The sequence below is a fragment of the bacterium genome, from assembly GCA_020440705.1.
Classification (GTDB): Bacteria; Krumholzibacteriota; Krumholzibacteriia; order LZORAL124-64-63; family LZORAL124-64-63; genus JAGRNP01.
Window position 1 is genome coordinate 1 of sequence record JAGRNP010000007.1, and the last position, 57,671, is coordinate 57,671.

Annotated in this window: 46 protein-coding genes and 1 pseudogene (1 of these 47 running past the window's edge); 25 read left to right on the top strand and 22 right to left on the bottom strand. The window is 71.5% G+C overall.

Annotated elements, in window-relative coordinates:
• The first annotated feature begins 87 nt into the window (after window positions 1-87).
• Both KDM41_02205 and KDM41_02210 read left to right on the top strand, forming a co-directional pair.
• Window positions 88-2,904 carry a PAS domain-containing protein gene (locus KDM41_02205; GenBank protein MCB1182216.1) on the top strand — a complete coding sequence of 939 codons (2,817 nt, stop codon included), beginning with the start codon at window positions 88-90 and terminating at the stop codon, window positions 2,902-2,904.
• A gap of 218 nt (window positions 2,905-3,122) precedes the next feature.
• Complete coding sequence (locus KDM41_02210; protein ID MCB1182217.1) at window positions 3,123-4,535, top strand: MATE family efflux transporter; 1,413 nt, start codon at window positions 3,123-3,125, stop codon at window positions 4,533-4,535.
• A gap of 46 nt (window positions 4,536-4,581) precedes the next feature.
• On the opposite strand, the gene KDM41_02215 is transcribed toward KDM41_02210, so the two are convergent.
• Both KDM41_02215 and KDM41_02220 read right to left on the bottom strand, forming a co-directional pair.
• Entirely contained in the window at window positions 4,582-5,202 is a 621-nt protein-coding gene (locus KDM41_02215; protein ID MCB1182218.1) for a hypothetical protein, read from the bottom strand.
• A gap of 174 nt (window positions 5,203-5,376) precedes the next feature.
• Window positions 5,377-6,660, bottom strand: a complete 1,284-nt coding sequence (locus KDM41_02220) for a hypothetical protein (protein ID MCB1182219.1) — start codon at window positions 6,658-6,660, stop codon at window positions 5,377-5,379.
• A 157-nt stretch (window positions 6,661-6,817) separates the two neighbouring features.
• On the opposite strand from KDM41_02220, the gene KDM41_02225 reads away from it, so the two are divergent.
• The 6 genes from KDM41_02225 to KDM41_02250 all read left to right on the top strand — a co-directional run bounded on the left by KDM41_02225 (window position 6,818) and on the right by KDM41_02250 (window position 13,725).
• On the top strand, window positions 6,818-8,545 hold the full coding sequence (locus tag KDM41_02225; protein ID MCB1182220.1) for a HAMP domain-containing histidine kinase: 1,728 nt from the start codon (window positions 6,818-6,820) through the stop codon (window positions 8,543-8,545).
• Window positions 8,542-9,255, top strand: a complete 714-nt coding sequence (locus tag KDM41_02230) for a response regulator transcription factor (protein MCB1182221.1) — start codon at window positions 8,542-8,544, stop codon at window positions 9,253-9,255. The genes KDM41_02225 and KDM41_02230 overlap by 4 nt, the downstream gene beginning before the upstream one ends.
• A gap of 215 nt (window positions 9,256-9,470) precedes the next feature.
• Window positions 9,471-10,067: a hypothetical protein gene (locus KDM41_02235; GenBank protein ID MCB1182222.1), complete on the top strand. Its 597-nt coding sequence runs from the start codon at window positions 9,471-9,473 to the stop codon at window positions 10,065-10,067.
• Between the two features lie 177 nt (window positions 10,068-10,244).
• Window positions 10,245-12,182 carry a peptide MFS transporter gene (locus KDM41_02240; protein MCB1182223.1) on the top strand — a complete coding sequence of 646 codons (1,938 nt, stop codon included), beginning with the start codon at window positions 10,245-10,247 and terminating at the stop codon, window positions 12,180-12,182.
• A gap of 66 nt (window positions 12,183-12,248) precedes the next feature.
• Window positions 12,249-13,106: a hypothetical protein gene (locus tag KDM41_02245; protein ID MCB1182224.1), complete on the top strand. Its 858-nt coding sequence runs from the start codon at window positions 12,249-12,251 to the stop codon at window positions 13,104-13,106.
• 67 nt (window positions 13,107-13,173) lie between these two features.
• Complete coding sequence (locus KDM41_02250; protein ID MCB1182225.1) at window positions 13,174-13,725, top strand: hypothetical protein; 552 nt, start codon at window positions 13,174-13,176, stop codon at window positions 13,723-13,725.
• Between the two features lie 43 nt (window positions 13,726-13,768).
• Here KDM41_02250 and KDM41_02255 read toward each other — a convergent pair whose 3' ends face one another.
• The 7 genes from KDM41_02255 to KDM41_02285 all read right to left on the bottom strand — a co-directional run bounded on the left by KDM41_02255 (window position 13,769) and on the right by KDM41_02285 (window position 22,740).
• A complete protein-coding gene (locus KDM41_02255) occupies window positions 13,769-15,673 on the bottom strand; it encodes a M2 family metallopeptidase (protein MCB1182226.1) in 1,905 nt (634 codons plus the stop codon).
• 127 nt (window positions 15,674-15,800) lie between these two features.
• A complete protein-coding gene (locus KDM41_02260; protein ID MCB1182227.1) occupies window positions 15,801-17,657 on the bottom strand; it encodes a hypothetical protein in 1,857 nt (618 codons plus the stop codon).
• A 111-nt stretch (window positions 17,658-17,768) separates the two neighbouring features.
• On the bottom strand, window positions 17,769-18,968 hold the full coding sequence (locus tag KDM41_02265; GenBank protein ID MCB1182228.1) for a hypothetical protein: 1,200 nt from the start codon (window positions 18,966-18,968) through the stop codon (window positions 17,769-17,771).
• Between the two features lie 9 nt (window positions 18,969-18,977).
• On the bottom strand, window positions 18,978-19,214 hold the full coding sequence (locus KDM41_02270; protein ID MCB1182229.1) for a hypothetical protein: 237 nt from the start codon (window positions 19,212-19,214) through the stop codon (window positions 18,978-18,980).
• The gene (locus tag KDM41_02275) at window positions 19,211-19,858 is read right to left on the bottom strand and encodes a TetR/AcrR family transcriptional regulator (GenBank protein ID MCB1182230.1); all 648 of its coding nucleotides are present in this window, start codon (window positions 19,856-19,858) and stop codon (window positions 19,211-19,213) included. The genes KDM41_02270 and KDM41_02275 overlap by 4 nt, the downstream gene beginning before the upstream one ends.
• Window positions 19,859-19,860: 2 nt before the next feature.
• Window positions 19,861-21,747: a hypothetical protein gene (locus KDM41_02280; protein ID MCB1182231.1), complete on the bottom strand. Its 1,887-nt coding sequence runs from the start codon at window positions 21,745-21,747 to the stop codon at window positions 19,861-19,863.
• A gap of 12 nt (window positions 21,748-21,759) precedes the next feature.
• On the bottom strand, window positions 21,760-22,740 hold the full coding sequence (locus KDM41_02285) for a cytochrome c3 family protein (protein ID MCB1182232.1): 981 nt from the start codon (window positions 22,738-22,740) through the stop codon (window positions 21,760-21,762).
• Between the two features lie 391 nt (window positions 22,741-23,131).
• Between KDM41_02285 and KDM41_02290 the strand changes: the two genes are divergently transcribed.
• Entirely contained in the window at window positions 23,132-23,281 is a 150-nt protein-coding gene (locus KDM41_02290) for a hypothetical protein (GenBank protein MCB1182233.1), read from the top strand.
• Between the two features lie 88 nt (window positions 23,282-23,369).
• Here KDM41_02290 and mscL read toward each other — a convergent pair.
• From mscL to KDM41_02305, 3 genes and pseudogenes are all read right to left on the bottom strand, one after another.
• Window positions 23,370-23,825, bottom strand: a pseudogene (gene mscL / locus KDM41_02295) (large conductance mechanosensitive channel protein MscL).
• Window positions 23,826-23,988: 163 nt separating this feature from the next.
• Window positions 23,989-24,837: an ABC transporter substrate-binding protein gene (locus tag KDM41_02300; protein ID MCB1182234.1), complete on the bottom strand. Its 849-nt coding sequence runs from the start codon at window positions 24,835-24,837 to the stop codon at window positions 23,989-23,991.
• Window positions 24,838-24,915: 78 nt separating this feature from the next.
• The gene (locus KDM41_02305) at window positions 24,916-25,959 is read right to left on the bottom strand and encodes a hypothetical protein (protein ID MCB1182235.1); all 1,044 of its coding nucleotides are present in this window, start codon (window positions 25,957-25,959) and stop codon (window positions 24,916-24,918) included.
• Between the two features lie 162 nt (window positions 25,960-26,121).
• Between KDM41_02305 and KDM41_02310 the strand changes: the two genes are divergently transcribed.
• The 11 genes from KDM41_02310 (at window position 26,122) to KDM41_02360 (ending at window position 40,606) form a co-directional block, all read left to right on the top strand.
• Entirely contained in the window at window positions 26,122-27,273 is a 1,152-nt protein-coding gene (locus KDM41_02310) for a hypothetical protein (protein ID MCB1182236.1), read from the top strand.
• A 35-nt stretch (window positions 27,274-27,308) separates the two neighbouring features.
• Window positions 27,309-28,403, top strand: a complete 1,095-nt coding sequence (locus KDM41_02315; GenBank protein MCB1182237.1) for a glycosyltransferase family 9 protein — start codon at window positions 27,309-27,311, stop codon at window positions 28,401-28,403.
• The gene (locus KDM41_02320) at window positions 28,400-29,578 is read left to right on the top strand and encodes a glycosyltransferase (protein ID MCB1182238.1); all 1,179 of its coding nucleotides are present in this window, start codon (window positions 28,400-28,402) and stop codon (window positions 29,576-29,578) included. Before KDM41_02315 ends, KDM41_02320 begins: the two co-directional genes overlap by 4 nt.
• Window positions 29,575-29,883, top strand: coding sequence for a hypothetical protein (locus tag KDM41_02325; protein ID MCB1182239.1), 309 nt, complete (start codon window positions 29,575-29,577; stop codon window positions 29,881-29,883). The genes KDM41_02320 and KDM41_02325 overlap by 4 nt, the downstream gene beginning before the upstream one ends.
• 83 nt (window positions 29,884-29,966) lie before the next feature.
• Complete coding sequence (locus KDM41_02330; GenBank protein MCB1182240.1) at window positions 29,967-31,130, top strand: DUF1343 domain-containing protein; 1,164 nt, start codon at window positions 29,967-29,969, stop codon at window positions 31,128-31,130.
• Complete coding sequence (locus KDM41_02335; protein MCB1182241.1) at window positions 31,123-32,820, top strand: phosphotransferase; 1,698 nt, start codon at window positions 31,123-31,125, stop codon at window positions 32,818-32,820. The genes KDM41_02330 and KDM41_02335 overlap by 8 nt, the downstream gene beginning before the upstream one ends.
• 105 nt (window positions 32,821-32,925) lie before the next feature.
• Entirely contained in the window at window positions 32,926-34,512 is a 1,587-nt protein-coding gene (gene malQ, locus KDM41_02340) for a 4-alpha-glucanotransferase (protein ID MCB1182242.1), read from the top strand.
• Window positions 34,509-35,708, top strand: a complete 1,200-nt coding sequence (locus KDM41_02345) for an MFS transporter (GenBank protein MCB1182243.1) — start codon at window positions 34,509-34,511, stop codon at window positions 35,706-35,708. Before malQ ends, KDM41_02345 begins: the two co-directional genes overlap by 4 nt.
• Complete coding sequence (locus KDM41_02350) at window positions 35,705-36,364, top strand: YgjV family protein (GenBank protein ID MCB1182244.1); 660 nt, start codon at window positions 35,705-35,707, stop codon at window positions 36,362-36,364. Before KDM41_02345 ends, KDM41_02350 begins: the two co-directional genes overlap by 4 nt.
• An 87-nt stretch (window positions 36,365-36,451) precedes the next feature.
• Window positions 36,452-37,396, top strand: a complete 945-nt coding sequence (locus KDM41_02355; GenBank protein MCB1182245.1) for an endonuclease/exonuclease/phosphatase family protein — start codon at window positions 36,452-36,454, stop codon at window positions 37,394-37,396.
• 153 nt (window positions 37,397-37,549) lie between these two features.
• On the top strand, window positions 37,550-40,606 hold the full coding sequence (locus tag KDM41_02360; GenBank protein ID MCB1182246.1) for a hypothetical protein: 3,057 nt from the start codon (window positions 37,550-37,552) through the stop codon (window positions 40,604-40,606).
• 104 nt (window positions 40,607-40,710) lie between these two features.
• On the opposite strand, the gene KDM41_02365 is transcribed toward KDM41_02360, so the two are convergent.
• Both KDM41_02365 and KDM41_02370 read right to left on the bottom strand, forming a co-directional pair.
• The gene (locus KDM41_02365; GenBank protein MCB1182247.1) at window positions 40,711-40,965 is read right to left on the bottom strand and encodes a hypothetical protein; all 255 of its coding nucleotides are present in this window, start codon (window positions 40,963-40,965) and stop codon (window positions 40,711-40,713) included.
• A gap of 269 nt (window positions 40,966-41,234) precedes the next feature.
• Complete coding sequence (locus tag KDM41_02370; GenBank protein ID MCB1182248.1) at window positions 41,235-41,861, bottom strand: hypothetical protein; 627 nt, start codon at window positions 41,859-41,861, stop codon at window positions 41,235-41,237.
• A 303-nt stretch (window positions 41,862-42,164) separates the two neighbouring features.
• Here KDM41_02370 and KDM41_02375 point away from each other — a divergent pair, with 303 nt between their 5' ends.
• Window positions 42,165-43,967, top strand: coding sequence for a family 16 glycosylhydrolase (locus KDM41_02375; protein ID MCB1182249.1), 1,803 nt, complete (start codon window positions 42,165-42,167; stop codon window positions 43,965-43,967).
• Between the two features lie 37 nt (window positions 43,968-44,004).
• Here the strand turns inward: KDM41_02375 and KDM41_02380 are convergent, their stop codons facing one another.
• The 4 genes from KDM41_02380 to KDM41_02395 form a co-directional block, all read right to left on the bottom strand.
• The gene (locus KDM41_02380) at window positions 44,005-44,589 is read right to left on the bottom strand and encodes a hypothetical protein (protein MCB1182250.1); all 585 of its coding nucleotides are present in this window, start codon (window positions 44,587-44,589) and stop codon (window positions 44,005-44,007) included.
• Between the two features lie 90 nt (window positions 44,590-44,679).
• The gene (locus KDM41_02385; GenBank protein MCB1182251.1) at window positions 44,680-45,624 is read right to left on the bottom strand and encodes an FAD-dependent thymidylate synthase; all 945 of its coding nucleotides are present in this window, start codon (window positions 45,622-45,624) and stop codon (window positions 44,680-44,682) included.
• Between the two features lie 29 nt (window positions 45,625-45,653).
• Window positions 45,654-47,633, bottom strand: a complete 1,980-nt coding sequence (locus tag KDM41_02390; GenBank protein MCB1182252.1) for a urocanate hydratase — start codon at window positions 47,631-47,633, stop codon at window positions 45,654-45,656.
• Between the two features lie 169 nt (window positions 47,634-47,802).
• On the bottom strand, window positions 47,803-48,252 hold the full coding sequence (locus KDM41_02395; GenBank protein ID MCB1182253.1) for an SRPBCC family protein: 450 nt from the start codon (window positions 48,250-48,252) through the stop codon (window positions 47,803-47,805).
• 113 nt (window positions 48,253-48,365) lie between these two features.
• Between KDM41_02395 and KDM41_02400 the strand changes: the two genes are divergently transcribed.
• The 3 genes from KDM41_02400 (at window position 48,366) to KDM41_02410 (ending at window position 51,499) form a co-directional block, all read left to right on the top strand.
• Window positions 48,366-49,304: a MerR family transcriptional regulator gene (locus KDM41_02400; protein ID MCB1182254.1), complete on the top strand. Its 939-nt coding sequence runs from the start codon at window positions 48,366-48,368 to the stop codon at window positions 49,302-49,304.
• Window positions 49,305-49,450: 146 nt separating this feature from the next.
• Complete coding sequence (locus KDM41_02405; GenBank protein MCB1182255.1) at window positions 49,451-50,008, top strand: fasciclin domain-containing protein; 558 nt, start codon at window positions 49,451-49,453, stop codon at window positions 50,006-50,008.
• Window positions 50,009-50,065: 57 nt separating this feature from the next.
• Window positions 50,066-51,499: a DUF4397 domain-containing protein gene (locus KDM41_02410; protein MCB1182256.1), complete on the top strand. Its 1,434-nt coding sequence runs from the start codon at window positions 50,066-50,068 to the stop codon at window positions 51,497-51,499.
• A 144-nt stretch (window positions 51,500-51,643) separates the two neighbouring features.
• On the opposite strand, the gene KDM41_02415 is transcribed toward KDM41_02410, so the two are convergent.
• From KDM41_02415 to KDM41_02430, 4 genes are read right to left on the bottom strand one after another with little or no spacing between them, the layout of a single operon-like run.
• The gene (locus KDM41_02415) at window positions 51,644-52,771 is read right to left on the bottom strand and encodes a carotenoid 1,2-hydratase (GenBank protein ID MCB1182257.1); all 1,128 of its coding nucleotides are present in this window, start codon (window positions 52,769-52,771) and stop codon (window positions 51,644-51,646) included.
• Window positions 52,771-55,326 (bottom strand): ABC transporter permease, encoded by a 2,556-nt coding sequence (locus KDM41_02420; GenBank protein MCB1182258.1) that lies wholly within the window; start codon window positions 55,324-55,326, stop codon window positions 52,771-52,773. The genes KDM41_02415 and KDM41_02420 overlap by 1 nt, the downstream gene beginning before the upstream one ends.
• Window positions 55,323-56,021 carry an ABC transporter ATP-binding protein gene (locus tag KDM41_02425; protein ID MCB1182259.1) on the bottom strand — a complete coding sequence of 233 codons (699 nt, stop codon included), beginning with the start codon at window positions 56,019-56,021 and terminating at the stop codon, window positions 55,323-55,325. The genes KDM41_02420 and KDM41_02425 overlap by 4 nt, the downstream gene beginning before the upstream one ends.
• A 2-nt stretch (window positions 56,022-56,023) precedes the next feature.
• Entirely contained in the window at window positions 56,024-57,007 is a 984-nt protein-coding gene (locus KDM41_02430) for a DUF1722 domain-containing protein (GenBank protein ID MCB1182260.1), read from the bottom strand.
• Window positions 57,008-57,183: 176 nt separating this feature from the next.
• Between KDM41_02430 and KDM41_02435 the strand changes: the two genes are divergently transcribed.
• On the top strand, window positions 57,184-57,671 hold the 5' portion of the coding sequence (locus KDM41_02435; GenBank protein ID MCB1182261.1) for a TonB-dependent receptor plug domain-containing protein. It continues 1,786 nt past the right edge of the window; only the first 488 of its 2,274 coding nucleotides appear in the window; it begins with the start codon at window positions 57,184-57,186; the stop codon falls past the right edge of the window.

Here is a 57,671-nt window from a genome sequence, read left to right on the forward strand (position 1 = left end):
GGGGGGCGATCTCCCCTCAAGTCGGGGCGTGGCTGCACGAAAACCTACAGGAATACCGTGTTTCCGACTAAGGGCCGTGAGGACCGTATGGCGCCGTTCGACCTGCACATGACCGACGGGGGAGGCTCCGGGGAGCCGGCGACGCCGGGGACCGGCTGCGGGGTCCCGTCGTGCCTGCACACCCAGCTCTTCCGCGAGTCCCTGGTGGCGACGGCCGTCCACCGCCTCGTCGTCGACGCCGCCGGCCGGCCCGTGGACTACGTCTTCGTCGACGCCAACGAGGCCTTCGAACGCCACACGGGCCTCCGGGTGGCGGAGATCATCGGCCGCCGCGCGACCGAAGTGGTGCCGGGCCTCGAGGCGACCGGGCTGATCGGCCGCTACGGCGCCGTCGTCGCCACGGGCCAACCGGACGTCTTCGAGATGGAGGTCCCGTCCCTGGCGCGCCACTTCTCGATCCACGCCTTCCGCACCGGCCCCGGCCACTTCGCCGTCACCTTCCAGGACGTCAGCGCCTACGTGGAGACCAGCCGGGCCCTCGCCGCCGAACGCCACCGGATGGATCAGATCGCCAACAGCATCTCCGAGATCGTCTGGCTCATGGACGCGGACACGGGCCGCATGCAGTACCTGAGTCCGGCCTACGAGGCCATCACCGGCCGACCCGCCGCCGACGTCTACGCCGACACCGCGGCCTTCATGGACGGCGTCCATCCCGCCGACCTCGCGGCCGTCCGGAGCGACTACGAGGCCCACCTGGCCGGCAGGCGTTTCGACCGGAAGTTCCGCTACGTGCGACCGGACGGCGAGGTGCGCTGGGTCCGCAGCCGCACCTTCCCCGTCACCGACGCCGCGGGGCGCGTCGTGGCCCATTCGGGGTCGGCCGTCGACATCACCGAACTGAAGCAGGCCGAGGAGGCGCTGCAGCGGGAGTCCGATCTCTTCGCCCAGGGGCCGGTCTTCCGCATCACGTGGGGGCCGGAGCCCGGCTGGCCGGTGCGGAGCGTCTCGCGGAACGTCACGGCGATCCTCGGCTACACGCCCGAGGAGATGACGGCGTCCGGCTTCCGCTTCGCCGGCATCATGCATCCGGACGACCTGGACCGCATCCTCGGCGAGGTGGCCGGATTCCTCGCCGACGGCACGCGGCTGTTCCACCTCAGCTACCGCCTGCGCGACCGCGCCGGCACCTACCGCTGGTTCTACGACATGACCCGCTACGAGCGCGACGAGTCGGGCGAACTCGCGGCGATCCACGGCTACATGTTCGACCAGACGGAGCTCAGGCATTCCCGCGAGGCGTTGGCCCACGAACGCGAACGGCTGGCCAACGTCATCACGGGCACCAACGTCGGCACCTGGGAGTGGAACGTGCAGACGGGCGAGACCGTCTTCAACGAGCGCTGGGCCGCGATCTGCGGCTACACCCTGCAGGAGCTGGCCCCGGTCTCCATCGAGACCTGGTCCCGGCTGGCCCATCCGGACGACCTGCCGGCCAGCCGCGCCGCGCTGGAGGCCCACTTCGCCGGCGAGAGCGAGTACTACGACGTCGAGTGCCGCATGCGGCACAAGGACGGCGACTGGGTGTGGGTCCATGATCGGGGCCGCGTCGTCTCGCGCGACGAGGCGGGCCGGCCGCTGGCCATGTTCGGCACCCACTCGGACATCACCGCCCGCCGCCTCGCCAGCCTCGAGCTGGAACGCCTGGTCGAGGAGGCGGAGCGGGCCAACGCCGCCAAGAGCCAGTTCCTGGCCACCATGAGCCACGAGATCCGCACGCCCATGAACGGCGTCATCGGCATGACCGGCCTGCTGCTCGAGACCGACCTCGACCCGGAGCAGGAGCGCTATGCGTCGCTGGTGCAGGCCAGCGCCGAATCGCTGCTGGTCATCATCAACGACGTCCTGGACTTCTCGAAGATCGAGGCGGGGCGGCTCGAGCTGGAGGACATCGAGTTCGCCCCGCGACCGCTCCTGGACGGCGTCATGGCGTCCCTGTCGATCCGGGCCGGCGAGAAGGGCCTGAACTTCGCCTGCGAGGTCGCGCCGGACGTGCCGGAATTCCTGCGGGGCGATCCCGGGCGCCTGCGCCAGATCCTGGTCAATCTCCTCGGCAATGCGCTGAAGTTCACTGATGCGGGCGAGGTCGCCGTGCGGGTCGCCGCCGAGGCGGTGACCGCGGACGGGGCGGTGCTCCGCTGCGAGGTGCGCGACACGGGCCCGGGCATCCCCCTCGAACGCCAGGACGCCATGTTCCAGCAGTTCACGCAGGTCGATGGGTCGACGGCCCGCCGGCACGGCGGCACCGGGCTCGGCCTGGCGATCTGCCGCCAGCTGGCCGGGCTCATGGGCGGGAGCATCGGCGTCGAGAGCACACCCGGGCGGGGGGCCCGCTTCTGGTTCACGGCCCGCTTCGGCCGGGGCGCGAATCCGGCCGACCCGCCGGCGCCGGTGGCGGCCCCGGACGTGCCGGTGGCGACGGCGACCGTCGAGCGGCCCCGCCTGCGCCTTCTGCTCGTGGAGGACAATCTCACCAACCAGCTCGTGGCGCGCGGCCTGCTGAAGCGGCTCGGCCAGACCTGCGACGTGGCCGCCAACGGGGTCGAGGCCCTGGCCGCCCTGGCGGCGGCGCCCTACGATCTGGTCTTCATGGACGTCCAGATGCCCGAGATGGATGGCCTCGAGGCGACCCGCCGCATCCGCGGCCTGGCGCCGGGCAGCCTGAACGCCGGCGTCCCCGTGGTGGCCATGACCGCCAACGCCATGCGCGGCGACCGCGAGGAGTGCCTGCGGGCCGGCATGGACGACTACCTCGCCAAGCCGATCACCAAGGCCACCCTGGGCGAGGTGCTCGATCGCTGGGCCGCGCGGCTGTTGGTCGGCGTTCCCGCCGGCGTCGATTGAGCGGGGCTGCCCACCGGATTTTCACGCAACAATCCGGGTCCGATGCCGTATGATGGCGCTTTACCCCAGCCCGGAGGCCCGACGATGAAGAATTCCCAGCCCGCACCGGTGACCTGCTAGTCCCGGACACGCCTCCGTCTTCCCGTGATCCCAGAGGAATTCCCGGAGCCCTCGGCCGCCCCGCCGCGGCTGCTCCGTCGTCATCGTCAGGAGCCCCCATGTCCCGCATCGACTCTCCCGCGCATCGCCCCGGCCTGCTGGCCACCCTGCGCGAATCCCTCGCCGGCGGCGAGCGCGACTACACCACCGAGACCATCGGCCGCGCCGTCGTGCTGCTGGCCGTGCCCATGGTCCTGGAGATGCTCATGGAGTCGGCCTTCGCCGTGGCCGACGTGTACTTCGTGGCCCGCCTCGGTGTCGACGCCGTGGCGGCCGTCGGCCAGACCGAGGCCATGATCACCCTCATCTACGCCGTGGCGGTGGGCCTGAGCATGTCGACCACGGCCATGGTGGCCCGGCGCATCGGCGAGAAGGACCGCGACGGCGCCGCCGACACCACGGTCCAGGCCATGGGGCTCGGCGTCGTCGTCGCCGCGGCGATCGCGGTGCCGGGCGCCCTCTTCGCGCCGCAGCTGCTGCACCTGATGGGCGGCTCGGCCGAGCTCGTGGCCGGCGGCCAGGGCTACACGCGGGTCATGCTCGCAGGCAACGTGTCGATCGTGCTGCTCTTCCTGCTGAACGCCGTCTTCCGGGGGGCGGGCGACGCCGCCCTGGCCATGCGCGTGCTGTGGCTGGCCAACGGCATCAACATCGTGCTCGACCCGTGCCTCATCTTCGGCTGGGGGCCGTTTCCCGAGCTGGGCCTGACGGGCGCCGCGGTGGCCACCACCATCGGCCGCAGCGTGGGCGTGGCCTACCAGCTGCACCTGCTGTTCCGCGGGCGGGGCACCGTCGCGGTGGCACGGCGGCATCTGGCCCTGCACGGGCGCATCATGCTGCGCCTGCTGCGGATCTCCCTCGGCGGCATCGGCCAGTTCCTGATCTCCACCTCGAGCTGGGTGCTGCTGATGCGCCTGGTGGGGGACTTCGGCGCCGTCGCGGTGGCCGGCTACACCATCGCCATCCGCATCATCGTCGTGGCGCTGATGCCGAGCTGGGGCGTGTCCAACGCGGCGGCCACCCTGGTGGGCCAGAACCTGGGCGCAGGCCACCCGGACCGGGCGGCGGCCAGCGTGTGGCGGGTGGGCTTCTACAACGCGGGCTTCCTGGTGAGCGTCGCGGTGGTGTTCATCCTGGGCGCCGAGCGGCTCGTGGGCCTGTTCACCGCCGAGCCGGCGGTGATCGCCGTGGGGGCGACCGCCCTGCGCTTCATCGCCTACGGCTACCCGTTCTACGCCTTCGGCATGGTCATGACCCAGGCCTTCAACGGCGCCGGCGACACGACCACGCCCACGGCGATCAACTTCTTCTGCTACTGGTGCTTCCAGCTGCCGCTGGCCTTGTTCCTGTCGCACCGCACCACCCTGGGCGCCGAGGGTGTGTTCCTGGCGATCCTGGTGGCCGAGATGGCCCTGACGGTGACCGGGATCCTGGTCTTCCGGCGGGGGGCGTGGCGGGACCGGGAGGTCTGACGGGGCGGTGCCGATCCAGGGCGCAGGCGCCGACCCGACCCGGTGTTCAGCGGGAACCGCGCCGTGGGGGCCGGGGCCGGACCGCGCGCCTGGCGCCGGATTCGGCCGCGGGCCCCTTGCCCGCCGGGCCCTTGCCGGTCGGCTTGCGTCCCGGACCCGCCTTGCCGGCCGCGCCGGCGGGCGGGGCGCCGAACAGGCGCACGCCCGTCAGGGCGGCGAAGGGGGCCAGGGCCTGCGGCGTCCAGTGGCCCACGATGGCGCGGCGCACGGCGACCGCCTCGGCGTCGCGCGCCCCGTGGATCATGCGGGCGCATTCCTCGGGCCGCACCGGGTAGATCGTGCAGACACCGCGGTCGTAGAACACGCAACGGCCCGGCCGGGCCAGTTCCTCCAGGGTCCACACCGAACCGGGCTTCTTGCCGTCGCGCAGCTTGTGGGGCATGACGCCGTGGCGCAGGGATCCGTCGGGCATGGCGGTGACGCCCACGGCCAGGCGCGCGCGGAAGACGTCCTCGATCGATTCGCCGAGATGGATGGCCAAGGCCTTGACCTGGCCGGGACGGAACCAGCCGGGCGAGTTGAGGCAGGCGGCGCGGCAGTCGCGGCAGTCGCAGCTCGAAACGGGCGGGCCGGAACGCCGGCCGCCGGCGGACGCGGATCGGGACATGGGCGGTCTCCTGGGGCGGTGGACCTGGTCGGGCGCGGCGGGGCGCCGGCCGAATATAGCACCGACCCGACCCCCTCGCCGCCCGCGAATCCCACCCTCGTCCGGCGCAGGGCCGGGCCGCCGCGTCCGGAACCACGGCGACCCCGGGGCCGCTGCCCGCGACGCGGGCGGGGCTCAGTCGAGCCGGTAGCAGATCACCTCGTACGGGGCGGGCTCCTTGTCCTCGTCCTCGTCGTCCTCGGCGCGGCCCGACGACATCTGCACCATCATCATGCCGCCACCGCCGCTGAAGGTGCGGTCCGGGGCGTTGTTGGCCTCCTTCAGCACGTAGAGCCGGTCGCCGCGGATCAGGAACTGGTCGTCCTCGGCGTCGTAGTCGACTTCGATGCGCACCTGCCGCACGAAGCGGCCGGCCGGATCGATCTCGTCGAAGACGCCGACGCAGCCGCTGCCGCCGGCGTCGCGGCCCCGGCTGCTGAGCACCCACAGCGATCCGTCCGGACGCGGGATGATGCGGTCGATGTCCGGGGCCATCTCCTCGATGTGCATTTCGGCGTGGGTGCTGAAACGCTCGCGCATGCGTTCGCGCTGCTCGCGCTCGGCGGCGAGCACCGCCTCGGGCCGCCGCACCGACTCGTAGTCGCGGCGCACGCGGCGCAGGGGCGTGCCGTCGGGCGCGAAGGTCTCGATGAGGTACTCCTTGCGCTTGCGGTGGACGTGCACGTTGCCGTCGGCGCCCACGGTCCAGTTGTTGATGAAATCGCCGTCCTCGCCGGCGCTCAGGGAGATCGAGCCGCCGCTCTGGGTCTCGCTCTCGTGCAGCACCTTCGCCTTCTCGTGGCCCTCGAGGTCGTACACCCCGAGCACGCGGTTGATCTCGGCCGTGCCCGCCGCGAAGTTCGTGCTGAAGAACCCCATCACCATCTCGTCCCCGTGCACGGCCACCTCCTGCACCAGGGCCTGGCCGCCGCCGTCGCCACCCAGGCTCACCGACGACTGCGGCAGGCCGTCGGCGTCGAAGCGCACCATCTGGCTCGGCATCATCTCGACCACGCCCACGCCCCGGTCCGGCAGCACGGCCAGGCTGACGGCGTTGCGGAACTCGCCCGGCCCGTCGCCCTCGCGGCCGACCGTGCGCAGCACCTGCCCGTCGGCAGCGACCTCGTAGAGGGTGCTCAGCACCGAGTCGAGCAGCCAGGTCGTGCCGGCGGGGGTGGGGCGGGCGTCGGTGACCAGGCCGAACAGCGTCCCGGCGGGATCGTCCTCGCCGCCGATGCGCCACATGGGGTCGGGCCGCAGCACCGACGCCTCCGCCGCCATGGGGGTGGCCGGATTGTGCAGGGTCGTGATCCCGTTCTCGAAGTCCTCGCGGCCGTTCCACACCGGGGCGCTCTCGGCGACGCCGGCGGCCAGGGCCAGGACGGGGCAGAAGGCGAAGAGGAGCAGGATTCGTTTCATGTTCGGATCTCCGGGAAAGGGGGGTGGATGTCGTCTCGGCACAGGGTACGGCGCCGTCGGCAAAAAGCGACGTTAAGGACCGTCAACGGCTGTTAAAGAATGTTAAGCGGGTGATTCGCGGCTGGTGGGCGCGGTCGCGGCGCTGTAGGTTGAGCCCATGCGAAACCCCCTGATCGGCATGCCCCGCCTCTTCGTCGTCCTCAGCCTGGCCCTGGCCGGGCTCATGGCGCTGCAGGTGATGCTCCTGCGCTACGCGTGGGACCTGAAGGTGCAGGCGCTGGAGAGCGGCGCCCGCACCGCCCTGGCCTCGACGGTGCTCGCCCTGCAATCGCGGGAGATCGAGGGCAGCGCCTACGAGTACTTCTTCGCCCACGACGACACGACCTCGGCGTCCGGACCCGGCACGGTGCACGCCAACGTCTGGACCACGCGATCCTCCTACCGCCTGCACGACGTCTCCGCACCGCCGGATGCGCCGGCGGCGGTCCCGGGCACGGGCGAGGTGGGCGTCGCGGGCGACGCCGCGGCCGTGCGGCGCTTCCGCACCGTCAGCCGCGACCTGCGGCGGCTGACCGGGCGGCCCGCCGGCGAGGCCTGGAACGTGGACCTCGGTTTCGAGACGGGGGACTCCGTCCTGGTCATCGTGCGGCCCGAACCGGGCGGGCACGGCGAGCACCTGACCGTGCGCACCGCTCCGGACGCCTCGCTGCGGCACGCGGTGGGCGAGTGGATCGCGAGCTCGCCCCGCCCCATCGGCGAGCGGCTCACGGACATGGACATCGCCGACGTGCTGCGCGACGAGCTGGCGGCGGTCGGCATCGGCGCCGAGCCGGCCTTCGGCGTCGTGCGCCCGGCCGGATCCGGCCTGCGGCCGGGCCTGATCCGCTTCCCCGCCGGGGGCGGGCGTCCCGGGGCGCCGTCGCCCGATGCGGGCGACGAGGTCGTGCTGGCCAGCGACAACATCACCGACGCCGAGGTGCGCGAAAGCCCCTACCGCCAGGAGCTCTTCCCTCTCGATCCCTTCGGCTCGCCCTACGAACTGGTGCTGGCCTTCCCCCAGGACCGGCTCTACCTGCTGAAACAGATCGGGCCCCTGTGGGCCGCCTCGGCGGTCTTCATCGTCGTGATCGTCGTGGCCTTCGCCCAGGCCTGGCGCACCAACGCCGAGCAGCGGCGCTTCGGCGGCCAGCTCGTCGACTTCATCAACAACATGACCCACGAGTTCAAGACGCCCATCGCCACGGTGGCCCTGGCCGGGGAGGCCCTGGCCCGGCCCGACGTGCAGGGCGATCCGGCCGTGCTCGAACGCTACGTGGGCATGATCCGGGACGAGAACGCGCGCATGCACCGGCAGGCCGAGAAGATCCTGCAGATGGCGCGGTTCGAGCGGGGCGACATCGAGGTGAAGCGCGAACCGGTCGACGCGATCGCGTTGTTGCGCGGCGTGGCCGAGTCGTTCACCCTGCAGGTGGAGCGACGGGGCGGGACCATCGCCTGCGACGGCACCGGGCCCGCCGTGGTGGCCGGCGACCGGGTCCACCTCGAGAGCATCTTCACCAACCTGGTGGACAACGCCGTCAAGTACTCGCGCGAAGAGCCCCGCGTCCGCATCGCCGGCGCGGTCCGGGACGGCTGGCTGGAGGCCAAGGTCAGCGACCGGGGGCCCGGCATCCCGCGCGCCGACCAGCGGCGGGTCTTCGAGAAGTACTACCGCTGCCCGACCGGCGACCGGCACGACGTCAAGGGCTTCGGCCTCGGGCTGAGCTTCGTGCACAGCCTGGTGCGGGCCCACGGCGGCCACGTCGAGCTGCACAGCCTGCCCGGCGAGGGCACCACCGTCACGGTGAGCCTGCCGCTGGTGCGCCCTGAAGAGGAGACGTCGTGACCGATGCCGTGCCGCTGCTGCTGCTCGAGGACGATCCCAACCTGGGTCTGATCATCGCGGAGTCCCTCGAACGCGAGGGCTTCGCCGTCGAGCGCCATCTGGACGGCAAGGCAGGCCTCGCGGCCCTGGCCGACCGCCGCTTCGCCCTCTGCCTCGTCGACGTGATGATGCCCGAGATGGACGGCTTCGCCTTCGCCGGCGAACTGCGCCGGCGGGGCGACGCGACGCCCTTCATCTTCCTGACGGCGCGCTCGATGGTGAAGGACCGCATCCACGGCTTCAAGCTCGGCTGCGACGACTACATCACCAAGCCGTTCAGCATGGAGGAGCTGCTGCTGCGCATCCAGGCCGTGCTGCGGCGCAGCGACGACGCGGAACCGGCGCCCGCGGCCCCGGACGGTCCCACCGCGGTCGGGCGCTACGTCTTCGACCCGCGCGCCCTGACGCTGGCCCTCGACGGCGACGAGAAGCGACTGACCGAGCGGGAAGGGGCTCTGCTGGCCATGCTCGTGGCGTACGGCGAGGAGGTCCTCGAGCGCGACGTGGCCCTCCGGGCCATCTGGCAGGACGATTCCTATCACGCCGGCCGCAGCATGGACGTCTTCATCTCCAAGCTGCGCAAGCACTTGGCTGGTGATCCGGGCATCGAGATCCGCTCGGTGCACGGGCGGGGCTTCCGGCTGCTGGTGCACGGCGGCGCCAGCGACTGAGTCGGGCCGCTGGCGGGATTCCCCACCTTTCCTATGCTCAACGGAAGAGAGTTTCCGCCCCCCCCATCGGACAGGGAGAGCCTCCCATGCGACGCATCACGATCCTGGCCACGCTGGTGGCCGCCGCCGGCCTGCTGCCACCGGCGGGCCCCGCCCGCGCCTGAGGCGTGGCGCCGCCGGGCGGTCTGCCCGGACACTGCACGACCGGAGGGACCGTGGTCCGCGAGCGACAGGTCGGCGCCTTCGGCCAGCGGAGCGAGACGACCCTGGATCTGGGCGTCGACACCGCCCTGGAGATCACGACGTTCGGGGCGGCGTTCGCCCATCCGGTCGGTTCGGACCTGACCCTCGCCGTGGGCGTCGGCGCGATCACCGACGGCGAGCTGCGCGCCGGAGCCGTCACCGCGACGCTGGCGGACGGCCTGGCGGTGTCGGTGTCGGGCACGCGCACCCGGGTGTTCGCGGGCGGGATCCTCGACCAGCTCGATCTCTCGCTTTCCGGCAGCTATGCCCGGGCCACGACGCGCCACTCCGGCACCGGCGCGGCGGGGAAGTACGCGGCGGTCGACCTGCGGCTCGGCCTGCGGGGCGTCCGCCGACTGGGCGGCGGCGCGAGCGGGTGGGTGTCCGGGCGGGTCTTCGGCGGACCGGTGACCTGGGACCGGGAGGGGACCTCGGACACCGGCGGCGACCTGCACCACTACCAGCTGGGATTCGGGGCGGCCTGGCGCACCGGCGGGCTCGGCGTCTACGCCGAGGCCATGGTCGCGGGCGAACGCGCCCTGGGCGCCGGCGCCGGCTGGTCCTGGTAGGAAACCGTCGCCGGCCGGACCGGCGGGAAATTGCTGGTTCAGGGTCTTCCTTTCAGGTATCTTGGGCTCCGGAATCGACGACGGCGGTTCCCTTCGGGGTGCCGCCGTCGGGGTTTCGGCCCCACCCGAGGCGGCGCCCGTCCCGCGCGGCCCAGTCCACTCCGACCGGAGGCGAACATGTCCGCGACCGCCCAGCAGAAACCCGCCAAAGGCCACCCGTCCGGCCTCTTCTCGCTCTTCTTCTCGGAAATGTGGGAGCGTCTCGGCTTCTACCTGATGCTCGGCATCCTGCTGCTCTACACCATCGACACCGAGCGCGGGGGCCTGGGTTTCACCAACGCCGCGGCGGCCGAGATCTACGGCACCTACATGGCCTTCGTGTACTTCACGCCCTTCATCGGCGGCATGATCGCCGACCGCCTGCTCGGCTACCGGCGCAGCGTGCTGATCGGGGGCCTGCTGCTGGCGGCGGGGTACTTCAGCCTGGGCATCCGCTCCATGCCCACGTTCTACGGCGGCCTGGTGCTGCTCTGCCTCGGCAACGGCTTCTTCAAGCCGAACATCTCGGCCATGGTGGGCAACCTCTACGCCGCCGACGACCCGCGGCGGGACGCGGGCTTCAACATCTTCTACATGGGCATCAACATCGGCGCCACCATCAGCGCCCTGCTCTCGGCGCCCCTGCGCAACCTGTGGTCGTTCAACATGGCCTTCAGCGCCGCGGGCGTGGGCATGCTCATCGGCGTCGCGGTGATCCTCTTCAACTGGAAGCAGCTGGCCGACGCCGACCGCCAGCCCGAGGTCAAGCCGGGCGACTTCGGCCTCAAGCAGGTCTTCCTGATCATCCTGGCCCCGGCGGTGACCTTCGGCGTGATCGGCTACTTCGTGGGCGGGAAGCTGCCGTTCATCATGGACACCATCGGCCCGATCACCTTCGGCTTCCTGGTGGGCATGCTGCCGGTGGCGGGCTACTTCGCCAACCTGGTCATGAAGGCCGGGCCCGACGAGAAGCCCGGCCTCGCCGCGCTGATTCCCGTCTACGTGGCGGGCGGCGCCTTCTTCATGGTGCTGCACCTCTCGGGCGGCCTGATCACCATCTTCGCCGAGCACAACACCGACCGCCGCGCCGAGTGGGTGCCCCAGGCCACCGAGTTCTACGCCCAGAAGGCCATGCCGTCCTACTTCGGCAACGCCGGGCCCGACCTGCCGCGGCCCGACGAACGCACCCTCTACATCGTGCCCGACCGCACCGAGGCCATGTTCGGGGCGCGCATCCTGAGCGCGTCGGCGGTGGCGGAGATCCGCGCCGACGCCGCCTCGGGCGTGGCCGTGGTCGAGGCCGGGGCCGCCGATTTCGACGGCACCTTCGCCTGCCGGGTCTTCCCCGACGCGAACGTGGCGCTCTCCACCTCGAAGGACGCCCACGGGGTCGAGACGACGAGCGTGAAGATCGAGCCGGAGCAAACCGACGCCCTGGGCGAGGTGGCCCTCGTGCGGCAGGTCGACGGCCGCACCGTGCCGGTCATCATGGTCGGCCAGGGAACCTTCGATGCGGTCTACCGCGACGCGGCCGGGGCCGCGCGCCTGGCGCCGGGCAGCTACGTGCGCCTGCTCAACGCCGAGCTGCTCACCGGCTTCCTCAACCCCTTCTTCGTGGTCGTCTGCACGCCCATCGTGGTGTGGTTCTTCGCCTGGCGCGTGAAGCTGGGCAAGGCCGTCACCACGGCCCGCAAGATCTTCCTCGGCATGGTCATCACGACGGTGGCGGTGCTGGTCATGGCCCTCGGGGCCAAGGTGGGCCAGGACGGGGCCGTCAAGACCTCGATGATGTGGCTGGCGGGCTACTACCTGGTGATCACCTTCGGCGAGCTGTGCCTGTCGCCCATGGGCCTGTCCCTGGTGACCAAGCTGGCGCCGAAGCGCCTGGTCGGCCTGATGATGGGCGGCTGGTTCCTCAGCACGGCCGTGGGCAACAAGCTGTCCGGCTTCATCAGCGGCCTCGAGCCCGGCACCACCATGTTCGTGGTGCTGGCCGGGGCGATCCTGCTGGTGGCCGGCTTCATCTTCGTCATGCTGCCGCGCCTGGATGCGGCGATCAAGAAGTACGGGGCCTGACCCCGCGAGCAGAAGACGACAACGGCCCCCGCCGCGGCGCGGGCCTTTCCCCCAGGGGTGGATAAAGTGAAACGACTCTTCCTGGTCTGGACCGTGGCCTTCGTCGCCACGGTGGCCTTCCTGGTGTGGCAGAAGATCTCGGGCCCCACCTATCCGGTGCGGTTCGACACGGAGATCGCCGGCGTGCCGCTCAAGGGCGAGCTGCTGCGCACCCACAGCATCACGGGTGACATGCCGGTGACGGTCGCCATGCCGGATTCGACGGTGGCGGGCACCGTGGTCTGGCGGCGCTATCCCACCGGCGACGACTGGACCCGCACCCCCATGAGCTGGGCCGACGGCCAGCTCCGGGCCCTGCTGCCGAAGCAGGGCATGGCCGGCAAGCTCGAGTACGACGTGCAGTTCGAGAAGGACGGCCAGAAGGTCGTCATCCCGCCGGGCGAGGCGGCCGTCGCGCGCTACAAGGGCGACGTGCCGAATCTCGTGCTCGTCTTCCACGTGAGCTTCATGATCCTGGGCATGCTGTTCTCGACGGGCTGTGGCCTGGACGCCCTGTTCGGCGGCAGCAGCGGCCTGAAGCCGCTCTCCCGCATCACGTTCTTCTGCCTCTTCGTGGGCGGGCTCGTGCTGGGACCGCTCGTGCAGAAGTACGCCTTCGACGCCTACTGGACGGGCTGGCCCTTCGGTTCGGACTGGACCGACAACAAGCTCGCCGTCGGGGCCCTGGTGTGGCTGGCGGCCGTGTGGTTCACGCGCCGGGCGGCGCCGGGCCGGCCGGCCGGCAAATGGGTGTGCGTCGTGGCCATGCTGACGATCTTCGTGATCTACGGCATCCCGCACAGCATCCACGGCTCGACCCTCGACTACGAGACGGGCGAGCACATCCAGACCATGATGATCGAGTTCGTGCGCTTCCTCGCCTAGCAGGAACCCGGGACCCACGGGCGGGGTTGGTCGGGCAACCGACCGACCCGTCCGCCGAGGAGCCGCCATGACCGTCGCCGCCCGCCGCCTCCGCGCCCTCGCGTTCGCCCTGCTGGCGTCCGCCCTGCTCGGCGGCGCCGTCCCCGCGCCGGCCCAGGAGGACGCCCCCCAGAGCGGGGGCTTCGACCCCGCCGACCTGCTTGAGCGGCTGGGCGATGCCGCCCGTCGCAACGACCACGTCGCCTACCTCGCGTGCCTGGCCGACACCTTCGACTACGTGCCCCTGCCCACCGACGTGATCAACAACCCGGACCTCGTCTGGGACGGGTGGGACCAGGTCCGCGAGCGCACCTACGTGCGCCGGGCGGCCGAGCGTGGACGGCTGGCCTTCCCGCGGGTGATCGAGGTGAACAGCCGCACCGCCCGGGGCCGCGACGATGCCGAGTGGGACGTGACCTACGAGCTGGCGGGGAAGTTCCGGGCCCGGGCGGTGCTGACCATGGTGCGCAGCGGCGTGCGGTGGTACCTGCGGGGCTGGGAGGACATCGACCAGGTCTTCGACGCCGACGGCGAGGCGTGGCGGGGCAGCGCGGAGCAGCGCGCCCTCGTGATGCGCTGATCCGGGGCGCACCGGGTACCGGAACGAGTTCTTCGACAGCCGGCTAGAAGCCCACCGGACGCCCGGCGTTCCGTTCCTCCAGCCACGCCTGCAGGGGCGCGAAGTACTCGAGCATCGCGTCCGCCGACAACCCCTCGCCCGTGGCCTCCCGCATGACCCGCGACCAGTCCCGCGTGGCCCCGAGCCGCAGGATCGACTCCAGGTACAGCCCCACCGCCCGGTTGCCGTAGTAGTCGGCGGCGTGCACGTCGGCCTGCAGGATCTCGCGGCAGATGTACCGGTGCAGCTGGTGCAGGATGACCGTGCTCAGGGCGTAGTCGTAGTACTGGGCCGGATCGTCGATGACGTGGGTCTTCGTGGCGGGATCGCAGTGCTCCTCGCCGCGGGGCTCGGGCGGCGCGATGCCCTGGTGGCGGGCGGCCAGCTCCCACCAGCGCGTGTTGTAGAGGTGCCGCGGCAGGTCCTCCTCGTACAGGTCGTGCTCCCAGTGGGTCATGGTGCCGCAGGCGAAGGGCAGGAAGACCACCCCGCCGGTGAGCGCCTGCTCGAGCAGCCAGGCGATCTCGTCGGGTGTGTCTCCCGACGACCCGCCGGACGTTCCGCCGGACGTCCCGCCGGCCGCGACGAGGTCGAGCCGCGCCAGGTACGGCCGCTGGCTCGCCGCCAGCTCGATCAGCGAGCCGACCCCTTCGTGGAAGGCCCGGTTCGCGCCGCGGCGCAGCACCATGGGCACCTCGGGGCGGGCGTAGCTCAGGTAGTAGTAGACGTGGCCCAGCTCGTGGTGGGTCGTCTGGAACCACTCGAAGCCCGGCTCGATGCTCATCAGGGCGCGCACGTCCCGGTCGAGGTCGATGTGCCAGGCCGAGGCGTGGGTGTTCTTGCGCCGGGTCGCGTTGGCGGGCAGGGCGTAGAGGTCGCTGCGGGCCCAGAAGTTGGCGGGCAGGGGCTCGAAGCCCAGGGACAGGTAGAAGCGCTCGGCCTGTTCGACCAGCCACTGCGGTTCGGCGTCCCGCAGCAGGTCGCCCGTGTCGGCCGCGGGCACGAGCCCCGGCCAGCTCTGGCCCCAGCGGTTGCCCAGCCAGTGGGCGGGGATCAGGTCGGGCACCGGCTCGCCGTAGCGGGCGGCGAGCTCGTGGCGCACCCAGCAATGGAGCTGCTCGTAGAGGGGGCGCAGCGCCGCCAGGATCTCGTCCATCAGGGCCATCATCTCGGCGCTGGTCAGGCCGTAGTCGGCCACCTCGAGGCCGAAGAACGAGCTGAAGCCCATCTCGCGCGCGTTGGCGTTGCGCAGGCCCTGCAGTTTCTCGACCCCGTCCTTCAGCTTCGGCCCGACCGTCTTGCTGCAGTCCCAGGCGGCGCGGCGCAGGGCCGGGTCGCGGCTGTCGCGCAGGATGGCGTCGATCTCGTTGGGGGTCACGGGACGCGGGTCGGCGCCCGGTGCGCGCAGCACGTAGCGGAAGGCGTAGAGCGAATCGGTGAGCACGGCCTCGGTGGCGAGCATCTCCGCCACGCGGGCCGGCGCCGTGGCGGGCGCGTGGGCGGCCAGTTGCCAGGCCACCTCGATCTGGCGCTCCTGCAGCTCGGTCAGGCCGGGCAGGTCGCGGAAGAGGCGCAGCCGCTCGATGACGGCGCGGCTGCCGGTGAAGTCGGCGAGGGCGCGGTCGGCCTCGATGCGGGCCGCGGTGTGGGCGGCGGTGATGTCGGCGCCGGCGTTGAACTTGGCCCCTTCGGCGCGGGTCCAGGCGGCCTGGTAGGCCTCGTTGTAGGCGTCGAGGAAGGTCTGGGCCTCTTCGGGGCTGCCCGGCCGCACGGGGTCGGGCCGTTCGCCGCGCGCGGGGGCGGCGTCGGGCGCCGGCACCTCGTTGGGATCGTAGGTGAGCAGGAAGATGGTCACGAGGCCGGCGGCCAGGAGGGTCATGCCGATGCCGGCGACGGTGCGGGTCTGCATGGGGCGGCGCTCCGCGCTGGAGGGGATGTTCCACGTCTCGTCCGGACTCTGCCACACGGGCCGCGGACTGGCCAGCAAAAGGGGGGAGGGCCGTGGCCCTCCCCCCGGTCGTGCGCCGCGCGGGCGGCTAGTTGGTCGGCGTCACCTCGAGCGGGAAGTCGGCCGCGGCGACCCACTTGTGCGACAGCAGGCTGTCGTAGAAGAGGTTGTTCGAGCCGAACTTCAGGCTGTAGGCGTCGTAGCCCAGCATGTTCAGGTAGGCCGTGACCTGGCTGCTGGTCTGGCTGGTCCAGCAGTACACCACGACCGGCATGTCGGTCGGGATGTAGGCCAGCATCTGGTCGACGCCCATGCTGGCGCCCGGTGTGAACTGGAAGGCGCCCGGGATGTGACCGGGGACGCCGGCCGAGCCGGTGCCCAGGTAGTCGGCCTCACCGAAGTAGTTGATGATGAAGTAGTTGTCCAGGTTGTCCATGATGTCGGTGTAGCTGACCGCCTTCAGGCCGCCCGCGACCATGGCCGCCACCCGGTTCTCCACGACGGTCGCGGCCGTCTCGCCGGCCAGCGTCGGGTAGGCGTGGACCGTCAGGTCGCCGTTGTTGTCGGTGGTCTCGGGGTTGGTCAGCGTGTTGCCGATGTTGCTGTCCCACGAACCCGACAGCGTCGAGTTCCAGGAGCACATGCCGAAGCCCAGGGTGTAGACATCGCCGTAGCCCATCATCTCCAGGGCGATCTTGGCATGGCCGGCGGTCTGGCCGCTGTAGCAGGCCACGACGATGGGCTTGTCGGTCGGGATCGAGGTGCCCATGTCGTCCAGGATCGTCGCGAGGCTCGAGTTGTAGGCGCCGGGGATGTGGCCGGCGTCGTAGCTGGCCGCGCTGCGGATGTCGATGACGGTGTAGTTCTCGAGGTTGTCGTTCAGGTTCACGGCGCTGATGACGCCGGGACACTCGGTGCTGTTGACGTAGGCCGCGCCGGCCTCGGCCATGGTGCGGAAGGCCTCGGTGGGTTCGTAGCCGACGGTCATGGCGTAGTCGGCGGAGCCGGTCCAGTTGTGCGAGAGCAGGCTGCTGTGGAAGAGGGCATTGGCGCCGTTCTTCAGGCTGAACGCGTTGTAGCCCAGCATGTTCAGGTAGGCCGCGATCTGGCTGCTGGTCTGGCTCGTCCAGCAGTACACCACGATGGGGGTGCCGTCGCTGGGCAGGTTCTTCAGCATCTGGTCCGCGGCCAGGCTGGAGCCCGGCGTGAACTGGTAGGCGCCGGGAATGTGGCCCGGCACGCCGGCGCTGCCGGTGCCCAGGTAGTCGGCCTCGCCGAAGTAGTTGACGATGAAGTAGTTGTCGAGGTTGTCGCGGATGTCGGCGTAGCCGATGCCCTTGAAGCCGGCGGCCAGCATGGCGCGGGCGCGGGTCTCGACGATGGTGGCGGCGTCGCCGGTCAGCGTCGGGAAGGCGTGCTCGACCAGGTCGCCGTTGTTGTTGGTGGTCTCGGGGGTGGTCAGGGCGTCGCCGATGGCGTTGTCCCAGGAGGCCGACGTGGCCGGGCTCCACGAGGCCATGCCGAAGCCCAGCGTGTAGGTGTCGGTGTAGCCCATCATCTCCAGCGCGATCTTGGCGTGCCCGGCGCTCTGGCCGCTGTAGCAGGCCACGACCAGGGGCTTGTCCGTGGGGATCGTCGTGCCGACGTCGTCGAGGATCGTCGCCAGGCTCGAGTTGTAGGCGCCCGGGATGTGGCCGGCGAGGTACGCCGACGAGGCCCGGATGTCGATGACGGTGTAGTTGTCCAGGTTGTCGCGCAGGGACGTCGCCGAGATGACGCCCGGGCAGTCGGAGCTGTTCACGTAGGCGGCGCCCGCCGCGGCCATGGTCTCGAAGGCCGTCGCCTCTTCGCGCGGCGGGGTGATGGGATCGTCGCTGGAAGAGCAGCCGACGAGGGCCGTCAGGGCGATGATCACGAGCATGAGCCAGGTCCAGCGTTTCAGCATGGTATCTACTCTCCTGTTGCGGGCCTCGCGGCCCCGGGGTGGGGGGCGGCCGGGCTCGTCCGGCCACCCCATGTCGTCCCGGCCGGTGGCGCCCGGCCGGATCTCTTCGTGCTACTTCGCGGTCCGCGGCGGGATCACGATGCCGAGGTTGGCGTCGTGGTCCGGCAGCTGCGTCACGCCGTCGGGCAGGTACAGGTCGGACTCGCGCAGGTAGAAGCCCTGCGGCGAATCGGGAGTCTCGTGGCAGGCCGCCCCGCACGACGCGGCTCCCTCGGGGGTCCGGTCGGTGCGCCGCAGGATGTTGTGCGGCGAGGAGTACTGCCAGGTCGTGCGATCGAGATAACCCGTCAGGTCGGTCAGCCCCCAGTCCGCGAAGGTGCCCGGGTCGACCGGCGTGTGGCGCACGACCACGTAGTCGTACTCGCTGCGGTGCTCGCTGGGATTCCTGGCGATCTTGAACTGGATGACCGACGGCTCGATGTCGTACTTCTCGGTCGTCGCGGCCAGGTTGTGGCAGTTCGTGCAGTTCTTGTACGACTGGGAGTGGCACACCTGGCACTGCAGGTTGCGGCCCGAACCGGGGTCCACGTGCATGGCGTGGTACGAGATGGCCGTGAACGCCGCGGCGGACGTGTCGTGGCAGTTCTCGCAGCGCGGCATCGAGGCCACCTCGTAGCGGTGGTCGTAGTGGTCGCCGGTGTACTGGCCGTCACCGTGGATCTCGTCCTTGGTGTGGCAGAACTCGCACTTGTAGCCGCGGGTGCGGTGCACGTCGGGCTGGTTGCCCTCGAGCTCGCCCTTGTAGTCGGTGCCCACGCGGCTGCCGTGGCAGGCGGTGCACTGCTCGTTCATGTCGGGCGTGGCCCGGAAGCGGTGCGAGTAGTAGGAACCGATCTTGGGGAAGCCGCCGCCGACGCTGCTCGGCCGGCTGATGTGGCACTGGCCGCAGGTCGTGTGGCAGGTGGCGCACTTGCCTTCGAAACCCGCCTCGTAGCCCGAGCCCTCGAAGGTGCAGCGTCCCCGCGTCTCGACGGCCGCGATCTCGCCCCACAGGTTCGTGTGCAGGCTGTTGGCCGTGGCATTCACCTCGGACGCGTGGCAGCCCTGGCAGGCGGGGATCCCGCCCGCGGCGTCGAAGGCGCTGGGGTCGTGGATCATGCCCTCGTGGGCCTCGTCCTTGGTGTTGAACGTGTAGTCGGCGGCGCCGCCGTGGCAGGTCTGGCAGGACATCTGCCCGTGCACGGAGTTCAGGAACGCGTCGCCGTTGCTGCCGGTGATGATGACCTTTTCCCACGCTTCCAGCGCGGGCACTTCGCCGCCTCAGCCGTCCGACTTGTCGAAGATCGAGAAGTTGGACCTGGTGAAGTCCGCTTTCGCCGTGTCGCTGAGCGCCAGCTGCAGCTCCTCCTGGCTGCTGTGGCAGCCGAGGCAGGTCTTGTCGGTCACCGGCAGTCCGTTGCCGGGTCCCTCGACCACGTTGGCGGTGTCGTTGTCGCAGCCGACCAGCGCCAGCAGCGCCAGGACGGCCAGGACCACGAACAGGCAGGCACGCTTCATGTCATGCTCCCGGGTTGGGCCGCCTCGGGGGAGGGGCCGACGGAAAGGCCGCGGGCGAAGATCGGCACGTTGTTGCCGACCACGTCCCGCGACCGGAGGGTCGTGGCGTTGAGTTTGGTCCACACGCCGACGCACATGGCGCAGTCCATGACCATGCCGACGAAACAGCGCGCGGTGATGAGGGTGTCGACGGGCCGGACCTCGCCGGCGGCGATGCGCCGGTCGAGCTCCGAGCGGATGAACTCGATGATGGGCATGCGCACCTCGCGGAAGAGGACCGCGGCGGCCTGGTCGTTGGCGCGGCAGCAGCTGGCCATCAGCTGCAGCAGCTCCGGATCGCTGGTGGCGAAGCCGAGGATGTACTCGGCCACGCCCGTCAGCATCTCCTCGACCGTGCCGGTCGACCCGAGGACGTCGAGCTGCTCGCCGATGTCATGCTCGGCGGCCTTGGTCCGGACGACCTCCGCGTAGAGGTGCTCCTTGTTCTCGTAGTGCCGGTAGATGGCGGCCTCGGTCACGCCGCAGGCCCGCGCGATCGCCCGCACGGGGGTGCCGTTGTAGCCCTGCGAGGCGAAGAGATGCGTGGCCTGCTCGAGGATCATCCCCTTGCGGCTGGCCGGGCTGGTGTGGGAGGGAGCGTTCACGTCTAGAACCGTCCCGTCAGCGAGAGGCCGTACAGGTCGTGGATCGTGTTGTCCCAGCGGTGCTCGAAGAACTCGGCCCGGCGGTAGGTGGCGCCGACGCAGATGTCGTCGCGCACCCGGTAGCCGGCCCGCAGCAGGATCCGGTTGTGGTCCGACTGCAGCACGCCCAGTGCGGCTCCGGCGTCGCCCCGGTCCTCGTAGCGGATGCCTTCGTACATGGCTTCGCAGTGCAGCTTCGGGGTGATCTGGAGGTTCACGCCCGGCACCCAGCGCCAGGTGGTGGCGTCGACGTTCAGGGCGCCCATGCCGGCGTCCGGCGCGACGGCGTCGCCGGTCTCCATCTTCTCGGTGCCCACCGAGACGGTGCCGTTGAAGGTCAGGCGCGGCGACACGGTCCAGTTCACGGCGGCGAAGCCGCGGTTCACCCGGCGGCCGGTTTCGACCCCGGCGACGACGTCGTCGGTGATCGTCCGGTCGGTGTACTCGTGGCCGAGGTCGAGGCGCACCGCGGCGGCGGGCCGGGTCTGCAGGGCCAGGCGCCAGGCGATCTCGTCCCGGGTGGAGTCGTTCAGCCAGTAGCGGACAGCCGCATCGGCCCAGTCGCGGGCCTGCTCCCGCTGCCGCGTCGTCCAGCCGGCCCGCAGCTTCAGCAGCACGTTCCGCGAGAAGCGGTGCCGGCCCTTGAACTCGAGCCGGCTCTCGGTGCGGTCCTCGTCGGTCGTGAACGTGGTGCCGTCCAGGACGGTCTCCTGGCGGTTGCTGGTGCGCAGGCGGTAGGCCAGCTCGAGCCGCGTGGCCTTCAGGCCCGTGTGGGTGAGGGCCAGGCGGTAGTCCTGCCGGGTGCGGTCGCGGTCGACGATCTGCTGGGGAGCGGTGCCGTTGACCACGTCGGCGCGGGTCTCCGACGAGCTGAAGCGGGCGGCGGCCCGCAGCACCAGGTCGCGGCCCACCTGCTGGATGAGTCCGATCTGGCCGGCGTTGGCGGTCGTCTCGCCGCCGGGCGTGACGGCGTTGCCGCGCCAGGTCTCGGTCCCCTTGTTCTCGAGCTTCGCCAACGAACCATGGCCCAGGACCCGGCTGCCGGACGCGGCCTGCCACTGGACGCCGAGGGTGGCCCGGTAGCTGGTGCGGTCCTCGCTCCAGGTGTGGGAGTTGCCGAGACCCCGGTCGCCGTCCTGCACGCGCAGGGCGCCGTCCAGATCGACCGCGAGGGCGCGTCCGGCCCAGCCGACGCCCAGACCGATCTCGCGGTTGGTGAGGTTGCCGTAGCTCTTGACGCCGGGCACCGCGTCGCCGGTGGCCTGCCGCAGCAGGCTGCCGCGGTCGCCGTCCCGGTCGAGGCTGCGCAGGCCCAGGCGCACGGCGAAGGCGCCGGCCGGACGCCAGGCGAGGTCGACCTCGCCGCGTTTCCACTCGAGCAGGGGCACGCCCGGCAGGGCGGGCGGCGGCGGCGGGTTGCCGAAGAGGGCGTCCCGCATCTCGCTGTCGGTGTCGAAGAACTGGTGGAAGCGGGCCAGGCGGATGCGGTAGCCGAAGCGGCCGGGCACGAGGCCGGTGACGACGAGGTCGCCGCTGAGGCCCTCGCCGTCGGCGGTCGTGCCGGCGCCGCGCAGGGTGAGCAGATGGCCCGACGCCGCGGCCCGGCGCCACCCGAAGAGCAGGCTGCCGGATTTCTCCTCGCCCAGCTGCCAGTCCTCGGCCAGCTTCGCCGCGTCGCCGTAGGCGTCGAGCACCTGGAAGCCCAGGGTGGCGTGGTTCATGGTCCCGACGAGATCGCCGGCCGGCGCCCAGATGCGCGGCGCGGCCGCGGGCAGGTCGTCGTCCGCCAGGACGAGGGGCGCCGCCAGCAGCAGCGCGGCCAGGACCAGGTGGAAAGCTCGGTTCTTCATCGCGGTCCTCCCTTACTGGTCCAGGAACGTCGCGGAGACGTTCGAGCCGTGGATGCCGGAATGGCAGTCGGTGCAGCGGCCTTCGTCGCCGAGGACGAAGGTGCCGTGGGGCGGCACGCCGCTCGGCGTGCTCGCATGGCACTGGGTGCAGTCGTTGCTGTGCGTGACGGTGCCCAGGGCCCAGTCGTCGGCGCTGCCGAAGGCCACGTCGTAGTGGCACTGCAGGCAGAGGCCGTTGCCCTCGCCGAGCAGGAGCTTGTCGTGCTGCGAGCCGTGGGGGCGGTGGCAGACCGTGCACTCCTCGCCCTCGACGCCCTCGTGTTCGAACACCCACGGGCCGCTCATCTCCTGATGGCAGCCGAGGCAGACCGTATTGAGCCCGTCGAGGGCCACGGCGTCGAAGTCGGCGTGCGGGTCGTGGCAGTCGGTGCAGCCGATCTGGCCCTCGAGGGCCCGGTGCCGGAACGGGAGCCGGAAGTCGGCGGCCTGGTCGGCATGGCACTGGAGGCAGAACTCGGCGGGGTTGCGGAAGTCGGACCGGGGACGTGCGCGGCCCCCGAAGTGGACCTGGTCGGCGTGGCAGTCGGCGCAGCCGATTTCGGCGCCGGCGTGGGGACCGTCGGCCCAATGGGCGGCGTCGGTCGCGTGGCATTGGGTGCACATGGCGACCTTGAGGTCGGCCGCCATGGCGGCGAAGTCGTCGGCCCCGACGATGCCGCCCTCGCCGCCGGCTTCCACATGGGCGCTGCCCGGGCCGTGGCAGGCCTCGCAGGCCCCGGCCGCGGTGCCCGGGACCAGCAGGTTCCGACCGGGCGCGTGGGGGCTGTGGGCGTAGAACGCACCGATGTCGTCGTGACAGTCGAGGCACGTTCCGGCGCCGACGTACTGCCGTCCGTCGGTGCCCGGCAGGGAGTCGAGGTAGCCGGATCCGGCCAGGGCCGGGGTGGCGATCAGGATCGTCGCGACGATCCCGACCAGGGTGCGACGCCGCATGGGGCACCTCCCGTGGAGTAAACGTTCATTGACCGTCCCGGCCAACCGTAGGAACGGGCGCAGGGGCCCTCAAGATAATTTTTTAACAGAAACCGATATTTATTTAACATATAAAAAAGGTAGGAGAAATCGCGGAAAAGAGATTTCAGAAAGAAGATAAACCTATGGGATATCTAGGTTTTTGCGGGTGTCACGATAACGTCATGACGCTCGATGGGTTGCGGATGCGGAGTGATCGGCCCGGAATTCAGCGGGGGCAGAGGCCGGGGGCCCGGATCGGTTCGCGACGCCCGGGCTCCGTGCCGGGGGCCGATTGAAAAAAATCTTCCCGGGTGCTAGTCTCGTGGCGGACGCCCTTTCCGGGAGCGCCCCCGAACCGCGAGGAGCCGAATTGACCACACCGCGACCATCCGGCGAACAGGGGCCCCGTTTCGGCCATGGGCACCGCAAGCGCCCCCTGTGGGCCTGGGTGGTGCCGCTGCTGTTGGTGGTGGCCCTGATCGTCGCGCTGCCCCGGCTGGCGGGGTGGCTGGGCGGGTGAGGGAACCCCCGCGGGAGAGAGCACCGGGCAATGGAAAAGCCGCGGGGAAACCCCGCGGCTTCGTCGTTGCGGCCCGTCGGGAGGGCGGTCAGCTGACGTCCGAGGTGCAGAAGGCGCACTTCTTGGCCTCGAGCGGGATCTCGCTCAGGCAGTGCGGGCACTTCTTGGTCGTGGGCGCGGGAGCCGGCGCGGGCTCCTCCTTCTTCTTGGCCGCGTTCATGCCCTTGACCAGGATGAAGATCGCGAACGCCACGATGATGAAGCTGACGATCGTGTTGAAGAACGCACCGTAGTTGATGGTCACGGCGCCGGCCGCCTGGGCGTCGGCGAGGGAGGCGTAGGGCCCCGTGAGATCGGAAGACCTCTGTGTAGGGAAAGAGAGTAGATCTAGGTGGACGCCGTATCATTAAAAACAGAACGGCGGCATGATGACGTCGGCGACCAGCGACTTGACGATGGTGCCGAACGCGGCGCCGATGACGATACCGACCGCCATGTCGACGACGTTCCCGCGCATGGCGAATTCCTTGAATTCCTTCAGCATGATCTCCCCTTTCGGATGGCGAGTGTGAGCGAGCGCCCCCCCGAGCCGATCCCCTCGGCCCTGCGCAACGATTGTGCGGCGCGGTATACTGCAATGCGGGAGGGGGCGTGTCAAGGAAAAGGGCCCCGTGGCGGGGCCCTCCAGCCGGATGCCGGCGATCGCGTCAGCCGGCCACGAACTCCAGTTCCTTCACCTCGGGAATGAGGCCGGCCCGGTGGCCGCGGCCCAGCAGTTCACGGATCGCCGCGCGACCGCGGTCGCCGTAGTCCAGCGTCCAGTCGTTGACGTACATGCCCACGAACTCGTCGGCGAGGTCCATGCCCATGTCGCGGGCCCAGCCCAGGGCGTAGTCCAGGGCGGCCTTGCGGTTCTCGAGGCTGTAGCGGATCGAGCCGGTGAGGATGTCGGAGATGTCCTTCATCTTGTCGCCGTGCTTCTTGTGGATGGCGTTGCCGCCCAGGGGCAGGGGCCAGTCGTCGTGGCCCGTCGTCTCCCACCACCACCGGCCCAGGTTCAGGCACTCCTTCAGGCCGGCCTCGGCGTAGGTGAGCTGGCCCTCGTGGATGATCAGGCCGGCGGGAAACTCGCCTGCGGCCACCCGCGGGATGATCTCGTCGAAGGGCACATGCACCGGCTCGAACCTGCCGATGGCCAGCTGCAGCTCCAGGTAGGCCGAAGTCATCTTTCCGGGAATGGCGATGGTCATGCCCGTCAGGTCGGCCGGGGCGATCTGCTCGCGCGCCACGACCATGGGGCCGTAGCCGAAGCCCATGCTCGCGCCCGCCGGCAGCAGGGCGTACTTGTCCAGGACGTAGGCGTAGGCGTGGATGCTGATGGCGGTGATGTCCAGCTCGCCGCGGGTGGCCCGCTCGTTCAGGGTCTGGATGTCCTCCATCACGTGGGTGAACCGGTACGGGCCCGTGTCCATCTTGTCCTTGGCCAGGGCGTAGAACATGAACGCATCATCGGGGTCGGGGCTGTGGCCGAGGGTCAGATCGATGGTCCCGGACATGGGATCTCCTTCGGAGGACGACGGATGCCTGGATGGCAGGGGACGGGCGGACGCCGTCGGGCGCCCGCCCCGGATGCCCTAGCCGCGGCGCCGGGCCGCGGCGGCAATAACGATGATAATCAAAACGCCGCCGAACACAAAGGGCAGGACGCCGACGCCGCCACCCTCGCCCTTGCGGTCCGCCCCGGCGTCCGCCGCCGGCGTGCCGCGGGTGAAGACGTCCTCGGTGGTCGGGGCCGGACCGGCCTTGAACTGCAGGCGCAGTTCGAAATTGCGGTCGGCGTTCAGGGACGGGCCGGTGAAGCGGGCGAAGCCCGGCACGTCGGTGGCGCCCGCCTCGAGCTCGAGGGCCTCCACCTCGAGCCCCTCGGGCGCCGTCAGCAGGCTCCATTCGGCGATGTCCAGGCTGGCGCCCACGGGCACGATCAGGCCCTCGCGCCAGGGCACGGAGGCCTTGATCTGGATCTGGTTGCCGCCCGGGGTGAGCGGCACCGCGAGGGAGAGGCGGTCGCCGGTCAGGCGGGTGTCGATGGGCGTGGGCTCCGGACCGCGCCGGTAGGTGGCCTCGATCTGGGCCGCATCGCGGGGGAAGGCCACCCGGAAGGTGCCGTGGTCGTCGAACACCGTCTGCTGGGGCGCCCCGGTGTTCTCGACCTGGAGCATCATCTCCACGGCCAGCAGGCTTTCCTGGTGGCGCAGCACCACGTTCAGGCCGGTGATGCGCACGCCGTCGGTGCTCCTGGTCGTGTCGAAGACGTGCAGGGTTACCGGGCCGGCCGTCAGCTCGCGGCCGCGCTTGCTCCACCAGTAGGGCACGTCGTCCTTCCACACGGTGATGATGTACTGGCCCACGTCCTTGATGGGCACGCCCGGCGCCACGAACTCCGCACCCTTCGGCTCGAAGTCGAGGATCTCCAGGGGCCGGTTGCGGAGGTAGGCGATGGTCATGCGCGAGACCGGGGTCGGTTCGCCGGTGGTCGCGTTGACGATGGCGAAATCGAGGTCGGTCGGATCGCCCTGCACCGACTGGGCGGCCAGGGGACCGGCGCCGAGTGCGGCGAGGACGAGGACGAGAGCCGCGACGGCCGTCGGGCGGGTCTCAAAGCGGGGGTTCGAGGACATGGGATCCCTCCCGGAAATTAAAGCCAAGGCCCGCGTGCCGGTGGTCGATACCCGGAAGACCACCGCGCCGGATCGCCCCCGGCTGTGCTTGAGTCGGGGCGGATCATCCGGTAAATTGCACGCAGTCCCGCAACCCGGCGGTTGCATGATGAAAGGAACGTCATGGGCGAATGCCGGCACGACCTGATTAAACCCGGATCCGCGGGGGACCGCAAGCCCGGTCCGGGATGTGCGGACAGGTCCTGCAAGCGGGGGACCACGGCGCGGCTGGCGCTCCTGATCGTGCTCCTGGCGGCCGGAGCGGGCGCGGCGGGCGCCGCAGGTCCCGTGGCCACCGAGGTCTGGGAGTCGGAGAACCTCGAGCTCGACGCCCGCGGCTCGGTGCAGGTCACCATCGGCTACGGCCAGATTCCCGTGCGCCGCTGGACCCTCGTGGTCGACGGCGCCGACCGCAACTGCGACCTGAACGTGCGGCGCGTGCGGGACGGTTCGCTGCTCTACCAGGAGACCGACGGCCGGCGCCACATGGTGTCGGTGCCGTGGGGCGAGGGCGAGCAGATCAGCCTCGTCGTGACCAACCGCGACGCCCCGGCGGTGTTCGTGCTCAGCCTCGTGGGGCCGCCCCGCGACCAGGTGCACTTGGCCTACAGCTACCACGTGAACCGCGCGCTGGAGAAGTACGCCGACGGGCAGCGTCTGGACGCCGAGAGCGAGTGCCGCGACGCCCTCGCCGAGGATCCGGACGATGCGGTGGCGAAGGTGCTCCTGGCGGGCTTCCTGCGTGACAAGCACTTCTACGACCAGGCGACGGCCCTCAACGAGGAAGCCCTCGCCGCCGACCTTCCGGTGGGCATGCGCGAGGTGGCCGAGGGCCTGCGGCGCGACCTGATCCACCTGCGGGCGCCGCTGCCCCTGCCGGTGCAGAACGGCATGAACGAGATCGAGGACCTGCTCGAACGCGGGCAGGGCGCCGAGGCGCTCGGCCGGACCGACGGGCTGCTGGGCTCCGATCTGGAACTCGAGGCGGGCGCCCGCGGCCGGCTGCATCTGCTGCGCGGTCGGGCCCTGGCCCAGCTGGGCCGGAACTTCGAGGCCCTGGACGCCTATACGACCGCCACGCAGCTCGAGCGCGACCGCGGCTTCGAGGCCGTCGTCTCGTACCACATGGGCAGTCTCTTCATGGACATGGACAATCTGCCCCAGGCGCGGGGAGCCTTCGCCCGGGCGGTGCAGGCGGGCCTGCCGACCGGGCTGGACGTGCAGGCGCGCGAGCAGCTCCAGACCATCGAGAAGCGCCTGAAGAACACGCACTGACCGGCCGCCCGGCGCCCGAACGCGAGGACCGACCCGTGGAATTCCGTCCCGACTGCCTGCACTTCAAGGGCCACGTGCCGTGCCGCCCCCACAAGGAGCAGGGCGTGCACTGCGCCGACTGCCCCGCGTACCGCGAGCGCCGGGGTCGCATCCTGCTGATCAAGCTCGGGGCCGCCGGCGACGTCATCCGCACGACGCCGCTGCTGGCGCCCCTGCGCGCGGCCTATCCGGACCACGCCCTGACCTGGGTGACCGATTTCCCGGCCCTGGTGCCGGCGCAGGTCGACGATGTCGCGGCCCTGGACACCAGCACCGCGCTGTGGTTGCGGCAGACGCCGTTCGACCTGGTGATCAACCTGGACAAGGACCGGCAGGCCTGCGCCCTCGCGCGCGAGGTGACGGCGCCGGTGAAGTGGGGCTTCACCCTGGGCGACGACGGCCTGTGCCGGCCGATCACCGACGGGGTGCCCGCGGCCCAGGCGGCGGCCGCCCGCGCCAAGTTCGAGACCGGGCTCTTCGACGACGTCAACCGGGCCTGCACCCTGAGCTACCCCGCGGAGATCTTCGCCATCTGCGGTTTCGCCTTCGCCGGCGAGGAGTACGTGATCGATCGCCCCGTGCCGGCGCCCGCGTTCGACCTGCCCGCCGGCAGGGCGACCGTCGGCCTGAACACCGGCTGCGGCGGGCGCTGGACGAGCCGTCTGTGGCCGGAATCGTCGTGGGCCGACCTGGCGACGTCGCTGCGCGCCGCGGGGTACGCCGTGGTCCTGCTCGGGGGACCGGACGAGCACGCGAAGAACGCGCGCCTGGCGGCCACCACCGGGGCCTGCTATCCCGGCCATTTCCCCTTGCGCACCTTCATCGGCCTGGTCGACCGCTGCGACCTGGTGGTCACCGCGGTGACCATGGGCATGCACATCGCGCTGGGCCTGGGGAAGAAGCTGGTCCTGTTCAACAACATCTTCAATCCGCACGAGTTCGAGCTCTACGGGCGGGGCCGCGTCGTCGCGCCGCGCCAGGAGTGCACCTGCTTCTTCCAGCCGCGCTGCACCAACGCGAGCTTCTGCCTCGACACCCTGACGCCGGCCATGGCCCAGGCGGCGGTCGACGACCTGCTGGGGCCGGCGTGAAGCTCGCCTTCCTCGGGCCGGCGCCGCCCTTCCGCGGGGGCATCGTCACCTACTACGGCATGCTGGCGCGCACCCTGGTCGCGCGGGGGCACGAGGTCTTCTGGGCGTCGTTCCGCCGGCAGTACCCGAAGTTCCTCTTTCCGGGCACGGAGCAGGAGGGCGAGACGGCCGCCTGGCTCGACCATCCGGACGCGCCGCGCTTCGTGCCGTGGTCGCCCTGGAGCTGGTGGCGGACCTACCGCGACATCGCGGCGGCGGCCCCGCGGGCCGTGGTCATCAAGTACTGGATCCCCTTCTTCGCCCCGGGCTTCTTCGCCGTGACCCGGCTGCTGCGGACGCGCACCGACGTGCGCGTGGTGTACCTGCTGGACAACGTGATCCCCCACGAGAAGTACCCCTTCATGATGTTCCTCACGCGCCTCGCGCTGCGTCAGGGGCACGCCTTCATCGCCCAGAGCGACCAGGTGCGCCGTGATCTGCTGCAGGTGCTGCCGGACACGCCGCCCGCCGCGATCCACACCTCGCCGCACCCGGTCTACGACTTCGGCGTGCCGGGGCGGCCGCGCAAATCGCGGGCCGCGGCGCGGGCGGCCCTGGGCCTGCCCGCCGCCGCGCGCCTGGTGCTCTTCTTCGGCTTCATCAAGCCCTACAAGGGCGTCGTGCACCTGATCGACGCGGCGGGGCCGCTGCGCCGCGAGTTCGGCGACGGCCTGCGCGTGCTCGTGGTCGGGGACATCTACGGCGAGAAGCAGCCGTACCTCGACCGCATCGCGGCCTCGGGCGGCGCCGACATCATCGATCTCGTGGACGGATTCGTGCCCGATGCCGTGGTCGAGGACTACTTCCTGGCCGCCGACCTCGCCGTGCTGCCCTACGTCTCGGCCACCCAGAGCGGCATCGTCCAGATCGCCTACAACTACGATCTGCCGGTGGTGACCACCGACGTGGGCGGCCTGCCCGAGGTCGTGCGCGACGGCGAGACGGGCTACATCGTGCCGCCCGCCGACGGGGAGGCCCTGGCCGCGGCCATCGTCCGCTTCTTCCGCGAGGACCGTGCCGCCCCCTTCGCCGCGGCCGTCGCCCAGGAGAAGGCGAAGTACTCGTGGGACCGGATGGCCGCCACCGTCGAGGCCGCCGCAACCGGGGCCGCCCCCGCCCTGCGGGACGCGCCGTGAGCCGCGGGCCCACCCTCGCCGATCTGGTGGCCGCCCTCGACGCCGGCCGCATCGTGCCCCTGGCCGATGAGGACTGGCGCGATCTGCGCGCGTCGTTCACACTGGTCGACGACATCGACACGGGGTTGGGCGGGAGGATCCTCCTGGTCCGGCGCCCGCTGCCGCAGGGCCGGCGCAAGGGCTGGGCCCTCGTCGAGGAGCCGCGGCCGGGGGAGAAGGTGATCCGGCCCCTGGCCGACGAGGCCGGCGCCCGCGCGCTCATCGCCGATCGCCTCGCCGCCTACGAGCGCATGTGGGACGGCTGAGGCGGCTGCAAACCGGATTACTACAACTGATCCGGACCACTGACCGGGAGTCGGTATTCGTGAACGGGAACACGGGATCGGTGATGACGGGACTCGAGGTGCTGGCCGCCGGCGGGTTCGCCGCGCTGCGCGGGGCGCGCGTGGGGCTGGTGGTGCATCCGGCCTCGGTGGACCGCCACCTGCGGCCCACGACGCATCTCCTGCACGAGGCGGCGACCGTCGACCTCGTCGCGCTCTTCGGCCCGCAGCACGGCATCCTGGGCCAGACCCAGGACAACATGATCGAGTGGGAGGGCTTCACCGACCGGGCCACGGGCCTGCCGGTCTTCTCCCTCTACGGCGAGCACCGCAAACCCACGCCGGCGATGCTCGCGGGGCTCGACGTCCTCGTGGTCGACCTGCAGGACGTGGGCGCGCGCTACTACACCTTCATCTGGACCCTCCTGCACTGCCTCGAGGCCTGTGCCGAGGCCGGGGTGAAGGTGGTCGTGCTCGACCGGCCCAACCCCATCGGCGGCCGCCACACCGAGGGCACGGTGCTCGACCCGGAGTTCCGCAGCTTCGTGGGCCTCGCGCCGATCCCCATGCGCCACGGGCTGACCATCGGCGAGCTGGCCGGATTCTTCGTGTCATGGGCGGGGCTCGACGTGGAGCTCGAGGTGGTCTGGATGGACGGCTGGCGGCGCGACATGCACTTCGGCCGCACGGGCCTGCCCTGGGTGCTGCCCTCGCCCAACATGCCCACCCTCGAGACGGCCTTCGTGTACCCCGGGGGCTGCCTGCTGGAAGGGACGATCCTCAGCGAGGGGCGGGGCACCACGCGGCCCTTCGAGATCTTCGGCGCGCCCTGGATCGAACCCGGGACCCTGGCCGGCCTGATGACGCGCTGGGACCTGCCCGGCTGCCGCGTCCGGCCTCTGCATTTCGAGCCGACCTTCCACAAGTTCGCCGGCGAGACGTGCGGCGGCGTGCAGGTGCACATCACCGACCCGCTCGTCTTCGAACCCGTGGCCACCTACACCGCGGCCATCGGGGCCGCGCTGCAGGCCTGGCCCGACCGCTTCGCCTGGAAGCAGCCGCCCTACGAGTACGAGACGGTGAAGCGGCCCATCGACATCCTGGCCGGCGGCCCGCAGTGGCGCGAGCAGGTCGAGGCCGGGACGTCGCCGTGGAACATGAAGGCCGGCTGGCTCGGGCAGTTGCAGGCCTTCGCCGCGGCGAGCGCGCCGTTCCGTCACTATGACTGAGCCCGGCGCCCGCCTGCGCGGCATGGTCCTCGCCGCGGGCTACGGCACCCGCCTCGCGCCCCTGACCGACCACGTGCCCAAGCCCCTGCTGCCGGTCGACGGGCGGCCCCTGCTCGACCACGTGCTCGATGCGCTGCTGGCCGCGGGCTGCGACCGGATCGGCGTCAACACCCACCACCTCGGCCGTCAGGTGCGGGCGCACCTCGCCGCCCATCCCCGGGCGTCGCGGCTCGTGGCGTTCCCCGAAGCCGAGATCCTCGGCACCGGCGGCGCGCTGGCCAACGCCCGCGATTTCCTGGCGGACGCGGGCTGCATCCTGCTGCACAACGGCGACGTCCTCGCCGACCCGGACCTGGCCGGACTGGTGGCCGACCACCGGGCCAGCGGCGCGCTGGCGACCCTGCTGCTGGTCGACTGGCCGGCCGTCAACTCGGTGCGGCTCGTTTTTTTTTTCATGATGCGGCGACCACCGAGCTCTACCCTCTTTCCCGCCCCGGCGCTCTTCCGGTCTCGCCGCCCATCCCCGGGCATCGCGGCCCTCGACCCGGTCCTGCTCGACCGCATCGGTCCCGGCTTCTCCTCGCTCATCGCCCCGCTGGCGGCGGCCGTGGCGTCGGGCGACGGCGCGGTGCGCGGCTGGGCCCCGGCGGGTCTGGCCTGGAGCGACCTGGGCACGCCCGGCCGCTGGCTCGCCCACGTGGGTTCCGACACCCCGGACGGGGCGCCGGGCCTGGGCGTGCGGCGGATCACCGGCCACGGTTCGGACCGCCGCTTCTGGCGCCTGGCCGCGGCGGACTGGTCGGCCGTGGCCATGACCAGCCCGCCCGGCGACGACGAGCACGAGCGCTTCCTCGCCGCGGCGGCGTTCCTCGCCGCCCACGACCTCGGCCCGGCGGCGGTGCTCGCGGTCGACGATCCCGGGCGCACCGTCCTGCTGGAAGACCTCGGCCGCGACCCGCTGGGCGACCTGGCCCGGCGGGGACCGTTTCCGGACGAGGTCTACGGCCAGGCCGTCGACTGGCTCGTGCGCCTGCAGGCGATCACCCCGGCGGCGGGGGCCGTGTGCCCCACCGCCGTCGACCGGGTCCTGGACACGGCGGCCCTTCGCGACGAGACCGTCTACTTCGCCACCCGCTGTCTGGCCGGGCACTTCGGCCTGCCGGACGACGACATCGCCCCTCTCGCCGGCGGGTTCGACGCCCTCGCGGCGGCGGTCGGGGCCCTGCCGCAGGTCCTGATCCACCGCGATTTCCAGTCGGCGAACCTGCTCCTGCACGACGGGCGCGTGCGCCCGGTGGACTTCCAGGGACTGCGCCTCGGGCCGGTGGCCTACGACCTGGCCAGCCTGGTCTGGGATCCGTACGTGGACGTGCCGACGGCCGCGCGTCAACGGCTGGTGGCGCGTTTCGCCGCCGCGAAGGAGCTCGCACCGGACACGGCCGCGGCCATGACCACCCTCTGCGGGCTGCAGCGGGTGATGCAGGCCCTCGGCGCCTACGGCTTCCTCGGGCACGTGAAGGGACGCACCGGCTTCCTCGTCCACGTTCCGGGCGCGTGGAACCGGCTCCGGGCGCTGCTGGCCGAGGCCGCGACGCTGCGGGCCGCCGGGGATCCGGCCGTCGTCGACCTCGGCGTGCCGGACCTGTCCCGCCTGGCGGCCCTCGTCGCCGCCCACGATCCGGCTGCCTGACCCCCGCACCTGCGGTTCCTTTTGGCGGACCACCGCCCGCCATGGTATTTTGGCCCCTTTCCCGGGGCGGCCTTCCGCCGCCCGCATCGCCACCCGGAGGACCCGATGCCCACCGCGCCCCGCACCTTTCCCCGCACCAGCGGGATCCTGCTGCATCCGACCAGCCTGCCCGGCCCGGACGGCATCGGCGACGTGGGCCCCGCCGCCCGCGCCTTCGTCGACTGGCTCGCCGACCACGGCCAGGGCCTGTGGCAGGTGCTGCCCCTCGGCCCGACGAGCTACGGCGACTCGCCCTACCAGAGCCTGGGCGCCCTGGCGGGCAATCCGCTGCTGATCAGCTTCGCCGACCTCGTGGCCGACGGCCTGCTGACGAACGCCGATCTGGACGCACGGCCGGACCTCCCGGACGACCGGGTCGACTTCGGCGCGGTCATCGGCTGGAAGACCTCGCGCCTGGATCTGGCCTGGGCCCGCTTCCGCGACGGGGCTGCGCCGGCCGACCGCGCCGACTGGCACGACTGGTGCAGGGCGCAGGCGGCCTGGCTCGACGACTTCGCCCTCTTCGTGGCCCTCAAGGACGAACACGGGGGCGCACCGTGGTACGAGTGGGACGCGCCCCTGCGGGGGCGCGACGGCGCGGCCCTGGACGCCGCCCGCGCCCGCCTCGCCGACGCCGTCGACCGCCACCGCTTCGTGCAGTGGATCTTCGCGCGCCAGTGGGCGCGGCTGCGCAGCCACGCCAGCGAACGCGGCGTGCGCCTCATGGGCGACGTGCCCATCTTCGTGGCCCACGACAGCTGCGACGTGTGGGCGGCGCCGGAGAACTTCCTGCTCGACGCCCGCGGCCAGCCCACGGCCGTGGCCGGCGTGCCGCCCGACTACTTCAGCGCCACGGGCCAGCTGTGGGGCAACCCGCTCTACGACTGGGCGCGGCTGAAGGCCGACGGCTACGCCTGGTGGGTGCGGCGCCTGACCGCGGTGCTCGACCAGGTCGACCTGGTGCGCGTCGACCACTTCCGGGGCTTCGAGGCCTACTGGGAGGTGCCGGCCGACGCCGAGACCGCCGTCGGCGGCCGCTGGGTGAAGGGCCCGGGCGAGGACTTCTTCGGGGCCATGGCTGCGGCCCTGGGCGACGAACTGCCCATCGTGGCCGAGGACCTCGGCACCATCACGCCGGACGTGGTGCGCTTGCGCGAGGACCTCGGCCTGCCCGGCATGAAGGTGCTGCAGTACGCCTGGACGGCGCCGGACAACGCCTTCCTGCCCCACGAGCACACCCCGCACGCGGTGGTGTACACGGGCACCCACGACAACGACCCCACCGTGGGGTGGTGGCGGCATCTGGCCGACGGCCCCACGCGGGCGCTGGTGGCCGACTACGTGGGCGCCGACGTGCACGAGCCCCACTGGACGCTGATCCGGCTGGGCATGATGTCGCCGGCCCACACCTTCATCGCGCCCCTGCAGGACGTGCTGGGGCTGGGCCGCGAGGCCCGCATGAACCTGCCGGGCGAGGGGGCCGGCAACTGGAACTGGCGCCTGGCGCCCGGGGCCCTCGACGGGCCCGAGGGCGAGCGCCTCGCGCACCTGACCTGGCTGTACCGGCGCCGCCCGGACCAGACCGGCGCCGCGGTCCCCGAACACGGGCCCGCCGCCGACACCGCCGCTGCCGAACCGAAGGACCGCCCGTGAACCGATTCGCCCGCATCGATCCCGACTTCCGCCGCGTGCTGCTGGCCACCCTCTTCTTCGGGGCCGTGGCCGGGATCATCATGTCGACCCTGAACAACTACCTCGCCGACGTGCACGGCTTCGACGCCGGCCACCGCGGCTGGCTCGAGTTTCCGCGCGAGCTGCCGGGCTTCCTCATCTTCGCGGTGGTGGGCTTCCTGCTGACCCGCCTGCGCGAGAGCCGCATCGCGGCCCTGGCCATGATCGCCACGGCCATCGGCACCCTGGGCCTGGCCTACCTCTCGTCGACGACGTGGCTGCTGGTGGTCTTCATCGTGATCTGGTCCCTGGGCGACCACATCATCTTCGCCGTCGAAGGCCCCCTGGGCCTCAAGCTGGCGAGAGCCGGGGGCGAGGGGCGGCGTCTCGGCCAGCTGGGCGGGGCGCGGAACCTGGGCACGATCCTGGGCGTGTCCGGGGTGTGGCTGCTCGACCGGGCGCTGGGCGACCGCTACGACCTGTTCTACCTGCTGGCCGCGGCCTGCGGCGTGGCCGCCGGCGTCTTCTACCTGCGCCTGACCATCGGCCGGCAGGACCCGCCCTCTCGGCGTCTCGTGTACCGGCCCGAGTACCGGATCTTCTACGCCATCAGCGCCCTGTTCGGCATCCGCAAGCAGATCTTCCTGGTCTTCGGCACCTGGGTGCTGGTCTCGCTGCACGGGGTGCCGGTCTCGACCATCGCCCTGCTGTACTTCATCGCCTCGGCCCTGGGCGTGCTCATGCGGCCGCTGCTCGGCGACGTCATCGACTGGCTGGGCGAGCGCACGGTGCTCGCGGTGGACGAGCTGATGCTCATCGTGGTCTGCCTGGTGTACGCCTTCGCCTCGCACCTGCTGCCGGCGCCGTGGGACCTGCGGGTGCTGTACGGCGCCTACGTGCTCGACCACATCCTCTTCGCCCTGCGGGTGGCGCGCACCACGTACCTGAAGAAGATCGCCCGCGATCCGGCCGACATCACGCCGACCATCAGCCTCGGCATCACCATCGACCACGTGGTGGCCATGAGCCTGCCCGTGCTCTCGGGCTACATCTGGGAGCGCTGGGGCCACGAGTGGGTCTTCGTGCTGGCGGCGGCCATCGCCCTGGGCGGCTTCTTCATCTGCCTGCGCATCCGGGTGCCGGACCGCGCCGCGACGGGGGAGGCGCAGGCGGCATGAGTCTCGACTGGGTCGAAATCGTCGGCTACACCGGGTCGGTGCTCGTCGCCGTCTCCCTGATGATGAGTTCAGTGGTGCGCCTGCGCTGGATCAACCTCGTCGGCGCGGCCACCTTCGCCGTGTACGGCGGCCTGGTGGGGGCGTACCCGGTGCTGGCCCTGAACGGCTTCATCGCCGTGGTCGACGCCTGGTACCTGTGGAAGATGGGCCGCGAGCGCGACTGGCTCTCCCTGCTGCCGGTGCGCGACCCGGAGGACAGCTACCTGCGCGGCTTCCTCGACTTCCACGCCGACGACGTGGCGGCCTTCTTCCCGGACTTCCGTCTCGACGCCGTGGCCGATCCGCGCATCGCCTTCATCCTGCGCGACATGAACCCCGCCGGACTCGTGGTGTGGGAGGAGGGCGAGCGCGACGCGCTGATCCACCTGGACTACGTGCTGCCGCCCTACCGCGACCTGCGCTGCGCCCGCTTCTTCCTCGACCGCATGGCGCCCTCCTGGCGGGCGCAGGGGCTCGAGCGGGTGCTCAGCCCGGCCAGCGGGGCGGTCCACCGGGACTACCTGCGCCGCCTGGGCTTCGTGCCGGCCCTGCCGCAGGGCCTGACCCTCTTCGCCCGGGATCTGCAGGACGGCCCCCGGGGCCCCGCGGCGCCTTGAGACTGGCGCGGAACCCCTCCCTGAGCCATAATTGAGATGTTGAGAGGGGAGTTTCGGATCCCCCCGGGGAAGACTGGAGGCCCGACCTTGCGCACCATCGTCACCATCGCCCTGTCCGCCCTGCTGGCCGGAGCGCTGCTGCTGTGCGGCGGCTGCGGCCAGACCGACGCCGTGCCCACGGACACGCGCACCGAGGCCAATCCCTACGCGGTCGGTCGCGTCGGCGCCGACTCGACCCTCGAGGTGATGACCTGGAACATCCAGAATTTCGCCAAGCAGGGAGCCGTGACGGCCGCCGAGGTGATCAAGGTGGTCGAGGGGCTGGACGTGGACATCATCGCGCTGCAGGAGATCGAGAACCTCGCCTACTTCCAGCAGGTGCGCGAAGGGCTGGCCGACTGGACGGGCGACCGCGCCACCAGCGCCGCCTACCAGGTCAACCTGGCCTTCCTGTACCCCCTGGAGGGCGAGGTCGAGGTGACGTCGGTGTACGAGATCCTCACCGGGGCCCGCACCGAGCTGCCCCGCAGCCCCCTCGTGCTCGAGGCGACTTTCCACGGCCGGGAGTTCGTCGTCATCAACAACCACTACAAGTGCTGCGGCGACAACGTCATCCAGGAAGGCGACACCTGGGACGAGGAGTGGCGCCGCCTCGGCGCCAGCCGCCTGCTCGACGAGTTCATCCGCACGAACTACGCCGACAAGCAGGTGATCATGGTCGGCGACTTCAACGACGAGCTCAGCGACGACCCCGAGGACAACGTCTTCGCGCCCTTCCTCGACGATCCGGACACCTACCGCTTCGTCGACATGAACATCGCCCTGACCCCGGGCGCCCTCTGGTCGTACCCCTCGTGGCCGAGCCACATCGACCACATCCTGATCACGTCGGGCCTTTTCGCCGCCCACCAGGACGCGCGCACCTCGCTGACGCGCGTGGTGCCCCTGCACGACTACCTGGGCGAGGGCTGGACGTCGTACAAGGACAAGGTGAGCGACCACCTGCCGGTGGTGCTGCGCCTGGCCCCCTGAGCCGGCGCCCCCATTTGCCTCTGCCGTCCTGATCACGTACAATCAATGATGTCCGCCACCCTGCGCTCACGGTGGCGGACCTCACCTGTCCGGCCGCGGAACGGCAGCGCCCGTCGTCCCGTCGGTGCGGGCGGACCGCAGGGGGGAGATGCCATGTCCGGCCGCCATTCCATCGCATTCCTGTCGCTGTCCTGTCTTCTGGTTGCCGCCGGCGCCCTGGCGGCGCCCGTCACGCCCCGCTTCCTCGGCGGCGCCGAGATCGTCGTCGGCGGTCCGGTCACGCCGGAGAAAGCCGCCGGCGACACGGTGCTGGTCATGGGGCCCACCGGGTCCGGCGCGCCGTACCTCGGAGATTTCGAGTCCGGCTGGAACGGCTGGACCTCCGTCGACAACACCGCCCCGACGGAGAACCACTGGTACGTGAGCGACCACGGCCAGGCCGTGCCCGGCGAACTGGGGGCCTGGTGCGGCGAGTTGTCGTTCGCGTCGTGCACCGGCCTCGATCCTGTCGGCGGCTACGGCAACAACTGGCACCAGATCCTGGCCTACCGGGTGAGCGTGGCCAATCCGGCCGTGGCGGCGACCGTGCGGCTGGAGGGCTACCTCGACCACGACGTCGAGCCGGGATACGACCTGATCAAGCTGCAGATGCTGGGCGGGAACGACGCCGTCTACACCACCGTGCGGCAGTGGACCGGCACGGCGAAGGTCGTGGTCTCGGACACGTTGACCTACCTGCCGGGCGAGTTCGCGGGCGGCACCGACGTCGCCATCGCCTTCACCATGACCTCCGACGGGGGCTGGTCCGACGAGGACTGCCAGTGGAACTCGGCGGCGGCGTGCCGCCTCGATGATCTCTCGGTGGTCGTCGAGCAGGCCGGCCAGCCCGACCTGAACAGCTTCACCGACTTCCAGGACGGCACCTTCGGCGACTGGGCACCGGAGTTTCCGGTCGGCGTCGGCGACTTCGCCAAGCGGTGGTTCTTCCTGGAAGACCTGGACTACTGCCGCTCCAACTACTCGGTCCAGGTGGCCTTCATCGACGACGGCCTCGTGGTGCCGGGCACGGGCGGCTCGTTCTGCATCAACTGGTGCTACGGCCCCGCGGGCTACATCGTCAACACCACCGGCGGCCTGGCCGGACCCGCGGCCCACCTCGACAACGCCGTGGTTTCGCCGGTGATGGCCTGGCCCGACGACGCGAAATCCGGCTTCACCCTGGCCTACGACGCCTACGAACACGAGGATCTCTCCTTCGATTCGCCCGGCATCTTCCACGTCTGGCGCGTCCGCTCGGCGGACACCGACGGGTCGGCGGGCCACGGCGTGCAGGTGCTCGCGGACCAGCCCTGGGTCGACCTGAACTTCCTGATCATGCCTGACGGAGCCCGCTACCAGCGCTACACCTGGGATCTGACCTACGCCCTGGTGCCGGGCCGGGACGAGGTCCAGGTGCAGCTCGGGGCCATCGAGTACGGCTGGGCGTTCGGCTGGGTCGGCGACGACGGCTATCCGGCGCCCTACTTCGACAACGTGCGCATCGGGGTCTATGCCCAGCAGGGTCCGGTGCTGCAGGCGAGCGAACAGGACCTGGCCCAGGACGGATTTCCCGAGGCCGACCTGATCGACGCGGGCAACCTGGCGGGCATGCACGTCCGCTTCGACATGGCGCGGAACATCTCGCCGCAGGCCCACCTGCGCAACGACCCGGGCGACTCGCTGCTGGTGACGGTGGCCCCGGCCCGCAGCGGCGCCGTGCTGGCCGGGGCGCCGACCCTGCACTACGTCATCGCCGCCAATCCGCTGTTCGATCCGTACCGCACCACCGCCACGTCCGGCGCGGTGGCCGGCGTCCCCGCCGACGGCCTGCCGCCGACGAGCGCCCAGCTCTGGGCCTTCGACCTGCCCGACACCGGCACGCTCTTCCCGGGCGACGTGATGCACTACTACTTCCGGGCCGCGGACGACGTCGGCGGCGACGTCCAGGCCGCGACCCTGCCCGCCGACCTGGCCGGCTTCGGCGTCTTCGGCGACGACCCGCTGGCCTGGGACACGCGCTTCGTGGTGCGGGCCCTGCCGTCGCTCCGCGTCGTCGGCGCCGGTGCGCTGGACCAGCCGGGCGTCCTGTTCTGGAACGACGTGGGCGCGCGCACCGGCCCGGAGGCCTGGGTCGAGACCCTCGCCCAGATGAACCTGGACTGCGGCGTCCACTACGACCTCTACCACACCAACGCGGCGAGCTCGAACGTGGGCAACGGCCTCGGCGGCCGCACGGCGGGGCCGTCCATCGCGGGCTACGACGTCATCCTCTACACCTGCGGCGACCTCTTCGGCGAGGTCCTCGAGACGGGTGAACGCAACCCGGGCAGCGACATCCAGCTTCTGCGCACCTGGCTCGACGGCTTCACCAAGACGGTGCTGCCGCCGCCGGCCTGGGGCCTCTTCATGGCCGGCGACAACCTGGCCAGTTCGGTCGCCGCCAGCGGTCCGGACGGGGCGGCCTTCGTGTCCGACATCCTCGGCGTGAGCGTCGCGACGTCCGAGGTGCGGCCGTTCATCAACAACCAGGTCGTGCCCGAAGTCGTCCCGACGATCGGCAACCCCGTGATCCAGGGGCTCGACCGGTGGGTGGCCTACGGGGGCTGCCTGAACGTCAACACCTTCGACGCGGTGGTGGCCGACGCCGGCGCCGCGCGGCTGGCCGAGTTCACCGATCCGGCGGGCCAGCCGGGGGCGTACGGCTTCGCGGCGGCGAGCGAGAAGATTCTCGGCTCGCAGGTCTTCGCGATCTCGCTGCCCTACGACCTGTCCTTCGTGTACACGGACCCGAACACCGTGAACCCCAACGGGGCCACCGACCGGCTGATGCTCATGCGGGACATCGGCTGGCGCCTGAACTTCTACTTCGAGCCCGGCGACATCCCTGATGCCGCGGGCCGGGTCTTCGCCGTGGCGCCGTCGCCGAACCCGTTCAATCCGGCGACGAAGCTCAGCTACACGGTGCGCCATCCGGGCCGCCTCGTGATGAAGGTCTACGACATCCGCGGCCGGCTGGTGCGAACGCTCATCGACCGCCAGGTGGCCGAGGACGGCTTCGTCATGTGGGACGGCACCGACGGCGCCGGCGGCCAGGTGGCCTCGGGCGTGTACTTCGTCGAGGCGCGCATGGGGACCGAGGTGAAGATCAACAAGGTGGCGCTGGTGAAGTAGCCGCTTGCCGACGCCGCTCCGAACGAGCCCCCCTGGGTCGCGGCCCAGGGGGGCTCTTCTGCGCACGGGAGGTCGGGGGACGGGTGCGGTCGTCTTCCGGCGGCCTACCCGAAGACTTCGCCGTAGATCTCCTCGTTGAAGCCGACCAGCACCGTCTTGCCGCGCACCACCGTGGGCGCGCGCAGGTTGCCGGTGGTGCCGAGCATGGCGGCGAGCATCTCGGCTTCGTCGGGCCCGTCCTTCATGTCGAAGGTGGTGACCTGGCGGCCCTTCATGACGATCACCCGGCTGGCGCCCCTGATCAGCTCGCGGGCCTTCTCCTCGCCCAGCTTGCGGGCGGCGCTCGTCTCTTCCTTCACGTCGATCTCGGCTTTCGCAAGGAACCCCTGCGATCGGGTGCAGCTCGTTCACCCGTTGCGGTGGTAGTACCAGTCGGCGCGTTTGGCCATGTCGGTCGTCTCCTTGTTGGCGCGGGCGGCCCGCGTGCGGCGAGGTGTTGGAGGGGCCATCATAGCCGATCCCGGTGCCGACGCAACGGCGGGAAGCCGGGACCCGCCGTGGAAACGGGGACGGGGCGGACTCCCGTGGGAGATCCGCCCCGTCACGTGGGCATCCCGCCGGGCGGGAACTACTCGAACAGCGCCTTCACGCCGCCCCAGGTCGTCGCCTCGACGGCCACGGTGCCCTCCTGCCACAGCGCCACGTTGTCCACGCGGAGCTTGCAGTTCGAGCCGGTGGCGGCGCCGGTGGTGGCCGTCACCTGGAAGGTCAGGAAGTCGGTGGTCGGCGGGGCGATGAACGAGCCGGTGTAGGCCACCCAGTCGTTCCACGGCCACAGCGGGCCCATCAGGCCGGAGCCGCCGACGATGCCGACGCCCTCGGCCTCGGCGAAGATCTCCACGAAGACGACGCCGCCGACGTCGGCCTGGTCGAGCTTCAGGTCGAAGCTGTAGAAGACTTCGCCGCCGGTGGCCGAGCCGACCGGCGTGACCTGCTTGAGGCCGAGCCCGAGCGCCGCGGCCTGGTTGTCCAGGTAGGCGTGCTGGGTGCCGGGCTCGGAGGGACCGTTGTCGCCGGCGAGCACGGTGATCGTCGAGCTGGCGCTCAGGCCGAACGTTTCCCAGCCGGCGGTGTCGCCGCCCTCGAAGGTGCCGTTGACGAGAATGTTCTGGGCCGACGCGACGGTAGCAATGCCCGCGACGGCGAGCAGGGCGACGACGACGAGGGCGGGCGAGGTGCGTGCGCGAAGTTTCATGGGCTCATCCCCTCAGAGAAGGTGAGTGGGCCGACCCGGAATCGGGCGGGCTCCAGGCCGAGACCGCCGCAGCGGCGGTCGGGTCGGGGCGAGTTCGGCCTTGTCCCGCTTATCCTACACTATGTACGACCCCCGAACAAAGAAATAATGTATTGTTGCATAAGTGTGCATATGGAACGATTTAGGTTGTCAGGCGAGCGAACAAAGTAGTAGGATCAGCAGGCCTGCAAATGGATGTCCTCCCGTCCGGGGCGGGCATCGCGTCCCGCCGGCCGCGTCCGGCATCGCCTCGGGAGCACCCCCATGCGTTCATCCCTCCGCGCAGTCTTTGCCCTCTTCGCCGTCCTGGTCGTCGCCGGAACGGCCTCCGCCCAGGTCGGTGCCCTGATCTGGGAAGACGACTTCGACGACCTCGCCAACTGGATCGTCATCACCGGCAACGGCAGCTGGGGCTGGGGCAACGGCGAGCTCGAGTACTACCACGAGGACAACGTGGCCATCGCCGACGTCGCGGGCGAGCCGGGAAACACGGCCCTGCGCCTGACCGCCAGACAGCAGAGCGGCGCGGGCATCGTCGACCAGTGGGGCAACCCGCTGCAGTACACGTCGGGCAAGGTCCTGTCGCGCTCGCTGGTGTCGGTCCGCTACGGCATGATCGAGACGCGCCTCAGGGCGCCGGACCTCGACCTGGGCGGCTGGCCCGCCGTGTGGATGCTCGGCACCGCCAACTACGCCTGGCCCCGCAGCGGCGAGATCGACATGATGGAGATGGGCGGCAAGCAGATCTACCGCGACCAGCACGACACCCACAACGGCGGCAACGGCCTGGACAACGCCACGGTGAACCAGTCGGTGCAGGCCAACGCGCTCTTCTACTCGGACGCCGCCGTGAACCCGGGCAACCCCTCCGGCGCGGCCAGCCTCTCGTGGGATCCGGACGACGTCTACGCGCGGCCCTACTTCAGCTACGACCCCGAACTGGCCGGCCGCTGGATCACCTACCGCCTCTATTGGGATGAGACGAGCCTGCGCTTCACCGTCGTCGACGACGGTGTCGAGCACGACCTCTTCGCCGAGCCCTTCACCATCGACGCCGAGTCGGACGAGTTCAACGCGCCGTTCTACTTCGTGGCCAACCTGGCCGTCGGCGGGGCCTTCACCGACGCCTACAACCTGGGCGATCCCGGCAGCGGCGCGCCCGTGAGCATGCCCTTCCCGGCCGAACTGGACATCGACTACATCCGCGTCTACGCCTGGAACGGCCAGGGCGAGGTGCACCTCGGTCCGCCCACCTTCCAGCAGGGCGTCTACGGCATCTTCACCGACGAGACGCCCACCAGCGGCCGGCTCGTGCCCGAGGAGACGGCCGAGATCTACGTGTGGGAGGGCACCCTCGCCGACGGCACCCTGGCGCCGTACGAGGGCGACAACGTGCTGACCTGGCAGACGACGGGCCTGGGCTGGTTCGGCGCGGGCATCATGTCCATCCAGCCGCTCAATCTGTTCGACTTCCCGGACGGCCACCTCAAGTTCCGCATCCGGATCCCGGCCAACGTCACCTTCAAGGTGGGCATCATCGACGCCTGGGGGAACCAGAACTGGATCAGCTTCCCCGCCTTCCAGACGACCTACGGCCTCGTGCGCGACGGCCAGTGGGGCGAGGCGGCCATCCCCGTCCAGGACATCCGCGGCACGGCCATGGACCTGCGCATGCTGAGCTACCCGTTCGCGATCCTCGAGGAGAGCGGCACGGCGTGCGAATTCGCCATCGACGACATCCGCTGGGACGCCGGCGTGATCAGCGCGGTGGACGGCGCGGCGGCACCGGCGTCGCGGGTGCAGCTCCTGGCCAACGCCCCCAACCCGTTCAACGCCCTGACCGAACTGCGCTTCAGCCTGCCCCGGGCGGGGCGGTACGAGATCGCCATCCACGACGTGTCCGGGCGCCGCGTGCGCACCTTCACGGGCGTGGGCGAGGCGGGCCGCAACGCCGTCGCCTGGAACGGCCGCGACGAGGGCGGGGCCGAGGTGGCGTCGGGCGTATACTGGTACCGCGTGACGACCGCCGACGGCGAGGCGAGCGCCTCGATGGTGCTGGTGAAGTAGGGGAGAGACACCGCACCGGAGGCCGGGCGGCCGGGCGTCAGCGACGTCCGGCCGCTTCCCTGTAGAGGGCCTTCACCGCGCCCCAGCTCCGGTGCGTGACCGCGACCCCGTCGGCGACCACCTCGAGGCGACCGGTCATGGTCACGTGGGCGGGCACGTCGCAGGTGTACCAGTACAGGCCCGCGTCGGCCGGCAGCGGGGTCCAGACGATGGCGTCGGTGGTGGGGGCCGGGTCGGCGGTGAAGTCGGCGAGCGGCCGCAGCCGGGCCGCGGCGATCACGGTCGTGTCGGCGGTGGCGCGGGTCCAGACGTCCCCGGCGCCGGCCACCGGCAGGGTGGCGCCGGCCATGATCAGCGGGTGCTTGGCGCTCACGCGGCGGAAGACGTAGGTCCGTCCGGCGTGGAGGATGAGCGTCGGGTTCCGGACGCCGGCGAAGAGGGAGCCGCCGTCGTTCCAGCCGAAGAGGTAGCCGGTGGAGCTGTCATTGTCGACGTTGAAGGTCGTGCCGGTGGTGAGCTCGTAGCGGCCCGGGCCGTGGACGATGGTCTCGGCCCGGGCGGGTGGGGCCAGCGCCGCCGCGAGAGCGAGCAGGGCGCCGAGGGCGACGGGGCGAACCGACACGGGCGAACCTCCGGGAGAAGGCAGCGGGCCGGCGCGGTGCCGGCCCGTCCCCATTCTACGCACGGACGGGAGGTTCGCCACCCGGGCGCGCTACTCCGCCCAGGGCACGCCCAGGTTCAGCCGCGCCAGCTTCCCCTCAAGCTCCTGCCGCTCGCGGTGGCGCAGGACCTGGCCGGACTTCCCGGTCTTCAGCCAGCCCGCCTCGCGCAGCAGCGCCGTGGCCTTCTCGCCGTCGCCGGCGCCGAGGGCCGCGATGACCTCGGTCTCCAGCCGCGAGAAGTGCAGGGCGCCGAGGCGGTAGTCGGTGAAGGCCTCCCACGTCTGCGGCACCCAGCGCGCGACGATCTCCCGGCCGATGACGTCGGCGTAGGAGCGGATCTCGAGCTGGGCGTGGGGGTCCATGCGCAGGGCCAGGAAGTGCAGCAGGTTGTGCAGGTCCATCTTCCAGTAGGCCTCGGTGTAGGTGCACAGGGGCAGGTCCTTGCGGGCCTGCTCGCGGGCGATGCCGAGCTCGAGGCGCTCGTCGTAGACGCGGCGCGCGGTCGCCTGGAAGTCGGCCTCGGCGGCGGTGAGCTCGGCGCCGCGCGCGGAGTCGAGGAAGCCGCTCGAGCCCTGCTTGTTGTCGCTGGACTGCAGGCGCCACTCGTCCGGCGCGGTCTTCTGGGTGCCTTCGATGGCGATCGAATACCGGGTGCTGGTTTCGTTCACCGAGGCCGTCCGGTGCCGGATCCACTGCCGCCACGCGTCCATGGGCACGCGCACGTGCAGCTTCAGCGAGCACATCTCGAAGGGCGTGGTGTGGCGGTGGCGCAGCAGGTAGCGGATCAGGCCGCGGTCGTCGCTGGTGGCCTTCGTGCCCGCGCCGTACGACACGCGCGCCGCCTGCACGATGGCCGCGTCGTCGCCCATGTAGTCGATCACGCGCACGTGACCGTCGTCGAGGACGGGGAAGGGGACGCCCAGGATCTCGTCCAGGTCGGGCACGCCGGGGCGGGCCAGTTTCTCGGCCTGCTGCGGGTTGGTCTGCTCGCTCATCGGTCCTCCGTGCGGGTCGGGAAGGTCGCTCAGTCGTCGAAGTGCGCGGCGATCGCGGCGTCGACGACCCCGTCGTCCGCATGCGCGGGCATGGTCACCGTCAGCCGCGGCTCGCGCCGCATGGCGTCGCGGATGGCGAACTCGGCCCCGGGATTGCGGGCCCAGGCGCGCCGGGCGATGCCGTTGTTCACGTCCCAGTGCAGCATCATGGTCAGGCGGCGGTCGCAGTCCGCGGACCCGTCCAGGACCATGCCGAAGCCGCCGTTGATCACCTCGCCCCAGCCCACGCCGCCGCCGTTGTGCAGCGAGATCCAGGTGGCGCCGCGGAAGCCGTCGCCCACCATGTTCTGCACGGCCATGTCGGCGCAGAACATGGAGCCGTCGCGGATGTTGCTCGTCTCGCGGTAGGGGCTGTCGGTGCCCGAGACGTCGTGGTGGTCGCGGCCCAGGACGATGGGCGCCGTGATCTCGCCGCTGCGGATGGCCGCGTTGAAGGCCGCGGCGATGGCGCGCCGGCCCTCGGCGTCGCTGTACAGGATGCGGGCCTGGCTGCCCACGACCATGCGGTTCGCGCCCGCCTGCCGGATCCAGCGCAGGTTGTCCAGGTACTGCTGCTTCGTCTCTTCGGGCGCCTCGGCCGCGAGTCGCTCGATCACGTCGCCCGCGATGCGGTCGCTCGTCTCGAGATCGGCCGCCCGGCCGCTGGCGCACACCCAGCGGAAGGGCCCGAAGCCGTAGTCGAAGCACAGCGGGCCCATGATGTTCTCGACGTAGCTGGGGTACCTGAACCGCCCGTCGGGCAGGGCGATGTCGGCCCCGGCGCGGCTGCACTCGAGCAGGAACGCGTTGCCGTAGTCCCAGAACCTCGTGCCGCGCGCGACGCAGGTCTCGACCGCGGCGAGGTGGCGCAGCAGCGTGGCCTGGACCCGGGCTTTGAAGGCCGCCGGGTCGTGGGCCATCATGGCGTTGCTCTCGTCGTAGCTCATGCCCACCGGGTAGTAGCCGCCCGTGTAGGGGATGTGCAGGCTCGTCTGGTCGCTGCCCAGTTCGACGGTGATGTCGCTGGCGGCGAGGGCCTCCCACAGGTCGACCACGTTGCCCTGGTAGGCCAGCGCGACCGCTTCCCGGTTCGCCTTGGCCGCGCGGATGCGGTCGAGCAGCCCCGGCAGGTCGGTGTGGATCTCGTCGACCCAGCCCTGGGCGTGGCGTTTGCGCGCCGCGTCGGGATTGATCTCCGCCAGCACGCCCACGCATCCGGCGATGACCGCCGCCTTGCCCTGGGCGCCGCTCATGCCGCCCAGCCCGCTCGACACGTACAGCTTGCCCGCCAGCGGGTTCGCGTCGGCTGCGCCATCGCCCGCCAGGTACAGCCGGCCGGCGCCGAGGATGGTGATCGTCGTGCCGTGCACGATCCCCTGCGGCCCGATGTACATGTAGCTGCCGGCGGTCATCTGGCCGTAGCTCGTGACGCCGAGGGCGGCCAGGCGGGTGTAGTCGTCGCCCGAGGAGTGGTTCGGCACGACCATGCCGTTGGTCACCACCACGCGCGGCGCGTCCGCGTGGCTGGGGAAGAGCCCGTGCGGGTGACCCGAGTAGACGGCCAGGGTCTGCTCGTCCGTCATTTCGCTCAGGTACTTCATGGTCAGCAGGTACTGGGCCCAGTTCTGGAAGACGGTGCCGTTGCCGCCGTAGGTGACCAGCTCGTAGGGGTGCTGGGCCACGGCCGGATCGAGGTTGTTCTGGATCATCAGCATGATCGCGGCGGCCTGCCGGCTGCGGGCGGGGTAGTGGTCCAGGGGCCGGGCGTGCATGGCGTAGGTCGGCCGGTAGCGCAGCATGTAGATGCGCCCGAAGCGCTTCAGTTCGTCGGCGAACTCGGGGGCCAGGGCCGCGTGCTGCGCCGGCGGGAAGTAGCGCAGGGCGTTGCGCAGGGCCAGGCGCTTCTCGGCGGCGCTCAGCAGCATGGGGCGCTCGGGGGCGCGGCTGACCGCCGGATCCGCGGCGGGCATGGGGGGGATCTCGCGGGGAATCCCCTGCCGGATCTGGTCCTGGAACGTGGCCAGGTCGGCCGGGCTGCTGGCGCTCAACGCGCACCTCCTGGGCTGCGACAGGTCGTGGGGAACGCGGCCCAATGTAGCACACGGCCGGCCCAAAACACAGGGCCGGCCTGGTGCCGGATCAGGGGCCGAACTCGCGGGCGACGGCTTCGGTGCGGAAGCGGAAGATCGTGTCGAGTTGTCGCCGCACCACAAGGGCGTGGGCGAGCCGGCCGAGCGGGCCGAAAGGGAGTTCGTAGCGCACGTGGTCGCCGATGGCCGTGCCGCCCGGCACCTCGCGGAAGGTGTGGGTGTGGTGCCAGAAGCTGTAGGGGCCGGCGAGTTGTTCGTCCACGAAGAGGTGGGGCGGCTCGTAGCGGGTGATCAGGGTGCGCCAGCGCATGGGCAGGGGGCCCAGGCTGATCTCGTAGTCGATCAGGGCGCCGCGCTCCATGGGCACCGGCGAGGGCGTCAGGATGCGGAAGTCGAGCCAGGTCGGCGTCAGCCGGGCCAGGTTCTCCGGGCGGTCGAAGTAGGCGAAGACCCGGTCCAGCGGGGCGGCAACGACTTGTTCGCGCACGAGTTCGTGCATCTCGGCCTCGATTCGGCTAACGAATTCCCACTTGCAGATGGACAAAAACTATACAATAATTATGCGGGAGGGCAAGATCACGCTTCGGATTTTTCGCCACGGGAGAGGCAAACATGAGCGCCGCCCCTTCGGGAAACGACCAGTTGGAAGCCCGCCACTCCATCGCCGTGGTGTCCCGCCGCACCGGCATCAGCCAGCTGGTGCTGCGGGCCTGGGAGCGCCGGTACGAAGCGGTGGTGCCGGCCAGGACGGCCACCGGGCGCCGCCGCTACACCGACCGCGACCTGGAGAAGCTCGCGCTGCTGCAGACCCTCACCGCCCACGGGCACCGGATCGGCGACATCGCCGCCCGGGACGTGGCGGAACTGCGGGGGATGGCGTCCGAGTTGCCGGTCGAGGCCACCGTCGCGCCGCGCGGGGGGCCGCAGAAGGCCGGCGAACTGCTCGAGCAGGCCCTCGCGGCGACCGCCGCCCTGGACGCCCGCGCCCTGGAGAAGGTGCTGGAGCGGGCCCTCCTCGATCTCAGCAAGCCCGTCCTGCGCAGCCAGTTGCTTGCGCCCCTGCTGGGCGAGATCGGCAGCCGCTGGGAGGACGGGCGGCTCCGCGTGTCCCACGAGCACATGGCCACCTCCATCGTCGCCTCGTTCCTCAACAGCCTCAACGCGCGGCAGCACGTGCCGAGCGGCGCGCCCCTCGTGGCGGTGGCCACGCCGGTGGGCCAGCAGCACGAACTCGGGGCGCTGATGGCCGCCTCGGTGGCCCTGGAGGCGGGTTGGGACGTGCTCTATCTCGGCCGCAACCTGCCCGCCGAGGATCTCGCCGCCGCCGTGCGCGACCGGGGCGCCCGGCTGGTGCTGCTCAGCCTGGTCTTTCCCCTCGACGATCCGGCCCTGGTGATGGAGCTGCGGGAGTTGCGCCGCCTCGTCGGCCCCGCGGTGGGCCTGGCCGTGGGAGGGCGCGCGGCCCTGTCGTACATGCCCGTGCTGGCCGAGATCGGGGCGCGGATCGTGAGCGACGACGCGACCCTGGGCGAGGTCCTCCGGCGATCCTGAGCGGTCCGTGCCAGTGCTGTACAGAAAATGTATAAAAAATAGTTGACAATATTTAGACTCGGTCTATCCTGTGGGGGCGTCCCAGGTGGGGGCGCCTGAACAGACCACGGTCCGGCCCTCGCGCCGGTGCCCCGGGAGGATAGATCATGAAGACGACCCTCAAGAACCTGACCCTGACCGTCGCCACGCTGGCCCTGACCGTCGCCCCGCTGAGCGCCCATGCCCACTGCGGGGCGTGCGGTTCCGGCGAGGCCCATGCCGAGCACGCCAAGGCCGATGCCCACGCCCACCAGGCCGAACTGCCGGCCATCTACCCGCTGGCCAAGGGCGCCGGCTTCAAGACCCTGACCGCGGCGGTCGAGGCCGCGGGGCTGGACGAGACCCTCACCAAGGGCGGCCCCTTCACCGTTTTCGCCCCGACGGACGAGGCCTTCGCCAAGCTCCCCGAGGGCACGGTGGCCCATCTGCTGGCGAACCCCGAGCAGCTGAAGAAGGTGCTGCTGCTGCACGTGGTCAGCGGCAAGGTCGCGGCGGCCGACGTGGTGAAGCTGCACGAGGCCGAGAGCCTCAACGGCGAGAAGCTGACCATCGACACGAAGGATGGCGTCAAGATCGACGGCGCGAAGGTCGTCCAGACCGACATCGAGGCCAGCAACGGCATCGTCCACGTGATCGACACCGTCCTGATCCCGGAGAACCTGTAGGACCACCGCGGCGGCGGGTGGCTCCCGCCGCCGGTTTTCCATGAAGGAGTTCGCGACATGAACGTCACGACGAAGTCCCTGACGATGCTGCTGCTGCTGGCCCTGGGCGCCTTCGCCCTGACCGGCTGCAGCGACGACGACGAGAACCCGATGACGCCCGACATGGGGAGCGGCGCCATGCTGCGGGTGGTGCACGCCTCGCCCGACGCCCCGGCCGTGGACATCTACGCCGAGGGCGTGAGCGCCCCCCTGCTGACGGACGTGTCCTACACCGAGACAAGCGCCTGGCTCGATCTGGCCGCCGGAACCTACAACATCCAGCTGCGGGCGGCCGGCGCCGACCCGGCTTCCGCTCCCGCCTACGAGACGGGCGACCTGACCGTGCCGGCCGGTGCGACCATCACCGCCCTGGCGGTGGGCCTGCTCGGCAGCACCGACGCCGACGCCAGGTTCCGCGTGATTCCGCTGGTCGAGGACTGGCAGGACCCGGGCAGCGGCAACGCGGCCGTGCGCCTCGTGCACGGCTCGGCCGATGCGCCCGCCGTGGCCATCGACGTGGGCAACGACGGCACCCCCGAGATCAGCGGCTTCGCCCGCTTCGCCGACAGCGGCGCCGACGGTGTGCCCCTGCCCGCCGGGGCGGCCCTTGACGTGGGCATCTGGGCCGGCAGCCCGCTGTCCCGCGTGACTGCCTTCCGGACCCCCGCCCTGCCCGAGGCGAACATCATCCTGGTGGCGACGGGTCTGGTCGGCGAGCGGCCCCGCGACGCCGACGGTTTCGGTCTGCTCGCCGTCGGTCCCGCCGGCACCATCGGCCTGATCCGCCAGAACCCGAGCGTGTTCGTCCTGCACGGGTCGCCCGATGCGCCCGCGGTCGACGTGTTCGTGTCGGGCACCGACGTCGAGCTGATCGACGCGCTGGCGTTCGGCGAGCTCTCGGCGCCGGTGCAGGTCGCGCCGGGCAGCTACGCCCTCGACGTGAAGGTCGCCGCCGGTGGCGCCACCGCCGCGACGATCACCACGCCGGAGCTGATGGCCGGCGAGCGCTATCTGGTCGTGGCGAGCGGCTTCGTGGGGGGCAGCCAGCCCGGCTTCACGGTCCTGCCGCTGGCCGAGCAGTTCGCCGACGACATGGATGCCCGCGTGCGCGTGGTCCACGCCTCGCCGGACGCCCCGGCCGTCGATGTCGGGGTGGTCACGGCCGACAAGGCCTTCACGCCCCTGGCGCCCTTCTCGGACCTCGCCTTCGGCGCGGCTTCCGAGGCGACGGGGCTTTCGGTCGGTCCGGCCGCCTTGACCCTGGGCGTCGCCGCCACCGGCACGATCGACCCCGTCGCCACCTTCGACGTGACGCTGTCGGCGGGCCAGCAGGCCTTCGCCGTGGCCGCCGGCAGCCTCACCGGAACGGGCGAGGGGTTCCGCCTCATGCTCGTCGACACGACCGGCTTCCCGTGGGTGACCGCTTCGGTGCTGCCCAACGGGATGAACTAGAGCCCCCGGGGCGGATCGCGGCCACCGGCCGCACCGCCTGTGGTCGGCCGGCCGGCGCCTGATCTCGTCGGCCGGCCGCGCCAGGGGAAGAAACGCGAAAGGCCGACCCTGCCGGGTCGGCCTTTCGCATTGTGCAGGCCGTCGTCACACGGGCGGCCGGCTGCCTTCGCCGTAGCCGGTCAGCTCGACGAAGGCGCGCCCGCGCGTCTCCCCGCTGCCGGCATCGCGCACCCGCATGGCCCCTTCCCAGTAGTGGATCCCCGTCCGGGGCGACACGTTCTCCTGGTCCGGCAGCACCGCCTCGAGGCGCAGGTCGAGCCCCGCGCCGGGCACCTGCAGCCGCCAGGCGACGGGGTACTCGGCGCCGGTGTGGGGGCTGGTCCAGGTCGCGCCGCCGGTCCACCGCCAGGCGGCGGCGTCGAGCACCGTGGTCGTGCCGTCCGGGGCGACGAGGGTGCCCAGGGCGTAGTCGGTGGCGCCCGCGGCGTCCCGCAGGCGGTAGAGCATCAGGTCGCGGCCGTCGTCGAGCTGCAGGGCGAGCCAGTCCCATCCCTTCTGTCCGGTGCCGAGGGTCGAGGTGAAGATCTCCCGGTCGAGCCAGCTCGTGCCGGTCACGGCCACCGCGGCGTTGCCGCGCCGGACCGTGCCCGTCGTGGCCATGCGGGTCTGGCTGAAGTAGAGGCTGCCGGCGCCCCCGTCGCCGCTCTTGGGGCTGAAGCCGCCGTCGCCGTGGAACACCGGCCCGCGGCTCGGTGTGCAGACCAGGTCGTAGGCCAGGCCGGTGCGGTCGTCGCGCACCTGCAGGCCGAAGGAGCCGTCGCGCCAGCTCAGCTGCCAGCGCGCGTCCGTGCCTGCGGGGGCCCGGCACCAGGCCAGCACCGAATCGCCGGGCGCGCCGAAGCCGCCGAGGAACGGTGTCGGGCGCCGCAGCACTTCGCTGAATCGGTGGCCCGTCCGCGGATCGCTCACGGCGGCGTGGGCCAGGATCAGGTCGTCCGTGCGCCAGGCCGAGCCGGTGCTGTCCGGTCGGGCCGGCTGCACGCCCACGCGGAAGAACGTCAGCTGGTAGCCGAGCGGCTCGCCGCCGTCGGCCGGATCGAGATGGCCGGTGATGTACCACCATTCGGTCTTGTAGGCGGGGTGGGCGAAGAGGTCGCGGGGGAACGACCACGCGTAGCCGGGTGCGGCGGCCCGCCACGCCGGGTCGGCGGCGGGAGGCGCGGCGCCGGCGACGGCCAGCACGAGCAGGAGGGGCAGCAACAGTCGCTTCATCACAGGTCGTCCCTCGTCAGTTGGGATGGTCCGGCCAGGCCGGCCCGCAGGGCGGGCGCCACGGCGGCGGCCAGGGTGGCCAGCATCACCACCGCCGCCTGCTCGAGCAGGGCGGTCGCCGGCCAGTCGGGCCGGATCGTCCAGCCGAACCACTGGCGGTTGACCACCAGGATGAGCAGCGCCGCGAGACCGACGCCGCCGCCGAGTCCCATGACCAGGCCGAGGGCGCCCATGGCCGCGCCTTCGCCCATGAAGAGGCCGAAGATCTGGCGGCGGGTGGCGCCCAGGGTGCGCAGCAGGGCCAGTTCGCCCGTGCGCTGGCGCGACTGCACGAGCAGGGTGAGCGACACGCCGCACACGGCGGTCAGCAGGGCCAGGCTCTGCAGGGTGCGCGTGACGGCGAAGGTCTGGTCGAAGATGCCCATGACCTCGGTGCGCAGGTCGCGGTTCGAACGGAACACGAGCGGGCGTCCCCGGTGGGCGGCCTTGAGGTCGGCCACCACCGCCTCGACGTCCGCGCCCGGGGCCAGGAAGAGGGCGGCGTTGTTGGTGGGGCCGTCGCCGAAGTGGCGGACCAGGGCGTCCATGGTCAGGAAGGCCGTGCCGCCCTCGCTGGTGTAGTCGTAGGCCACGCCGGCCACCGCGAGGGCCACCGGGCCGCGGGGCCCGGCCAGGCGCAGGGTGTCGCCGGTGGCGAGTCCGGCCTTGCGGGCCAGGGGTTCGCCGATGAGCACGCGGCCGGCGTCGAGGCGGGCGGCGACCGTGTCCGCGTCGCCGGACAGCAGCGGCAGCCGCGTCGCCAGTTCGGTGCCCGGCAGGCCCGCGGTGCGGATGCCGCTGAGCCAGATGCGGTGCCGGCCGTCGGCGGTGCCCACCTGCAGGCGGCGCTGCTCCTCGACGGCGGCCACGTCTGGCCGGGCGCCGAGGGCGTCGATGAGAGGGCGATCCAGGAAGGCCTCGCTGCCCGCGCGCACCCACGACTCGGTGGTCACGTACACGTCGGCGCGGATCGTCACGTCGAGCCAGGTGGCCAGCGTCGCGCGGAAGCTGCCCACCAGCAGGGTGATGCCCACCAGCATGCTCACGGTGACGGCCAGGGCGGCCACGGCCAGGCTCGTGGTCTGCAGACGGGCCACCAGGTTGCGCAGGCTGAGCACGGGCCCCATGCCCCGGGGGCGGGCCAGGCGGCCGGCGGCGCGCACCACCGCGGGCACGAGCAGGGGCAGGGCCACCATCATCAGGGCGCCGTACACGAAGCCGCCCCAGCGCGTGGCCTCGCCGGCGCCCAGGAACCAGGCCGTGGCGGCGGCGGCGAGCAGGCCGGCGGCGAGTCCGAGGCGGCCGGCGAGGCGGCCGGTGTCCTCGTGCAGCGAGACCGGGGCCAGCAGGCGCAGCGTGTCGCGGCGCGACATCTCCCACGCGGGATAGGCGGCGCCGGCCATGGCGCCGAGCACACCGACGGCCGCGCCGAGAATGACCACGCCGGGAGGCAGGGCCAGCTTGTCGATGCCTTCGAGCACGTAGATGCTCGTCAAGGTGGCGCTGACCGTGTCCAGGTTGCGCAGGGCCACGAGGTAACCCAGGGGCACGCCGCCCAGCACCCCGAGCAGCCCCAGCGCGCCGGTCTCCAGCACGATCAGGCGGAAGGTGGCCGACGGATCGGCGCCGAGGCAGCGCAGCAGGCCGTACTCGCGGCGGCGGCGGGCGAGGGACGCCTGGACGCTGGTCAGCACCAGGAAGAGGCCCACGAAGACGCTGATCAGGCTGAGGGCCGTCAGGTTCAGGCGGAAGGCGCGCAGCAGGCCGGCGGCGTCCTGGCCGCGCTGCTCGGGTGTCAGCACGCGCACGCCGGGGCCGAGGCGTTCCTGCAGGCGCGGCGCCACGGCGAGGGCGTCGGCGCCGGCGCGCAGCTGGATGTCGATCTGGTGGATCAGGCCGGGTCGGGCGAGCAGATCCTGCGTGCCGCCGATGTCCATCACCGCGAGGCTGCGGGGGGCGAGAGGCTCGAAGCGCTGGAAATCGACGAGGGCGCCCACCACCAGCCCGGCGGTGCGGCTGCCGCTGCTCACCCGCAGGGTGTCGCCCACCGCCCAGCCGTGCCGGCGGGCCATGTCGGGCGTGACGGCGACCCACGCGGGCCGCCGCAGGATCGCCAGGGGATCGCGCCCGGCCGTCGTGTCGTCCGCGCCGGCGGAAAAGGGGAAGCGGACGGGGGCCAGGATGTCGGCGCCGACCACGTCCAGCAGCACGGCCGGGTCGTCGACCAGGGCCACGTCCACCCGGCACAGGGGCCACGCCGCCTGCACGTCCGGGTCGGCGAGCACCGGCGCGAGCAGGCTCTCGGCGAAGGCGGGCACCGTGCCCACCACCGACAGGTCGGCCTGGCCGCTGACCGCGCGCACCGAGCCGTTGAAGGCCTGCAACGCACCGCGGTTCAGGGTCTGGATGGCGACCACCGACGCCACGCCGAGGGCCACACCGAAGACCGTCAGCAGGAAGAGCGTGCGCGACTCGCGCACCTGCCGCTGCACCGAACGCCAGACGAAGCGGATCACGGCCCGGCGTTCCCGGCGCGGGCCAGACGGCCGTCGTGCAGGCGCCACACCTCGTCGGCGCCGGCCGCCAGCTCGGTGCTGTGGGTCACGTAGAGCAGGGTGCCGCCCTCGTCGCGCACCAGTTCGTGCAGCAGGGCCATGACCTCGCGGCCGCTCGCCTCGTCGAGGCTGCCGGTGGGCTCGTCGGCCAGGACCAGGCCCGGCCGACGCAGCAGGGCGCGGCACAGGGCCACCCGCTGCTGTTCGCCGCCGCTCAGGCGCGAGACCGGATCGTCGTGGCGCGCGCCGAGCCCGACCCGCTCGAGCAGGTCGCGGGCGCGGTCCTGCACGGCGCGGCCGCCCTCGCCGCCCACCCAGGCGGGCAGGGCCACGTTCTCGCCCACCGACAGGTGGGGCAGCAGGTGGAAGAACTGGAACACGAGGCCCACGTGGCGGCCGCGCACCCGGGTGCGTTCGCTCTCGCCGCAACCGGTCAGGTCGGTGCCGAAGAGGGTGATGCGGCCGGCGGTGGGCGTGGACACCCCCGCCGCCAGGTGCAGCAGCGTCGACTTGCCGCTGCCGCTGCGCCCGACCAGCGCCACCGAGCGGCCCGCGGGCAGGTCGAACGAGACGTCGCGCAGCACGGTGCGCGGCCCCGCCTCGCCGGCGGGGAACGCCATCGTCACCTCGTCGAAGCGGAGCACCGGCGCCGCCATGATCAGACGTGGTTGCGCAGCATCAGCTCGCGCGGGTGGGGGTTCAGGTAGGTCTGGCGGTTCACGTAGGGCACGTCGTGCAGTTCGATGTAGTGCTTCACCAGGGTCATCGGCACGATGAGCGGCACCAGTCCGGCGCGGTAGTCCTCGACGACGGCCAGCACCCGGTGCTGCTCGGCGTTGGACACGTGCTCGCGCAGGTAGCCCGTGATGTGCTGCAGGGTGTTGACGTGGCGCTTGACCGTGGCCATGCGCGCCAGGGCCGCCATGAACCCGGCCATGTAGGCGTCGCGGAACTCGGCGCGGTCGTGCTGCTTCACGGCGGCTACGAGCTGGCCGAGCCGCTTCAGGGCGGCCGGATCGTGGGCCATCAGCAGGTACTTCTCGGCGGCGTGGAAGTCGACCACTTGGCCACGGGTCCAGCGCCCGGCGAAGAGGGTGCGCAGCCGGTGCAGGGCGAAGACGCGCTCGATGAAGTTCTCGCGCAGGCCCGGGTCGGTCAGGCGGCCCTCCTCCTCGATGGGCACCAGCGGGTGGCGCGCGGCGAAGGCGGCGGCGAAGAGCCCGCGGCCCTGCCGGATGGGCATGCCCTGGTCCCGGTACACCTTCACGCGGAAGGCGCCGCAGCTGGGGGAGTTCTTCTTGAAGATGAAGCCGCAGAGGTCGTCGCCGGCGAGCTGCCGCGCGCGACCGGCGGCCCAGCGGTTCATGCGATCGGTCCAGTCGGCGCCCGAGCCGGGGGCGACCATGCGCGGCGCCTCCGGATCGCCGGCCAGGCGCACCGTCTCGCGCGGCGTGCCCATGCCGATCTCCGCCTCGGGGCACACGCGCACCAGGTCGAAGTGCTCGCCGAGGGTGCCGACCACGTAGCGGTCGCGGGCGTGGCCGCCGTCGTAGCGGACCTCGTCGCCCAGCAGGCAGGCGCTCACGCCGACCCGGATCTCCGGGCGCGGCGACGACGGACGGGGGGTGTCGGACGGGCTCATGGCCGCTCCTCGCGGGCGATTTCCGGGGGTGGTGTCGGGTGGTGGGACCCTCGTGCCCCGGCCCGCACGGGCGGGCCGGGAAAAGCAGCGGGGATCCCCCATAAGGTCGGGTTGCCGACCGGATTCCGCTACCGTAAATTGTCGGTCCACCCCCCCTGAAAACACGAAGGAAGCGGATGCGAGCGCGACGCGACACGGCGGCCCGTCTGGGCCTCATCCTGGGACTGCTCCTGGCGGCGGGCGGGACGGCAATGGCCGCCGGGCTGGCCGGCCGGGTGACCGACGCCGAGACGGGCCTGCCCCTGGCCGGGGTCGAGGTGACCCTCTCCGGCGCGACGCCGCGGCCCGCCGGAGTGCCGGACCTGCGGCGCACCGACTCCGCGGGCCGCTTCGCCTGGCCGGACCTGCCCCCGGCCGCCTGGACCTTCGCCGCGGCCACGCCCGGCTACGAGACCGTGACCCTGGCGGTCGACCTGCCGCCGGAGGGCCTGGCCGACCTCGTCATCGCCCTGCCCCTGCAGGCCTTCGAGCTCGAGGGCCTCGTGGTCGTCGGCGGCACCGCCGACATCGAGGGCGACCTGCAGACCGGCTACGTGAACCTCGACCGGCAGACCCTGTCCGAGGTGCCCGGCATCATCGAGGACGACCCGGTGCGCGCCCTGCA

Coding starts and splice junctions, on each gene's coding strand:
- KDM41_02205 (MCB1182216.1), top strand. CDS start 88: ATGGCGCCGTTCGACCTGCACATGACCGACGGGGGAGGCTCCGGGGAG.
- KDM41_02210 (MCB1182217.1), top strand. CDS start 3,123: ATGTCCCGCATCGACTCTCCCGCGCATCGCCCCGGCCTGCTGGCCACC.
- KDM41_02215 (MCB1182218.1), bottom strand. CDS start 5,202: ATGTCCCGATCCGCGTCCGCCGGCGGCCGGCGTTCCGGCCCGCCCGTT.
- KDM41_02220 (MCB1182219.1), bottom strand. CDS start 6,660: ATGAAACGAATCCTGCTCCTCTTCGCCTTCTGCCCCGTCCTGGCCCTG.
- KDM41_02225 (MCB1182220.1), top strand. CDS start 6,818: ATGCGAAACCCCCTGATCGGCATGCCCCGCCTCTTCGTCGTCCTCAGC.
- KDM41_02240 (MCB1182223.1), top strand. CDS start 10,245: ATGTCCGCGACCGCCCAGCAGAAACCCGCCAAAGGCCACCCGTCCGGC.
- KDM41_02250 (MCB1182225.1), top strand. CDS start 13,174: ATGACCGTCGCCGCCCGCCGCCTCCGCGCCCTCGCGTTCGCCCTGCTG.
- KDM41_02255 (MCB1182226.1), bottom strand. CDS start 15,673: ATGCAGACCCGCACCGTCGCCGGCATCGGCATGACCCTCCTGGCCGCC.
- KDM41_02260 (MCB1182227.1), bottom strand. CDS start 17,657: ATGCTGAAACGCTGGACCTGGCTCATGCTCGTGATCATCGCCCTGACG.
- KDM41_02270 (MCB1182229.1), bottom strand. CDS start 19,214: ATGAAGCGTGCCTGCCTGTTCGTGGTCCTGGCCGTCCTGGCGCTGCTG.
- KDM41_02280 (MCB1182231.1), bottom strand. CDS start 21,747: ATGAAGAACCGAGCTTTCCACCTGGTCCTGGCCGCGCTGCTGCTGGCG.
- KDM41_02285 (MCB1182232.1), bottom strand. CDS start 22,740: ATGCGGCGTCGCACCCTGGTCGGGATCGTCGCGACGATCCTGATCGCC.
- KDM41_02300 (MCB1182234.1), bottom strand. CDS start 24,837: ATGTCCGGGACCATCGATCTGACCCTCGGCCACAGCCCCGACCCCGAT.
- KDM41_02305 (MCB1182235.1), bottom strand. CDS start 25,959: ATGTCCTCGAACCCCCGCTTTGAGACCCGCCCGACGGCCGTCGCGGCT.
- KDM41_02310 (MCB1182236.1), top strand. CDS start 26,122: ATGGGCGAATGCCGGCACGACCTGATTAAACCCGGATCCGCGGGGGAC.
- KDM41_02330 (MCB1182240.1), top strand. CDS start 29,967: ATGACGGGACTCGAGGTGCTGGCCGCCGGCGGGTTCGCCGCGCTGCGC.
- KDM41_02335 (MCB1182241.1), top strand. CDS start 31,123: ATGACTGAGCCCGGCGCCCGCCTGCGCGGCATGGTCCTCGCCGCGGGC.
- malQ (MCB1182242.1), top strand. CDS start 32,926: ATGCCCACCGCGCCCCGCACCTTTCCCCGCACCAGCGGGATCCTGCTG.
- KDM41_02350 (MCB1182244.1), top strand. CDS start 35,705: ATGAGTCTCGACTGGGTCGAAATCGTCGGCTACACCGGGTCGGTGCTC.
- KDM41_02360 (MCB1182246.1), top strand. CDS start 37,550: ATGTCCGGCCGCCATTCCATCGCATTCCTGTCGCTGTCCTGTCTTCTG.
- KDM41_02370 (MCB1182248.1), bottom strand. CDS start 41,861: ATGAAACTTCGCGCACGCACCTCGCCCGCCCTCGTCGTCGTCGCCCTG.
- KDM41_02375 (MCB1182249.1), top strand. CDS start 42,165: ATGCGTTCATCCCTCCGCGCAGTCTTTGCCCTCTTCGCCGTCCTGGTC.
- KDM41_02385 (MCB1182251.1), bottom strand. CDS start 45,624: ATGAGCGAGCAGACCAACCCGCAGCAGGCCGAGAAACTGGCCCGCCCC.
- KDM41_02390 (MCB1182252.1), bottom strand. CDS start 47,633: ATGCCCGCCGCGGATCCGGCGGTCAGCCGCGCCCCCGAGCGCCCCATG.
- KDM41_02395 (MCB1182253.1), bottom strand. CDS start 48,252: ATGCACGAACTCGTGCGCGAACAAGTCGTTGCCGCCCCGCTGGACCGG.
- KDM41_02400 (MCB1182254.1), top strand. CDS start 48,366: ATGAGCGCCGCCCCTTCGGGAAACGACCAGTTGGAAGCCCGCCACTCC.
- KDM41_02405 (MCB1182255.1), top strand. CDS start 49,451: ATGAAGACGACCCTCAAGAACCTGACCCTGACCGTCGCCACGCTGGCC.
- KDM41_02410 (MCB1182256.1), top strand. CDS start 50,066: ATGAACGTCACGACGAAGTCCCTGACGATGCTGCTGCTGCTGGCCCTG.
- KDM41_02415 (MCB1182257.1), bottom strand. CDS start 52,771: ATGAAGCGACTGTTGCTGCCCCTCCTGCTCGTGCTGGCCGTCGCCGGC.
- KDM41_02425 (MCB1182259.1), bottom strand. CDS start 56,021: ATGGCGGCGCCGGTGCTCCGCTTCGACGAGGTGACGATGGCGTTCCCC.
- KDM41_02430 (MCB1182260.1), bottom strand. CDS start 57,007: ATGAGCCCGTCCGACACCCCCCGTCCGTCGTCGCCGCGCCCGGAGATC.